Annotated in this window: 48 protein-coding genes (2 of these 48 only partly in view); 23 read left to right on the forward strand and 25 right to left on the reverse strand. The window is 69.4% G+C overall.

All coding sequences use genetic code 11. The annotated features are described in order from the left end of the window. The 8 genes from ABZW60_RS07860 to ABZW60_RS07895 form a co-directional block, all read left to right on the forward strand. Positions 1 to 1382, forward strand: the 3' portion of a protein-coding gene (locus tag ABZW60_RS07860) for a DEAD/DEAH box helicase (RefSeq protein ID WP_355474976.1). The gene continues 928 nt to the left of window position 1, outside the view; only the last 1382 of its 2310 coding nucleotides appear in the window; the start codon falls outside the window, past its left edge; its stop codon occupies positions 1380 to 1382. A 37-nt stretch (positions 1383 to 1419) separates the two neighbouring features. Further along, positions 1420 to 1830 (forward strand): hypothetical protein, encoded by a 411-nt coding sequence (locus ABZW60_RS07865; protein WP_355474977.1) that lies wholly within the window; start codon positions 1420 to 1422, stop codon positions 1828 to 1830. A 318-nt stretch (positions 1831 to 2148) separates the two neighbouring features. Next, positions 2149 to 2916: a hypothetical protein gene (locus ABZW60_RS07870; RefSeq protein ID WP_355474978.1), complete on the forward strand. Its 768-nt coding sequence runs from the start codon at positions 2149 to 2151 to the stop codon at positions 2914 to 2916. A gap of 536 nt (positions 2917 to 3452) precedes the next feature. Continuing rightward, positions 3453 to 4880 carry an extracellular solute-binding protein gene (locus ABZW60_RS07875; protein WP_355474979.1) on the forward strand — a complete coding sequence of 476 codons (1428 nt, stop codon included), beginning with the start codon at positions 3453 to 3455 and terminating at the stop codon, positions 4878 to 4880. Beyond that, positions 4880 to 5815: a sugar ABC transporter permease gene (locus tag ABZW60_RS07880; RefSeq protein ID WP_355474980.1), complete on the forward strand. Its 936-nt coding sequence runs from the start codon at positions 4880 to 4882 to the stop codon at positions 5813 to 5815. Before ABZW60_RS07875 ends, ABZW60_RS07880 begins: the two co-directional genes overlap by 1 nt. Further along, positions 5812 to 6633 (forward strand): carbohydrate ABC transporter permease, encoded by an 822-nt coding sequence (locus tag ABZW60_RS07885; RefSeq protein ID WP_355474981.1) that lies wholly within the window; start codon positions 5812 to 5814, stop codon positions 6631 to 6633. The genes ABZW60_RS07880 and ABZW60_RS07885 overlap by 4 nt, the downstream gene beginning before the upstream one ends. Beyond that, positions 6633 to 7724: an ABC transporter ATP-binding protein gene (locus ABZW60_RS07890; protein WP_355474982.1), complete on the forward strand. Its 1092-nt coding sequence runs from the start codon at positions 6633 to 6635 to the stop codon at positions 7722 to 7724. The genes ABZW60_RS07885 and ABZW60_RS07890 overlap by 1 nt, the downstream gene beginning before the upstream one ends. A 79-nt stretch (positions 7725 to 7803) precedes the next feature. Beyond that, on the forward strand, positions 7804 to 9051 hold the full coding sequence (locus ABZW60_RS07895) for a CehA/McbA family metallohydrolase (protein WP_355474983.1): 1248 nt from the start codon (positions 7804 to 7806) through the stop codon (positions 9049 to 9051). Positions 9052 to 10176: 1125 nt separating this feature from the next. Here the strand turns inward: ABZW60_RS07895 and ABZW60_RS07900 are convergent. The 9 genes from ABZW60_RS07900 to ssd form a co-directional block, all read right to left on the reverse strand. Beyond that, on the reverse strand, positions 10177 to 10593 hold the full coding sequence (locus tag ABZW60_RS07900; RefSeq protein ID WP_355474984.1) for an NYN domain-containing protein: 417 nt from the start codon (positions 10591 to 10593) through the stop codon (positions 10177 to 10179). A 40-nt stretch (positions 10594 to 10633) separates the two neighbouring features. After that, positions 10634 to 11254, reverse strand: a complete 621-nt coding sequence (locus ABZW60_RS07905; protein ID WP_355474985.1) for a response regulator transcription factor — start codon at positions 11252 to 11254, stop codon at positions 10634 to 10636. Positions 11255 to 11439: 185 nt separating this feature from the next. Further along, the gene (locus tag ABZW60_RS07910; protein ID WP_355474986.1) at positions 11440 to 11883 is read right to left on the reverse strand and encodes a flp pilus-assembly TadE/G-like family protein; all 444 of its coding nucleotides are present in this window, start codon (positions 11881 to 11883) and stop codon (positions 11440 to 11442) included. Further along, positions 11880 to 12296, reverse strand: a complete 417-nt coding sequence (locus ABZW60_RS07915) for a TadE family type IV pilus minor pilin (RefSeq protein ID WP_355474987.1) — start codon at positions 12294 to 12296, stop codon at positions 11880 to 11882. Before ABZW60_RS07915 ends, ABZW60_RS07910 begins: the two co-directional genes overlap by 4 nt. Positions 12297 to 12939: 643 nt before the next feature. Beyond that, positions 12940 to 13152 (reverse strand): DUF4244 domain-containing protein, encoded by a 213-nt coding sequence (locus ABZW60_RS07920; RefSeq protein WP_355475855.1) that lies wholly within the window; start codon positions 13150 to 13152, stop codon positions 12940 to 12942. Positions 13153 to 13860: 708 nt separating this feature from the next. Then, entirely contained in the window at positions 13861 to 14577 is a 717-nt protein-coding gene (locus tag ABZW60_RS07925; RefSeq protein WP_355474988.1) for a type II secretion system F family protein, read from the reverse strand. A 299-nt stretch (positions 14578 to 14876) separates the two neighbouring features. Further along, positions 14877 to 15602: a type II secretion system F family protein gene (locus ABZW60_RS07930; protein WP_355474989.1), complete on the reverse strand. Its 726-nt coding sequence runs from the start codon at positions 15600 to 15602 to the stop codon at positions 14877 to 14879. 260 nt (positions 15603 to 15862) lie between these two features. Further along, on the reverse strand, positions 15863 to 17260 hold the full coding sequence (locus ABZW60_RS07935) for a TadA family conjugal transfer-associated ATPase (RefSeq protein ID WP_355474990.1): 1398 nt from the start codon (positions 17258 to 17260) through the stop codon (positions 15863 to 15865). Between the two features lie 339 nt (positions 17261 to 17599). Further along, entirely contained in the window at positions 17600 to 18661 is a 1062-nt protein-coding gene (gene ssd / locus ABZW60_RS07940; RefSeq protein ID WP_355474991.1) for a septum site-determining protein Ssd, read from the reverse strand. A 203-nt stretch (positions 18662 to 18864) separates the two neighbouring features. Here ssd and ABZW60_RS07945 point away from each other — a divergent pair, with 203 nt between their 5' ends. Both ABZW60_RS07945 and ABZW60_RS07950 read left to right on the forward strand, forming a co-directional pair. Next, positions 18865 to 20604, forward strand: a complete 1740-nt coding sequence (locus ABZW60_RS07945; RefSeq protein ID WP_355474992.1) for a glycosyl hydrolase family 18 protein — start codon at positions 18865 to 18867, stop codon at positions 20602 to 20604. Positions 20605 to 20632: 28 nt separating this feature from the next. Continuing rightward, entirely contained in the window at positions 20633 to 22174 is a 1542-nt protein-coding gene (locus tag ABZW60_RS07950) for a cellulose binding domain-containing protein (protein WP_355474993.1), read from the forward strand. 32 nt (positions 22175 to 22206) lie between these two features. Here the strand turns inward: ABZW60_RS07950 and ABZW60_RS07955 are convergent, their stop codons facing one another. Next, complete coding sequence (locus ABZW60_RS07955; RefSeq protein WP_355474994.1) at positions 22207 to 22980, reverse strand: hypothetical protein; 774 nt, start codon at positions 22978 to 22980, stop codon at positions 22207 to 22209. A 79-nt stretch (positions 22981 to 23059) separates the two neighbouring features. Further along, positions 23060 to 23947 carry a LysR family transcriptional regulator gene (locus ABZW60_RS07960; RefSeq protein ID WP_355474995.1) on the reverse strand — a complete coding sequence of 296 codons (888 nt, stop codon included), beginning with the start codon at positions 23945 to 23947 and terminating at the stop codon, positions 23060 to 23062. A gap of 71 nt (positions 23948 to 24018) precedes the next feature. Between ABZW60_RS07960 and ABZW60_RS07965 the strand changes: the two genes are divergently transcribed. Continuing rightward, a complete protein-coding gene (locus ABZW60_RS07965; protein WP_355474996.1) occupies positions 24019 to 25230 on the forward strand; it encodes an MFS transporter in 1212 nt (403 codons plus the stop codon). Between the two features lie 4 nt (positions 25231 to 25234). Next, positions 25235 to 25684 carry a YbaK/EbsC family protein gene (locus ABZW60_RS07970; protein WP_355474997.1) on the forward strand — a complete coding sequence of 150 codons (450 nt, stop codon included), beginning with the start codon at positions 25235 to 25237 and terminating at the stop codon, positions 25682 to 25684. On the opposite strand, the gene ABZW60_RS07975 is transcribed toward ABZW60_RS07970, so the two are convergent. After that, the gene (locus tag ABZW60_RS07975; protein WP_355474998.1) at positions 25681 to 26580 is read right to left on the reverse strand and encodes a helix-turn-helix transcriptional regulator; all 900 of its coding nucleotides are present in this window, start codon (positions 26578 to 26580) and stop codon (positions 25681 to 25683) included. The two genes, ABZW60_RS07970 and ABZW60_RS07975, sit on opposite strands and share 4 nt — an antisense overlap. A 2-nt stretch (positions 26581 to 26582) precedes the next feature. Then, positions 26583 to 28259 carry a glycoside hydrolase family 18 protein gene (locus ABZW60_RS07980; protein WP_355474999.1) on the reverse strand — a complete coding sequence of 559 codons (1677 nt, stop codon included), beginning with the start codon at positions 28257 to 28259 and terminating at the stop codon, positions 26583 to 26585. A gap of 416 nt (positions 28260 to 28675) precedes the next feature. Here ABZW60_RS07980 and ABZW60_RS07985 point away from each other — a divergent pair, with 416 nt between their 5' ends. Further along, a complete protein-coding gene (locus ABZW60_RS07985; RefSeq protein ID WP_355475000.1) occupies positions 28676 to 29479 on the forward strand; it encodes an HAD-IB family hydrolase in 804 nt (267 codons plus the stop codon). A 275-nt stretch (positions 29480 to 29754) separates the two neighbouring features. Here ABZW60_RS07985 and ABZW60_RS07990 read toward each other — a convergent pair whose 3' ends face one another. Beyond that, on the reverse strand, positions 29755 to 30528 hold the full coding sequence (locus ABZW60_RS07990) for a cell filamentation protein Fic (protein ID WP_355475001.1): 774 nt from the start codon (positions 30526 to 30528) through the stop codon (positions 29755 to 29757). 24 nt (positions 30529 to 30552) lie between these two features. Here ABZW60_RS07990 and ABZW60_RS07995 point away from each other — a divergent pair, with 24 nt between their 5' ends. The 4 genes from ABZW60_RS07995 (at position 30553) to ABZW60_RS08010 (ending at position 36492) form a co-directional block, all read left to right on the forward strand. Next, positions 30553 to 32616, forward strand: coding sequence for a CDP-glycerol glycerophosphotransferase family protein (locus tag ABZW60_RS07995; protein ID WP_355475002.1), 2064 nt, complete (start codon positions 30553 to 30555; stop codon positions 32614 to 32616). Positions 32617 to 32745: 129 nt separating this feature from the next. Further along, entirely contained in the window at positions 32746 to 34416 is a 1671-nt protein-coding gene (gene argS, locus ABZW60_RS08000; protein ID WP_355475857.1) for an arginine--tRNA ligase, read from the forward strand. A gap of 16 nt (positions 34417 to 34432) precedes the next feature. Further along, positions 34433 to 35470: an alpha/beta hydrolase-fold protein gene (locus tag ABZW60_RS08005; RefSeq protein WP_355475003.1), complete on the forward strand. Its 1038-nt coding sequence runs from the start codon at positions 34433 to 34435 to the stop codon at positions 35468 to 35470. 41 nt (positions 35471 to 35511) lie between these two features. Next, positions 35512 to 36492, forward strand: coding sequence for a GNAT family N-acetyltransferase (locus tag ABZW60_RS08010; RefSeq protein WP_355475004.1), 981 nt, complete (start codon positions 35512 to 35514; stop codon positions 36490 to 36492). On the opposite strand, the gene ABZW60_RS08015 is transcribed toward ABZW60_RS08010, so the two are convergent. Further along, positions 36481 to 37959, reverse strand: coding sequence for an MFS transporter (locus ABZW60_RS08015; protein ID WP_355475005.1), 1479 nt, complete (start codon positions 37957 to 37959; stop codon positions 36481 to 36483). The genes ABZW60_RS08010 and ABZW60_RS08015 overlap by 12 nt on opposite strands. A 125-nt stretch (positions 37960 to 38084) precedes the next feature. Between ABZW60_RS08015 and ABZW60_RS08020 the strand changes: the two genes are divergently transcribed. Continuing rightward, on the forward strand, positions 38085 to 38684 hold the full coding sequence (locus ABZW60_RS08020) for a helix-turn-helix domain-containing protein (protein ID WP_355475006.1): 600 nt from the start codon (positions 38085 to 38087) through the stop codon (positions 38682 to 38684). On the opposite strand, the gene ABZW60_RS08025 is transcribed toward ABZW60_RS08020, so the two are convergent. Both ABZW60_RS08025 and ABZW60_RS08030 read right to left on the reverse strand, forming a co-directional pair. After that, entirely contained in the window at positions 38644 to 39162 is a 519-nt protein-coding gene (locus tag ABZW60_RS08025; protein WP_355475007.1) for a dTDP-4-dehydrorhamnose 3,5-epimerase family protein, read from the reverse strand. The two genes, ABZW60_RS08020 and ABZW60_RS08025, sit on opposite strands and share 41 nt — an antisense overlap. Continuing rightward, on the reverse strand, positions 39159 to 40364 hold the full coding sequence (locus ABZW60_RS08030; protein ID WP_355475008.1) for a DUF2786 domain-containing protein: 1206 nt from the start codon (positions 40362 to 40364) through the stop codon (positions 39159 to 39161). Before ABZW60_RS08030 ends, ABZW60_RS08025 begins: the two co-directional genes overlap by 4 nt. Before the next feature lie 304 nt (positions 40365 to 40668). Between ABZW60_RS08030 and ABZW60_RS08035 the strand changes: the two genes are divergently transcribed. Then, the gene (locus ABZW60_RS08035) at positions 40669 to 42063 is read left to right on the forward strand and encodes an FAD-binding oxidoreductase (RefSeq protein ID WP_355475009.1); all 1395 of its coding nucleotides are present in this window, start codon (positions 40669 to 40671) and stop codon (positions 42061 to 42063) included. A gap of 150 nt (positions 42064 to 42213) precedes the next feature. On the opposite strand, the gene ABZW60_RS08040 is transcribed toward ABZW60_RS08035, so the two are convergent. The 3 genes from ABZW60_RS08040 to ABZW60_RS08050 are packed head-to-tail and all read right to left on the reverse strand — an operon-like array spanning position 42214 to position 44418. Further along, on the reverse strand, positions 42214 to 42972 hold the full coding sequence (locus ABZW60_RS08040; RefSeq protein ID WP_355475010.1) for an SDR family NAD(P)-dependent oxidoreductase: 759 nt from the start codon (positions 42970 to 42972) through the stop codon (positions 42214 to 42216). Beyond that, complete coding sequence (locus ABZW60_RS08045) at positions 42965 to 44206, reverse strand: class I adenylate-forming enzyme family protein (protein WP_355475011.1); 1242 nt, start codon at positions 44204 to 44206, stop codon at positions 42965 to 42967. Before ABZW60_RS08045 ends, ABZW60_RS08040 begins: the two co-directional genes overlap by 8 nt. After that, a complete protein-coding gene (locus ABZW60_RS08050) occupies positions 44203 to 44418 on the reverse strand; it encodes an acyl carrier protein (protein ID WP_355475012.1) in 216 nt (71 codons plus the stop codon). The genes ABZW60_RS08045 and ABZW60_RS08050 overlap by 4 nt, the downstream gene beginning before the upstream one ends. 392 nt (positions 44419 to 44810) lie before the next feature. Between ABZW60_RS08050 and ABZW60_RS08055 the strand changes: the two genes are divergently transcribed. Then, the gene (locus tag ABZW60_RS08055; protein WP_355475013.1) at positions 44811 to 47306 is read left to right on the forward strand and encodes a hypothetical protein; all 2496 of its coding nucleotides are present in this window, start codon (positions 44811 to 44813) and stop codon (positions 47304 to 47306) included. 4 nt (positions 47307 to 47310) lie between these two features. Here the strand turns inward: ABZW60_RS08055 and ABZW60_RS08060 are convergent, their stop codons facing one another. Beyond that, positions 47311 to 48885, reverse strand: coding sequence for a family 10 glycosylhydrolase (locus ABZW60_RS08060; protein WP_355475014.1), 1575 nt, complete (start codon positions 48883 to 48885; stop codon positions 47311 to 47313). Positions 48886 to 48968: 83 nt separating this feature from the next. Between ABZW60_RS08060 and ABZW60_RS08065 the strand changes: the two genes are divergently transcribed. From ABZW60_RS08065 to ABZW60_RS08075, 3 genes are read left to right on the forward strand one after another with little or no spacing between them, the layout of a single operon-like run. Next, positions 48969 to 49478, forward strand: a complete 510-nt coding sequence (locus ABZW60_RS08065; protein ID WP_355475015.1) for a GNAT family N-acetyltransferase — start codon at positions 48969 to 48971, stop codon at positions 49476 to 49478. Next, the gene (gene pseI / locus ABZW60_RS08070; protein WP_355475016.1) at positions 49475 to 50524 is read left to right on the forward strand and encodes a pseudaminic acid synthase; all 1050 of its coding nucleotides are present in this window, start codon (positions 49475 to 49477) and stop codon (positions 50522 to 50524) included. Before ABZW60_RS08065 ends, pseI begins: the two co-directional genes overlap by 4 nt. Further along, positions 50524 to 52008: a class I SAM-dependent methyltransferase gene (locus ABZW60_RS08075; RefSeq protein WP_355475017.1), complete on the forward strand. Its 1485-nt coding sequence runs from the start codon at positions 50524 to 50526 to the stop codon at positions 52006 to 52008. The genes pseI and ABZW60_RS08075 overlap by 1 nt, the downstream gene beginning before the upstream one ends. A gap of 101 nt (positions 52009 to 52109) precedes the next feature. Here ABZW60_RS08075 and ABZW60_RS08080 read toward each other — a convergent pair whose 3' ends face one another. The 4 genes in view from ABZW60_RS08080 to ABZW60_RS08095 are tightly spaced (each overlapping or abutting the next) and all read right to left on the reverse strand, a layout consistent with a single transcriptional unit that may run on beyond the window. Further along, entirely contained in the window at positions 52110 to 54257 is a 2148-nt protein-coding gene (locus ABZW60_RS08080; protein ID WP_355475018.1) for a glycosyltransferase, read from the reverse strand. Then, entirely contained in the window at positions 54254 to 56086 is a 1833-nt protein-coding gene (locus ABZW60_RS08085; RefSeq protein WP_355475019.1) for a hypothetical protein, read from the reverse strand. The genes ABZW60_RS08080 and ABZW60_RS08085 overlap by 4 nt, the downstream gene beginning before the upstream one ends. Next, entirely contained in the window at positions 56079 to 56903 is an 825-nt protein-coding gene (locus ABZW60_RS08090; protein ID WP_355475020.1) for a hypothetical protein, read from the reverse strand. Before ABZW60_RS08090 ends, ABZW60_RS08085 begins: the two co-directional genes overlap by 8 nt. Then, positions 56903 to 57671 carry the end of a glycosyltransferase family 2 protein gene (locus tag ABZW60_RS08095; protein ID WP_355475021.1) on the reverse strand. 1493 nt of this gene lie beyond the right edge of the window, so the window shows 769 of its 2262 coding nt (coding positions 1494-2262); its start codon lies off the right edge, out of view — the gene reads right to left on this strand; the stop codon is at positions 56903 to 56905. The genes ABZW60_RS08090 and ABZW60_RS08095 overlap by 1 nt, the downstream gene beginning before the upstream one ends.

Consider the following 57671-nt stretch of genomic DNA (forward strand, 5'->3'; position numbering starts at 1 on the left):
GTGGTGCCGAGACCGTGGCGATGACAGCCCGGGACAACTTGGCCGAGGTCGACCCGGCGCTGACCGAACAGGTCTCGGCGTACCGGGCCGGTTATCTGCCGGAGGAGCGTCGGCGGCTCGAGGGCATGCTGCAGAGCGGCGAGCTCACCGGTGTCGCGGCGACGAACGCTCTCGAGCTGGGCATCGACATCGCCGGACTGGACGCCGTACTGCTCTCAGGGTGGCCTGGCACCCGCGCCTCACTGTGGCAGCAGGCCGGTCGCGCCGGGCGCGCCGGTGGGGACGCGGTGGCGGTCCTGATCGCGCGGGACGACCCGCTGGACACCTATCTCGTGCGTCATCCGGCCGCCATCTTCGGTCGTCCGGTCGAGGCGACCGTGTTCAACCCGGAGAACCCGTATGTGCTCGGGCCCCAGCTGTGCGCCGCTGCCCAGGAGCTACCGCTGACGCCCGACGACTTCGAGATCTTCGGCGGGACGACGGCGCAGGTGATCGCACAGCTCGTCCGGCAGGGCGCGCTGCGGGAGCGGCCGCACGGCTGGTTCTGGACGCGCCGGGAGCGGGCGGTCGACGCCATCGACATCCGGTCCGCCGGCGGGAAGACGGTGCAGATCGTGGAGGACCGGACCGGTCGTCTGCTCGGCACGGTCGATGGCGGCTCGGCCCATGCGTCGGTGCACGAGGGCGCGGTCTACGTGCACGCCGGAGAGTCGTACCTGGTGCGGTCGCTGGACCTCGAGGAGCACGCGGCCGTCGTCGAGCCCGCCTCGCCCGACTACACGACCTTCGCGCGGGACGTGACCGAGATCAGCATCCTCGCGACCGAGGAGACGTGCAACTGGGGTACGGCGGAGCTGTCGCGCGGCTGGGTCCAGGTGACGAGTCAGGTCATCTCGTACCAGCGCAAGCTGATCGCGACCGGCGACGTACTCGACGAGCAGCCGCTGGACCTGCCGGAGCGCACGCTGCGGACCAAGGCGGTCTGGTGGACGATGCCCGACGCCGCGGTCGAGGCGCTCGGGCTGGCCGACGTCCCGGGCGCGGCCCACGCCGCCGAGCACGCGTCGATCGGCCTGCTCCCACTGTTCGCCACCTGCGACCGCTGGGACATCGGCGGCGTCTCCACCGCCCGGCACGCCGACACCGGCCGCCTCACGGTCTTCGTGTACGACGGCCACCCGGGCGGAGCCGGATTCGCCGAACACGGGTACGCCGCGGCGCGTGAATGGTTGACGGCGACACGCCAGGCGATTGCACACTGTGAATGTACGGACGGCTGCCCTTCGTGCGTACAGTCGCCCAAGTGTGGGAACCAGAACAACCCACTCGACAAGAGCGGCGCGGTGGCGTTGCTCTCCGCATTATTGAGCAGTGAGGCCTGACGAGTCCGGCAGTCTCCGGACGGAGAGGCAGCGTGCCATGGTCGTCCTCGGAGTTGTTCTGATCGTTCTGGCCGTCCTGTTCGGCCTGGGGGTCTCGGTGTCGTCCACCGCCTCGACGACGATGGAGGTGTTCGGCGTCGACTTCGGTGTCTCGGTGCCGACGATCTTCTTCCTCGGCGCGGTGGCCGGTGCGGCACTGATCGCCGGCCTGTGGCTGACGAAGAAGGGACTCGGCCGCGGCTGGCGGCGGCGCAAGGAGATGCGTGAGCTGCGCGCCCAGGCGGCGAACACGTCGAGTGACACGGTCGGAGGAGAGATCACGGAAAGTGACGCCTCTGCCGATATCCCGCCACGCCTCGAGGGCGCACCGGAGGCCCCGGCCGACGAGCGCCTGGCGACCGAGCAGGAGCTCGCGCCGGACCCCAGGGACACCAAACAGCCCCACTGACGACTCTGTTGCCTACGGCATCTTCCAACGCAGTTCGCTACCGGAATCGCAGTGGATTGCCGTAAGATCTCGAACACCTCACAACGACGGAACAGCGGCCTCGCATCCCGATGTAGATGCCTTGCGCAACGACGTCCGCCTGGCAGTTAGTTGCCATTGGCATCAAGTTTCGCAAGATCGGCATAACCTCCTCGGTCGCACCTGTGCCTTACTTGTTGTGGCGTCAACGTCGCGCTGAGTCACTGCCGGCGTTCCGGCTCGCGCCACGGGGTCCCGACGACCTGACGCCAAGCGATGGCACGACCTCTGGAGGTTGTCTTGATCATCCGAAAGCTGTTCAGTCGCACCGGCGTGGTGGTGCTCGCGGTCAGCGTGGCGATCGCCACCGCCGTACCGGCCCAGGCCGCGAACCCGGCACCCCGTGGTTCGACGGCACCGGGCGTCACCGTGGGCGTGGCACAACAGATCGCCACCCGCTCCGACACCCGCTACTGCCTGACGTTCGTCGCGGCCGACAAGGTCCCGATGGCGGTCATGATGGCGTGTGCGCCGGGCAAGGAAGGCAAGACCCAGGAGTGGATCTACACCGAGTCCGGCCAGCTGCAGGTCGCGATGAGCAAGAGCGTCGGTGGCGCCCTTGCCGCGACCGGAGCCTGCCTGGACAGCGGTGCGGACCTGGCCAAGGTTCCGGCGTCCGCTCCACTGCTGGTCCTGCCCTGCCGTGACGGCGACGGCCAGAAGTGGAACTACGACGAGGACACCGGCACGTTCGTGAACGCCGCCAGTGGGCTCGCCCTGACATCGCTGCTTGGCAAGGGGAAGGCCAAGCAGGCGCAGCCGACCGGCACGATGAGCGCCGCGGGCACGCCGATCCAGGCCTGGAGCGGCCTTCCGATCCCGAGTCTGGACATCCTGGGCGCGGTGCTGGCACTCGTGAACGCGCTGCTGGCGTCGCTGGGCCTGGCCCTGCCGCTGCCGATCGCGGGCGCGGCCGCCAGCCTGCTGTCGCTGCTCAGGCCGCAGGTCCCGATCCCGGCCCAGATGACGGTATTGCCGAAACAGATGATGCAACTGGCCCAGAGCTGAGCCGAGGAGGACAGCAGCCGCTAGCCAACGAGAGGACGGCCGGCCCCGACATCGTCGGGGCCGGCCGTTTCTCTCTCCTTGTCTCTCGTGCCGTCGCTCTCGGTCGGCCGGGCGGTGCTCGGGGATGAGTTCCGGGATGCCCGCTGCTTGCGCGTCAGCGGGAGCCCGGTGTCGTCACCGCGCGGCCCTCGGTCACCACCAGCACCAGCAGTGGCAGAGCAGGTCGTCGACAAGGCAAGCGACTCCGTGGAGCAGTCTCACGTCTTTCACCTCCGATCCGCTGAACCGAACGGCAAGACAGTAACTCCACCGATCACCCTCTGTATCTACTCAACTACCTGTTGCCACAGAACCTTGAGCATCCTTTAACTCTTCCGCAACGCATCCCGTGGGATCCGAACTTGACAGTCCGTAGTTGGTTGCCTATAGCACCTGACAACGTTTACCCAGGGTTGGGAAAAAGTCTTCACATAGTCGCCGGAGAGTGCCAATGTTTGACCGGCACGCCCGCTGGACCACTTCTGCTAGGAGCCCTGATGCGATCTCTCTCGCGGTTGACCACCGCCGGCGTACTCGGCGCCGCGGCCCTCGCCCTGCTCACCGGATGCCTCGGCTCGTCCGATTCCGGCACCGGCGACCAGGACGCGAACCGGAACGCCGACGCCAAGAAGGTCGAGCTGACCTTCGGTTCGAACTCGGTCAAGGGCGGTAAGAGCAGCGCCGGCGCGACCTTCGTCGAGGACGTGCTGATCCCGAAGTTCGTCGCCGACCAGAAGGGCAAGGGCGTCGACGTCACGGTCAAGTTCCAGGGCGACGGCTCCGACGACGAGGTCTACAAGCAGAAGCTGTCCCTCGACCTGTCGAACAAGTCCGGACCTGACCTGTTCCAGATCGACGGCATCTGGGTCGGCGAGTTCGCCCAGGCCAACTACATCAAGCCGCTCACCGACACCGTCGGCGATGCCGCCAGGGTGGACGACTGGGACGGCTGGAAGCAGATCCCGGAGTCGGTCCAGGCGCTCGGCAGCTACAACGGCAAGCGGTACGGCGTGCCCGGCGGCACCGACGGCCGCGTGCTGTACTTCAACAAGAAGCTCTTCCAGCAGGCCGGACTCCCCGCCGACTGGCAGCCGAAGTCCTGGGACGACATCATCTCCGCAGGTCAGGCGCTGAAGAAGATCGCCGGCGTGACTCCGATCCAGATCAACGCCGGGACCGCGATGGGTGAGGCGACCACCATGCAGGGCGTGCTGCCGCTGCTGGTCGGCACCGGCGCCACCGTGAACTCCGACGGCAAGTGGCTGGGCGACACCCCGAAGCTGCGCCAGATGCTGGACTTCTACCGCAAGATCTACAGCACCGGGCTCGGCGACCCGGTGCTGCAGCGCGAGGCCAAGGGCCGGGACAAGTCCTTCGCCGAGTTCGCCGCGAACAAGATCGGCATCCTGCTGGAGGGCGACTACTTCTGGCGCAGCGTGGTGGAGCCCAAGGCGGGCGTCGCCAAGATGGCCGACCGCGACACGGCCGTCGGCTACGCCCTGATCCCGGCCGCTCTGCCGGGTGCAGGCGTGAGGGGACAGGACTTCGTCTCGATGTCGGGCGGCGGCGCGACGGTGATCAACCCGAACACCAAGTTCCCGCAGCAGGCCTGGGAGTTCCTGCAGTTCATGAACTCCGCGGACATGGTGAAGGCCTCGCTCGACGGCGCCGCCAAGATCACCCAGCGCAGCGACGTCAACAGCGAGGTGCTCGCCGGCGACCCGATGCTGAGCTTCGTCGCCGAGAAGGTCCTCCCGCTCACGCAGTACCGCCCCGGACTGGCGGAGTACCCGAAGATCTCGGCCGCGCTGCAACAGGCAACCGCGGACGTGGTCGGCGGCAAGAGCACCGACGCTGCCGCGAAGGCCTACCAGAAGGCGGTCGAGGCCGCGGCCGGCGGCAAGGACAAGGTCGCCGGCAACTGATGACCTCCGCTTCCGCACCCGCGCCGGCTCAGGCACCTGAGCCGGCGCGGCAGACCCGCCGACCGGCCCAGGACGTAGCCGGGCTCGGAGTCTCCCGGGCGCTCGGCTTCGTCGCGCCCGCGATGCTGCTGATCGGCGCGTTCCTGATCTTCCCCGCGCTTTGGACGATCTACATCGGCGTCACCAACTACCGGCTGACCGGCGTCGAGGCCGTGTCGCCGTCGGTCGTCGGGTTGTCGAACTACACCAAGGCGCTGAACGACGCCCTGTTCCACAACGCGTTGTGGCTGACGCTGCTGTTCGTGCTCGGCTCCGCGATCATCGGGCAGAACGTCCTCGGCTTCACGCTCGCGTGGGTGATGCGCCGCACGCGCCCCGCCGTACGGCGAACCGTCGAGGCGTTTGTCCTGCTCGCCTGGATCCTGCCCTCGACCGTGGTCGCGTACCTGTGGGTCGCGTTCTACGACCGCGACGGCGGCACCCTGAACAGCCTGCTCGGTACGCCGGGGACCGCGTGGCTGATCGACTACCCGATGGCGTGCCTGGTGGTCTTCAACACGTGGCGCGGCACGGCGTTCTCGATGATGCTCTACTCGTCGGCGCTGCAGGCCGTGCCGCCGTCGCAGCTCGAGTCGGCGCGGATGGTCGGCGCGTCGGGCTGGCAGACGCTGCGGGACGTGGTGTTCCCGCACATCCGCGGGCACGTGCTGACCAACACGCTGCTGATCTCGCTGTGGACGGCGAACGACTTCTCGCCGTTCCTGCTCACCAAGGGCGGGCCGAACCACGAGTCCGAGACGGTGCCGGTCTACATCTACAACGTGGCGTTGCAGGGCGGTGAGCTCGGGTACTCGTCGGCCATCTCGTTCCTGCTGCTGATCGCGAACCTGCTGGTCTCACTGGTCTACCTGCGGCTGTTGCGGAGGCGCTCGTGACGACGTCCTTTGTGCTGCGCCGGATCGGCTTCTACGTCCTGATCTGCGCGATCACGCTGTTCTTCGCCGTACCGATGCTGTGGATCGCGTCGGCGCCGTTCGACGCGTCGCCGGGTCTCGGCGTGCACTGGCCGGACTGGACGCTGGAGAACGTCCGGAAAACGCTGGACCACCCGTACGCGATGCACTCGATGGTCAACTCGCTGCTGATCTGCGTGACGACCGCGGTTGCCGTCACAGCTTTTGCCGCATTGGCCTCTTATGCACTGTCGCGGGTCCGCATCCCCGGACGCGACGCCCTGCTGTACGGGTTGCTGCTGCTGTCCTCGGTCGTCACCGGGACGGCGGCGATGGTGCCGATCTTCGTGATGATGTTCCAGCTCGGGCTGATCGACTCCCGGTTCGGCGTCGCGCTGGTGATGACCGGCGGGCTGTTGCCGGCGGCGATCTTCATCCTGAAGGACTTCGTCGACGCGGTGCCGAAGTCGTACGAGGAGTCGGCGCGGGTCTTCGGTGCGTCCACCGGCCAGATCCTGCGCGACGTCGTCCTGCCGGTCGCCCGCCCCGGGCTGGCGACCATCATGGTCTGGGCGTTCGTCAACTCCTGGGGCAACTTCCTGGTGCCCTTCCTGCTCATCCGGTCGATCGACAAGCAGCCCGGTGCGGTGCTGATGCAGACCCTCACCGACGAAGGCGGCAGCGTGAACCTGCAGGTGCTGCCGGTCTTCTCGCTGCTGTTCTCGATCCCGGTCGTCGTGCTGTACCTGCTGGTGAACTCGCGTTACGGGTTCCGTTTCCACGGAGGGATCAAGAGCTGATGGCGGGCATCGACATCGAAGGCCTCGCGACCGTCTACCCGAACGGCGTCCGCGCCGTCGACGGGCTGGACCTGCACGTGGCCGACGGCGAGTTCTTCGCCCTCCTCGGTCCGTCCGGTTGCGGCAAGACGACGCTGCTGCGGACGATCGCGGGCCTGGAGACCGCGACCGAGGGCACCGTCCGGATCGACGCCGCGGACGTGACCCGGATGGAGCCGGGCAAGCGCGGTGTGGCGATGGTCTTCCAGGATTACGCCTTGTTCCCGCACATGAGCGTGTCGGAGAACATCACGTATCCGTTGAAGGTACGCCGGGTCGCCGCGGCCACTCGTGCCTCGGTCGCTTCTCGCACCGCCGGCGAGCTCTCGTTGGACGGGCTGCTCGAACGCAGGCCGGGACAGCTGTCCGGCGGTCAGCAGCAGCGCGTCGCGCTCGCCCGCGCGATCGCGTCCGAGGGCAAGGTCCTGCTGCTCGACGAGCCGCTGTCGAACCTCGACGCGCGGCTCCGGCTCGAGGCCCGTACCTTCCTCAAGAAGCTCCAGCGCGACCTCGGCATCACCACGGTCTTCGTCACCCACGACCAGGCCGAAGCACTCGCGCTCGCCGACCGCATCGCCGTCATGGACTCGGGCAAGCTCCGGCAGCTCGGATCCCCTCGTGAGGTCTTCGCCCGCCCCGCCAACACTTTCGTGGCGAACTTCATCGGGTCGACGCCGATGAACCTGCTGCCGGGCAAGGTGCTCGGCGACGGCACCGTGTCGGTCGCCGACGGGTCGTTGCCCGCAGCCACCTCCTCGACCCCGGCGGACGCGGAGGTCACGGTCGGCATCCGGCCCGAGTACCTGACCCTCTCCACCGGCGACATCACCGGCCCCGCCCTGCGCGGCGAGGTCGTAGTCGCCGAGAACCTCGGCACCCAATCACTCGTCACCGTCGACTGCGCCGGCACCCTCATCGGCGCCACCGTCCCCGAAGAAGCCGAGCCAACCCCCGGCACCCCCGTCACCCTCACGGCCCCCGCGAGCCGCGTCCTCCTCTACACCCAAGACACCGGCGAACTCCTGTCGCCCGAACCAGCGTCCGTCCTGTGATGCCACCGCACAGTTCGTCCAAGAACGGGGCCTGTCTGATGCCGGCCCGCAGTTCGCTCGAGAGCGGGGAGATCGCCTGATGGCTGTCACGTCGTACCGTCGGCGCTGGACGCTGGACGACCGCGCCGAGTCGGTCTGGCATTCCCTGCCCGTCGACATCCCGGCCGACTGCCCCGGGTTGCTCGTCACGCTCACCATCCCACCGGTCGACGGCGCCGTCATCGACATCGGCTGCGAGGGCGCAGCAGGCTGGCGCGGATGGTCCGGCGGAGCCCGCACCACCTTCGCGATCACCCCTTCCGCCGCCACGCCCGGCTATGTACCCGGCGAACTCGAACCAGGCACCTGGTGGGTCGTCCTCGGCCTCCACCGAGTACCCGTCGAAGGCGTCGAACTCCTCGTCGAAGCAGTCACCGGCCCGGTCGACACCATTCCCGGCCTGAACGAGTACGCCGAAGCCTCCGCCGCGATCGCCGTACCTCCGCGCCCACCGCGCCGTACCCTCCCCGCATCATCCGGCCTGAAATGGATCGCCGGCGACTTCCACGCCCACTCCCTGCATTCCGACGGCTCCACGCCGATCGCCAACCTCGCCGCACTCGGCGTATCGGCCGGCCTCGACGTACTCGCCGTCACCGACCACAACACCGTTGCCCACCACCCCGAACTCCCGTCGCTCAGCAAGCGCTTCGGCATCGGCCTCATCCCCGGCCAGGAAGTCACCACCGACACCGGCCACGCGAACGCGTTCGGCGAGATCGGCCCGATCGACTTCCGCCAACCCGCCGCCACCTGGGTCACTGAGGTCGCCCGGCGCGGCGGTCTCCTCTCGATCAACCACCCCCTCGGCGGCGACTGCTCCTGGCGCCATCCCCTCCCCGAACACCCACCGCTAGCCGAGATCTGGCACTCGTCCTGGCTCGACCACACCTGGGGCGGCCCTGTCGCCTGGTGGCAGGCATGGGGCCTCGAAAACACCACCCCCATCGGCGGCAGCGACTGGCACAACCCCACGTCGCTCATGCCGCCCGGCTCCCCCACCACCTGGATCGCGGTAGACGCCTCCGCCGAGGGCCCCGACGAACTCCCCACAGCCACCCTGGAAGCCCTAGCCGCCGGCCGCACCGCCCTCTCCTGGTCCTACACCGCCCCCGTCCTCATCCGAGCCGACGACGAACTCATAGCCCTGGACGCCCCCAACACCCTCGTAATCACCCCCGACGGCACCCGCCACCCCATCACCACCCCCAAAACCCACCTCCCCGCCACCCCCGGCCCCCACCTCCTAATAACCCACACCGGCCAACTCCTCTCCACCTGCGCCTGACCTCCCCCCCACCGAGCGCGAACAGACCGCGCAACCGGCAGGCTCGCGCAGCCGCAGCGACCATCGGGACTCACGTGAGCACCAAGCCGCGTACGGGCTTATGCGCCGTAATCCTCGACCAGGCCGCAAGCCCTCGGACAATCACCGCCCGCACAGCCACCCGCGCCCAGTGCACCCACTCCTCCTGCGGCGCCGACGCACGCCCCGGGCATCACGCCCGGCCCACAGGCTCCGCCGTCGTACCAGCCGCACGGACTGCGACCCTCAGGCCTGTCGTACAGACTGCATGTCGCGCCACGCGCACGGCCCCCGCTCTAAGGCCCGGCCTACGGACTGCATGTCGCGCCGCGCGTACGCACCCCTGCTCTCAGTCTCGGTATACGGCTGCATGTCATCCCCGGTGAACGCCCCGCGACATCACGCCCGGCCCACAGGTTCCCGCGTCGTACAGCCGAACGGGCTGCGACCCTCAGGCCTGACGTATGGGCTGCTTGTCGCACGGCCTGCTGCTCCTGGGCCCGGGAGTACGTACGTCTTGTCCTGCCGCGCACGCTCTTTCGGCATCACGCCCGGTCTACAGGTCCCGGCGTCGTACCAGCCGAACGGGCTGCGACCTTCAGGCCGCGTACGGGCTACTTATCGCACCAGGCCTACGCATCCCTGCTCTCAGGCCCGGCGTCCGGGCTGCTCGTCGCACGGGCTGTTGCTCCAGGGCCCGGGCGTACGCATGGCTTGTCCTGCCCGCCGTACGGGCGCGTACCCATGTACCCAGCCCACGAGTTTCGTTCGCGGCGTCGAGCCCGGCCTGCAGGCGTACGGACTTGCTGCGCTCGGGCCCGGCGTACGGGCTGCTGCGCTCAGGCTCGCCGTACGGATGCTTGTCGCGCCAGGCATGCGGACTCCTGCGGTTGTACCCGGTGCGTACGGGCCACCCGTCGTGCCCGGCCAACAGCCCGCCGGTGGCGTAGCCGGCGTACGGGTCCATGGCCTCGTACCTGGCGCACGGGCTGCTGCTGTCGTGCTCGGCATGCGGGTTCCTGTGACGTACCAGGCGTACGGCTGCTGCTCGGGTCAGACGTGTCAGCTGCTCGTGTCAGCCCCGGCGCATGGCTTCTGGTAGCCCGGCTAATCGGGTAGGGCGTCCAGCTGGTCGAGGAGCCAGCTCGGGCCGGTGGTCGTCGCGCCGGTGGCTTCTACCCGTTGCCGGAGTTCGCGATCGGCCGTGACTACCGTGACCGCGGGATGACGCGACTGACCTGCAACCTCCGCGGTCACGCTCACGATGGTGTCGTCACCCGACCCCGACGCAAGCACCACCCGAACGCGACCGGTATCCGGCGCCCCCTCCCCAGACACCGCCCGGCAAGCGGCCCCTTCCAACACCACGACCACGTCGATGTCCGACAACCGCTCCTGCAAGGCAGCAAGCCGCGTCAGCAGCCGTCGAGCCGCGCCGACCCGATCCCGCCACCATCCGTTCGGCCGCGACCCAACCACGTTCGCAGCATCGACCACGACAACTCGGTTCCGACCGTCATCCACCACGTCAGTCTGCCCTCCCCCGCAGAGCACCTGCGACCAATCAGTCGAGAAGCCAACCGTTCCGTTCCGCGATTTCGACGGCATCCGACCGAGTGTGGGCGCCGGTCTTGCCGATAGCAGACCACAGTCGAGTACGGGCGACACGCTCGGACACGTCGAGCTTCTGAGCCATCAGCGCGACTGATCCACCATCCCGCGCCGCGCGGAGAGTGTCTGTCTCGTCAGCGTTGAGCGGGGTCTCGGAGTACCGCAGGCTGTCGGCCGCAAGGTTCGCGTCGACCACACGCAGACCCAGGTGCACCCGCCGTACCGCATCCGCCAACTGCGGCGTCGGGCTGTCCTTCAATGCGATCCCTTTCGCGCCGGCGTCGAGCCCGCGGCGCATGTGCACCGGTCGCCCGTACGTCGTCAGCATGACCACCCGGCACTCTGGCATCGACGTACGCAACTTGGTGGTGACAGTAATGCTGTCGTTCCCCGGCCCGGCCGCATCGAGCAGCGCGACGTTCGCCCGATGCCGTTTGGCGGCACCTACGACGTCGTCAGTTCGGTTGAGCTCGGCAACGATCTCCAGATCGCGCTCACGCTCCAGACCGCTGCGAAGCAAACCTCGGCTGAGGATCTGGTCGTCAACCAGCAGCAGCCGAATCGGGTCGGGCAAACGAGCCTCCGAGGTAGCGTCCGGGCGTCGGGGAAGTACGTCCGGGAACATGAGCAGTACTCGGTTCCCGATCATGGAGCGCTGGTCCGTACGTCGTCCACATCAACGCGGCATCTCTACCAGATTGCGACCAGATCGCGATCACAGGAGAACCGGTCGTGCGACGAGTGGTTGACGAGACGACGTCACACCGGGCCGGCTCGCGCCACCGCGCTCAAGGTTGGACGTGTCAAACGGAGGTCGAACTGCAGCGATACCTCAACGGTCACCGCATCTCCGGAGACCACGCACGCGGTTAGCTGCACCTTGTTCAACGCGGCTGTTCGCGCTGCTGTCGCACAAGGTGTACTCGGTGGTGTGGCGCTCGGCGCCATCATCGGCCGCTCGACCGCATCGGCTCGATGCGCGGGCTGCTCCTCGCGGGGATCGAGGTGACCAGGGGCGTCGATGGACTCGGACGTACTCAGGGACTGGGCGGCGCTGAGGGCGGTGAGGTCGGCGGCGGCGGACAGCTTGTGCCGAGCGGTCGAGATCGCTGACCAGAGGATCGCTGCAGTGAGCGCCGTGAAGAGGAGTGCCGCAGCGAACAAGGTTTGGAGCGTGGCGCTGCCTCGCTCGGAGCGGTTCACGGCGCCTCCGGTTCCGCTTGCAGCGTGGCAGTTGCCGTGAGGCTCGGAGGAGACAGGACGCTGAGCAGCGGCGGGTCGTGGGCGGGAGCGGCAGTGACTGTCACTTTGATGTCGGACGCCTCACGGGTGATGACGATCGTGCCTGTGGGGACGGTACGGCGACCGATCGCCTTCGCGTTCTCGATCGACTCACCACGCGCGACCGCCCGGGCGACGTCGCGGGCAGCGTCTATGCACCGAATGTTCAGGACAACGAGTCCGATGGACCAGATCCCCAACAACAAAATGCACACCAGCACCGGCAGCGCCAAAGCCATCTCGGCCGTGACAGCCCCACGCTCCCCTCGGCGGCGTCCGTTGGCCTTACCCGTGGGATGAGGAAGAGCGGCGCGGTCAGCGTCGATGGCGATCAAGGTTGGCGACGTCAGGAAGGTCCCGGAGGACAGGTCCGAGCGGTGAGGCATGGGACTCCCAGGGCGGCGGCCGGTCGAGGAGGGGACATCGACCGGCCGCCTGATCGAGGGCCACGCTGCGTTGCCGCGGTCGCTTGGGCCGGGTTGGGTGCGGTGGCTGGTTGAGGTGGCCGCGAGCTGGACCATTGGTTGGTTCAGCGAATTGGCTGCACTGACTGGGTTGCTCTAGTTATGCGCGGCGGTAGAGGACAGTTGGCCGGGCCGGTTCGGTCGGGATGGTTCGGTCGGAGGTAACTCACCCGAGCGGTTCGGCTGGGAGGTTCACCTGTGGTGGGTCGGCGGGAGTCGACGGGAGGTTCACCCGCGGTGGCTCGACTGACGGGTTCGGCTGACGGGTTCCGCTGGGGTCGGCTGACCGGTTCGGCTGAGGGTCGGCTGCGGGCGCCCGCAGCGGGCTCGGCAGGGCCCGGAGCAGCTCGGCCAGGTGGGTCCGCGCGCTGTGGCTCGCCCCGGAGCGGCTCGGCTAAGGGGTTCGTCCTGACGGGCCCGCCCGGGGTTCGGGGGACGTTCGCCTGGATCCACCCAGTGCGGTTCGCCCGGGGGCGGGCGGCGTGGTTCGGGCGGAGCGGGCTGTGGGGTTGCGTCACATGTGTACGCCTTCTACGCCGGCGATCTTCAGGCCGAAGTTGATGATCGCCTTGAGGGCTCCCTGCATTGCAGGGGATCTGAGGAGGGCGACCATGACCCCGCCGAAGCCGCACACACCGACGATCAGGACGGCGTACTCGGCGGTGATTGCTCCGTGTTCGCCGCGGGGGCGAAGACGGTGGATGCCGTTGCCGTAGAGACGTCGGATGGTCTTGGCGCGACGACGGTGGGCGCGTCCGCGGCAGGATCGGTTGTCGGTGACAGCGCAATTGAGTTCGAGCTGGCTGTTCGGCGCGCAGGGCTCCGACCGGTTGGGCGCCGCGCAGAACTCGAACTGCTTGGGCGGCGTGCAGGACTTCGGCTGACCAACCGACGCACAGGATGCCGGCTGGTTGTTCGGCGTACAGGAAGTCGGCTCGTTGTTCGACGTACACGGAGCGGGCTGGTTGTTCGACGTGCGGGGCGCCGGCTGGATGTTCGGGGTCCGTGACTCGAGTTGAGTGTGAGGGGGGTGGGGCTTGGGGTGGTCGGTTGGCGCGCAGGGTTGGGCGGTGTCGTGGGAGGCGCGGTTGACTGGTCGGCGGTTGTGCGGGTGGAGCTCTAGGGCGCGACTCGGTGCGCGGTGTGGAAAGTGGTTGTGGGTGGGGTTGGGCGTGGGCTCGTTGTTCGGCGTGCGGAGCCCAGGTTCGGGGTCGGGTGTGCGGCGCATGAGGTGGCTGGGGGTGTGCGCGGTGGCTGGAGCGGGGGTCGCTGCCCGGGACAACCGCTGTGCTGGCGTCGGGTGGCTGCTGGTGGTTATTGGTGCTTTGGGCATTTGGGCCTCCTGCGGGCGGTGGAGCTGTGGGTGCTTGTTCGTAAAGGTGCCGTTGTTGGAACGCCTTTTTTCAAAGGAGTTTTTGGCTGTGGATATGGGAGGTCAGGGGTGGAGGAGGTAGGGGATGAGGGCGTCGGCGATCGTGGGGACGATTGAGAGGAGGACGAAGGCGGGGAGGAAGCAGAGGCCCAGGGGCAGGGTGGCTCGGGATTCGGCGGCTCGGGCTTGTTGGTCGGCGAGGTGGTGGTGGGAGCGGCGGGTTTCGTCGGCCAGGTGTTCGAGGGTTTTGGAGAGTGGGGCGCCGGAACGGAGTGAGCGGGAGATGGCTCGGGCCATGGGGATGCAGGGTGGTTCCGTGCGTAGGTGAGCCCAGGCGGTGGCTGGGTCGGTTCCTAGTGCCAAGTGGTGGGCGATCTTGGTGAAGACGTCGGCCAGAGGGCCGGGTAGGGCTTCGGCTACGAGGGTCAGGGCGTGTTGGGGCGGGCGGCCGGCTCGGAGGCAGGCGGTCAGGAGGTCGATCGCGAGGGGCAGGTCGTGGGCTATGCGGGCGTTGCGTTGTCTGGTGGTGGCTGGTTCTAGGCGGGCCAGGGCTCGGGGGATGGCGTAGTACGCGAGCGCGCTTGGGATGAGGCCCCAGGGGAGGCCGAGGACCGCCAGCGCGGCGAATGCTGCGCCGGCTGCGGCTAGGCGGTGGGATCGCGGAGGTTGGTGGCGCGATCTGGGGCGCGGTGGGGTTAGGCGGCGCAGGTTGGCGTGAGGTGGGATCAGGAGGTAGGTGCTTATGGCAACTGCTGTTGCTGCGGTCAGTGTGTGGGGCATGCGGAGTCTCGAGAAGGTGGAGTAGATCTGGCGGGCTGGGATCGCCGTCAGTAGGTCGGGCAGAGCGAGCCGATGCGGGGGTACCGGAGGCCAGGTGGCGCGACGAGCCGCTCTGGTCACGCGCCCACGCCGTACACGTCCGCGGTCTCGACGGGTGAGTGCCGGTCAGGCCGACTCAATAGTCGGCGAGGCGGGGCCGGGCAGGTTGGTGCGGTGAGCGCGGCGAGCGCGGCGAGCGCGGCGAGCGCGGCGAGCGCGGCGAGCGCGGTGAGCGCGGCGAGTGCGGTGAGTGGGATGCCTCAGGTGTCCGAAGTGGCGATGCGGCCCGTCCAGTGGAGGCCGGTGGCGGTTAGGGCGAGGCCTGCTAGTAGGCAGAACCAGCCGGGTGGGGTGGTGGTTAGGAAGGTGAGGGGGTCGGCTCCTAGGAGGTAGCCGATGGTTATGCCGAACGCTGGGAGGGTGGCGAGGATTCGGGCGGTGGAGCGGGCGCCGGCGAGGCTGGATTGGGTTTGGCGGTGGATGGATTCGTCGGCTCGGAGGGAGTCGGCCAGGCGTTCGGTGAGGGTGGCGAAGGCGGCGCCGGATTGTTCTGTGACGCGCCAGGCTGCGGATAGGGCGCGGAGACTGGAGGCGCCGGGGGTGGTCGCGGCTCGGGTCAGGGCGGCGGGAACGTCTGCGCCGAGTTTGGCTGCGGCGTGGGCGACTTCGAAGTCTGGGCTGATGGAGGCGGCGCCTTCCAGGGCGGCTATGGGTGGGCGGCCGGCTGTTAGGTCGGCGGCGAGTACGTCTAGGGCTTCGATGATGGTGGTGCGACGGGTTGCGATGAGTTCTTGCTGACGGTGGTTGGCGCGTTGGTTGGCGATGAGGGCCAGGATCGCGGCGATCGCGAGGGTTGAGACCAGGGCTTGGGGGCCGAGGATGGCGGTGACCAGGATGGTTGGTGGGGCTAGGAGCCAGGCTCGGGACAGGCGGGACCGGAGGTGGCGGCTCGGTGGTCTGAGGCGGGCAGGTTGGGGATCGGCCAACTGGACGCTAGCCGCTTGAGGGCCAGTCGGTTGGAGGTTTGTCAGCTGAGCGCCAGCTGGCCGGAAGCCAACTGGTTGGAGGCCGGCCGGTTGGAGGCTGTCCCAGTGATGGTGCGCATGTTGGGGATTCGGCGGAGTTGGAGTCGTTGGTCGGCGGGGGTTTGGGGTGGCGCGGGTTAGGCGGTGGAGGCCTGGTGGGCGGGGTGGGAGGGCGAGAGCGCAGGTAACTAGGGCTAGGACGGCGGCGAGGAGTGCGGGTGTCATGCGGCACCGGCGGTCGTTGGAGCGGACCCGGCGGGCAGTCGAGGTGATCCGGCAGTGGGTATTGGAGCCGAGCCGACGGTGGGTGTTGGAGCCGACCCTGCGGCGGGCGGTCGAGTTGATCCAGGGGTCGGTGTTGGAGCTGGCCCGACGGCTGGGAGGCGAGGGGAGTCGGTGCTTGGTGGTGGGGGCGGGTGGGCGCTGCGTGGTGGTGGGGATGTGGGTGGGTGGGGCGGGATTCGGTTGGGTGGGGTGGTGAAGAGGTGGGATGGGGGGTGGAGGGTGAGGGTGTTGTCGGGGTGGAAAGTTACGGCGGGGTGGGTGGTTAAGGGGGCGTTGGGGTGTTTGGTGAGGGTGTGGATTTCGGCTATTCGGCGGTGGCCTGTGGGGGAACGGGTGAGGTGGATTACGGCGTGTAGGGCGGAGGCTGCTTGGCTGTGGACTGCTGATTGAGAGAGGCCTGCCAGGGCGCCTAGGGCTTCTAGGCGGGCTGGGACGTCGGCGGCGGAGTTGGCGTGGATGGTGCCGCAGCCGCCTTCGTGGCCGGTGTTCAGGGCCGTCAGGAGGTCTACTACTTCGGGGCCTCGGACCTCGCCTACGACCAGGCGGTCCGGGCGCATGCGGAGGGCCTGGCGGACTAGGTCGCGGAGGGAGATCTCGCCGGTGCCTTCGATGTTGGGTGGGCGGGCTTCTAGACGTACGACGTGGGGGTGGTCGGGGCGGAGTTCGTTGGCGTCCTCGACCAGGACTAGGCGTTCGGCGGGATTCGCCAATGAGAGCAGGGAATTGAGCAGTGTTGTCTTGCCGGTGCCTGTGCCGCCGCTGATGAGGAAGGCCAGGCGTGAGTCGAGGAGATCGTGGAGGATCGCGGCGCCTGCTTGTGGGAGGGCGCCGGCTGCTACCAGGTCGTCGAGGGTGAAGACCTTGCGTGATGGGACGCGGAGGGACAGGCAGGTTCCGGGGGCGGCGATCGGGGCGAGGACGGCGTGGAAGCGGGTGCCGTCGGCCAGGCGGACGTCGACGTACGGCGTGGAGTCGTCGAGGCGGCGGCCGGCCGCGGCGGCGAGGCGGGTGGCGAGGCGGCGGATGGCGGGTTCGTCGCCGGTGCGGATCGCGACGAACTCGAGTCCGCGGCCGCGGTCGATGTAGACCTCGTCGGGGCCGTTGACGAGGATGTCGGTCACGCCGGGCTCTGCGAGGAGGCTGTCGAGTGGGCCGGCGCCGAGCGCCTCCCGGCGAAGGGCTGTGACGACTGCGAGGACCATGGAGTCGCCGCAGACGGTGCCGTCGGCACGTAGGGCTGCTGCGACATGCACGGGTGTCGGCTCGGTGCCGGTCAGGGCAAGGGTGGTGCGGACTCGGTCGAGGAGGTCTGCGGGGACGGCTGTCGTGGTCATGTGGGCACCTGCCAGGTCTGGGCGGGCGGGTCGGATGGGATGAGAGTCCTGCGTGGTGTCGACTCGGCGACGGTAAGGGCGAGGGGTGGTGAGGTCGGGCGGGTTGGATGGGTCGCAAGGTCCTGCAGGGCGGCGGTGAGGTCGTGGTCGCGGAGGCGGGGCCGCGGCTGTCGCGGCCAGGCCGGGAGCTAGCTGGTCAGGGCGGGTGGGACAACGCGGGGTCTGGCGAGCGGCGGTAGGCGAGGGTGGGAACGGGCGGGTCGGTTAGGGCACGAGGCCCAAGAGGGCGGCGGTGCGTCGTGGTCGAGGTGGGTTGGGCCCGGTGCTGTGGCTGGCTGGTCAGGGTGGGGTGAAGAGGTCCAGGAGGGTTTCGGCGGCTCGGGTTAGGGGGCTTCGGGTGGGGAGGGGGAGGTGGCCGTTGTCCATGGCGGTGGGGAGGTTGCGGTCCAGGCCCAGATTTGTTGCTAGGGGCAATTGGAGGTGGGTTGCTACGTCGGCGGCGGAAGGGCCGGGGCGGGAGTCTCGGGCTACTACGCGGAGGTCGCCTGCTACTGCTCTGAGGGGGCCTGCGAGGCGTTTGGCGGCGGCGACTGAGCGGATGTCGCAGGGGACGACCAGCAGGGTGGCGGTGGAGCGGATGAAGCCTTCCTCTACGGCGGGGTCCGCTCGGCGGGGTAGGTCCAGGACGACGAGGTCGGTGCTGCGTTGGGCGGCGCCGATGACCGAGCTCATCGTGTCCGGTGGCAGGACGGTGACGTCGGAGCGGTCCCAGGACAGGACCGAGAGGCCGTCGATCGAAGGGAGTGCGGAGTGGAGCGCGGCCGCGCTGATCCGGCCTGCCGCGTTCAGGAGCTTGGGCCAGCGGTCGCCCGGGTCTCGCTCGATGCCGAGGGCGAGCTCGATGCCACCGCCGAGCGGATCGCCGTCGATGAGCATCGTGCGGAGACCGCGGCGGTTGCCGAGGACGGCCACCGCGGCGGCGAGGGTGGTCGAACCCGCTCCCCCGCAACCGCCGACGAACGCGAGCGTGACGGCGGCACGGGTGCTGCCGTCCAGGGCGTCGGACAGCTTGCCGGCGAGCAGCGGCTCGTCGTCGGGTAACCGGCAGACGGCATCGGCGCCGACGTCGAACGCGCAGCGGTAGAGGTCGTCGCCGTCCGCTGCCGAGCCGACCACGACGACCCCGGGACGGTGCGCGGGCTGGACGCGAGCCAGCGGCTCGGCGAGGTCGCGGCCGACGACGACCAGCGAGCAGGCGTGCCAGCTGCGCCGCAGGCCCAGCAGGTGCGGCTCGACCAGGGGCGTGACGGAGGCGGCCGCGGCCAGCCGGAGCAGGTCGTCGAGCAAGGCCTCGTTGGTAGTTGCCATCAGCACCGACGGGGTTGGTGAGTTCGTGTCCATACCAAGAACATGCCGTTGTCCGGCGGCTTCCGGGAACGTCACCGGATCCCTGTGGACAAAGGGTTGTCGGGTTTCCGTCAGCAGCGGGAACCCGCCACGACGAGCCCGCGACCAACCCGCCGGGAACGGTTACGGTTCCTTTCGAAGCGTCTTTAACTAAATTTCACCGGACCGCTTCCGTCCCATCGCTCCGGAGGAACCTGATGAGTCGATTGCGCATGCTCGCCGCCACGGCCACCGTCGCGGCCACCGCCCTGATCACCGCCGCCGGCGTCTCTCTTGCGAGTCAGGACGCCACCACGGCCAACGCAGCCGTCGCGGCGCCACAGGCGACCAGCGGCGGCGTCAAGACGGCGTACTTCACCCAGTGGGGGATCTACGCCAACGCCTTCTATCCCAAGAACATGGTCACCACCGGGGTCGGCGAGAAGCTCGATTTCCTGAACTACGCGTTCGCCAACATCGACCCGGTCAATCACACCTGCTTCATGGCCAACAAGGCCGCGTCGCAGGACGAGAACAACCCGAACGCCGGTGACGGCGCGGGTGACGCGTTCGCCGACTACGGCAAGTCGTACGGCGCGGACATCAGCGTCGACGGCGTCGGCGACGTGTGGAACCAGCCGATCCAGGGCAACTTCAACCAGCTCAAGAAGCTCAAGGTGAAGTACCCGAACCTGAAGATCCTGATCTCGATCGGCGGCTGGACCTACTCGAAGTACTTTTCCGACGCGGCCTCCACCGACGCCAAGCGCAAAGCCTTCGTCAGCTCTTGCGTGAACATGTTCCTCAAGGGCGACCTGCCGGTGATCGACGGCTTCGGCGGTCCCGGGTCGGCCGCCGGCATCTTCGACGGTGTCGACATCGACTGGGAGTACCCGGGCTCGCCGAACGGTCACGTCGGCAACCACTACAGCGCGGCCGACAAGCAGAACTTCACGCTGCTGCTGGCCGAGTTCCGCGCTCAGCTCGACGCGTACGGCGGCCAGACCGGCAAGAGGTACTACCTGACCGCCGCGACGCCGGCGGGCCAGGACAAGATCGCCACGATCGAGACCAACAAGATCGGGCAGTACCTCGACTACAACAACGTGATGACGTACGACATGCACGGCGGCTGGGAGGCCACCGGGCCGACGAACGTCCAGGATCCGCTGTACACGGCGCCGAACGATCCGAGCAACCCGATCCCGCCGGGGCAGGGCAAGTACTCGATCGACTCCGCGGTGAAGGCGTGGACCACGGGCGACGCGGCGTACGGCATCCCGGGCGGGTTCCCGGCGAACAAGCTGAGCATCGGATATCCCTTCTACTACAGGGGATGGAAGGGAGTTCCGGCCACCGCGAACGGTAAGTACCAGACGGCGACCGGACCGGCCGATGGGCACGCTTTGAGCGGCAACGTGCCGGGGGTCTCGTTCTACAAGGAGCTCACCGGGTTCGTCGACAACCCGTCGGCGACGTTCTTCGACGACACCACGAAGTCGTCGTGGTTCTACAGCAACGGCACCTTCTGGTCCGGTGACAACGCCCAGTCGATCAAGGCCAAGGCCGACTACCAGCACTGCAACGGCCTGGCCGGCGCGATGATGTACTCCCTCGAGGCACTCGACCCGAACGTCACCCTCTTCAACAACGTGGTCGACGCGGTCAACGCCGAGACCGCCGGCTGCAGCGGCCCGCCCACAACACCGCCCACAACACCGCCGACGACGCCTCCCACGACGCCGCCGACCACCCCGCCGACAACGCCGCCCACGACACCTCCCACCACGCCCCCGACGACTCCCCCGGGCACAGCCACCCCGTGGGCACCCAACACGACGTACGCGACCGGTGCGCTCGTGACCTACGCCGGTGTCACCTACAAGTGCATCCAGGGCCACACGTCCCTGACCGGCTGGGAGCCGCCGAACGTCCCCGCACTCTGGGGACGGGTCTGATCACGTACCGCCCACTGATCGGAGCATCATGAATCGCATCTCTCTGGCGATCGCGGCCATCACCGCGGTAGTCGTCGCCCTGCTGACCGCACAGGCAGCCAACGCGGCAGGTGTCACTGCCAGCTTCACGAAAGTGTCCGACTGGGGCAGCGGCTTCGAGGGGAAGGTGACCGTCACCAACGGCACCACCAGCTCGCTCAGCACCTGGACCGTCGCGCTGGACTTCCCGTCCGGCTACACCGTCAGCTCCACCTGGGACGCGAACCACACCAGTAGCGGCCAGACGCACACGTTCACGCCGCCGAGCTGGGCCGGCCCGCTCGCGCCCGGCGCGACCGTCAGCTTCGGCTTCAACGGCAGCCCGGGCAACTTCCCCGGCCTCGCCGCCTGCCGACTGAACGGCGGCTCGTGCTCGGGTGGCGGTGGCGGCACCGTCCCGGCCGCGCCGACAGGTCTCTCCGGTACGTCGACAGCGTCGTCAGTGAGCCTCACGTGGTCCGCCGCGTCCGGCGCGACCAGCTACAACGTCTATCGCAACGGTACGAAGGTCGGCAGCCCGACGGGTACGTCGTACACGGACTCCGGGCTGACCGCGAACACGACGTACAGCTACCAGGTCAGCGCATCCAACGGCGCCGGCGAGGGCCCGAAGAGCGGCTCCGTCTCGGTCAAGACCGGGACCGGCGGCGGGAACACCGGCACCAAGCAGGCCGCACCGTACCTGTACATGGGCTGGGGTGACCCGCCGAACCCGGCGACGGTGATGAACGCGACCGGCATCAAGTGGTTCACGATGGCCTTCATCCTGTCGTCCGGCGGCTGCAACCCGGCCTGGGACGGCAGCCGCCCGCTGCAGGGCAGCGCCGACGCCAACGCGATCGCCCAGATCCGCGCCGCCGGCGGCGACATCGTGCCGTCGATCGGCGGCTGGAGCGGGAACAAGCTCGGCCCGAACTGCAGCACGCCCGAGGCGCTGGCCGGCGCGTACCAGCAGGTCATCAACGCCTACGGCCTGAAGGCGATCGACGTCGACATCGAGAACTCCGACGAGTTCGAGAGCGAGGTCGTCCAGGACCGGATCCTGAACGCCCTGAAGATCGTCAAGCAGAACAACCCCGGCATCACGACGATCCTGACCTTCGGCACCTCGACGACCGGCCCGAACTACTGGGGCAACCGCCTCATCGAGCGGTCCGCGGCGCTCGGCGCGAACATCGACATCTTCACGCTGATGCCGTTCGACTTCGGCAGCTCGAACATCTACAACGACACGGTCGGCGCGTCCCAGGGCCTGAACAACAAGCTGAAGTCCGTCTTCGGCTGGACCACCGCACAGGCCTACGCGCACCAGGGCATCTCCGGCATGAACGGTCTGTCCGACCAGCAGGAGATGACCACCACCGCGACCTGGCAGAACATCACCAACTGGGCGAAGAGCAACGGGCTCAGCCGGCTGGCGTTCTGGTCGGTCAACCGTGACCGCGGCTGCGCCGGCGGCGGCGTGGTGTCCAACTGCAGCGGTATCGCCCAGGGCGACTGGGACTTCACCCGCATCACCGCGGGCTTCTGAGAAGGAAGGCTGAGTGCGGCGAACCGCCGCACTCAGCCGGCCTTGATCGCCTCGATGATCAGGCCGTTGCGGGCGTTCTGCCCGAGGGGGACCGACGGGTGCAGGCCGTCGCGGAGCAGGCGGGCCAGCCGGTTCGGGCTGGAGGCCAGGTGCTCTGCCCAGCGCACGATCCGCAGGTTGTCGTAGCGCCGCTGCGCGTCCGCGAGCTGCAGGTTGATCCAGGCGCTGTTGCGCTGGTCCGCGACCTTCACGTCCGGGCCGTGCGCGGTGCGAGCCGCCTGCACGTTGACCCAGTAGACGATCCGCTCGTCGCCGACGATGCTCATCGTCCGGTCCACCTGGGCCTCGACCGCCGGCGGCGTGAAGATGTCGTTCGACCCGACCGACATCAGGATCCGGTGCGGCAGGCCGTACTCCTGCGCCCAGGTGTCCAGCGCGTCGACGGCCGGCGTCACCGGCCGGCCGGCCCAGTTGTGGACGGCGATGGTGATCCCGAGCTGGTTCAGCTGCCGGGCGAGCGCCGGTCCGTCCTGGACGCCGATGCTGTCGCCGAACATGAAGACGCCGTCGGTCTCGCGGGTCCGGCGGATCTGCCCCTCGTTCGAGATCGCGCGGGCCTGGCGCTCCCAGGCGCCCAGCACACCGGAGCCGTAGGCGCCGAGCGAGAGCAGTCCGGCGGTGTCGGCCGCCGGGGAGCCCGGGACGGCCTCGGCCGTGCCGGCAGCAACCGTCGACGCAGCCGCCGCGGTCCCGGCCGCGAACAGCAGCCGGCGACTCGGCCGGAACGAACCCAGACGCTTCCTCACGCACGTAAGGGTGCGGTGGAAAGCCCTCTCTCTGCAAGTCGACACCGAGAAAATGGAACGAACGCTACGGAAGTCACAGTCAGCTGGTCGTCGCCGGACGGGACCGTACGAACGTCCGGAATCGCTCCGCGGCGGGCGTCAACGGCGCGCTCAGCCGCCACGACATCCCGATCTCCCGCCGCGACCGTACGCCGGCCAGCGGCACGGACACCGCCCCGCTGTCGTTCCCCCGCACCGCGCCGGCGGGCAGGATCGCGACGCCGAGCCCCGCGCCGACCAGACTGTCGATCGTCGCGAGGTCGGTCGCTTCGAACGCCAGCTGCGGACTGAACCCGGCCTCGCGGCACAGCCGGTCGGTCACGCGCCGAAACCCGAAGCCCGGCTGCAGCCCGACGAACGCCTCGTCCCGCGCCGCCTCCAGCTCCACCCGATGCCGGGACGCCAGCGCGTGCCCGGGCGGCACGTGCAGACAGAGCCGCTGCCGCTCGAGCACGTACCAGCCGAACCGGTCGGGGTCCGGCCGCGGCGCGACGATCGCGATCTCCGCCTCGCCGGTCTCGAGATCCTGGACGATGTCGTGCGCCGGCTCCTGCCGCAGCTGGAACTCGACGTGCGGTGCCACCGCCCGGAACGCCTTCAACAGATCAGGCATGAGCGTCGTCGCGACCGAGTGCAGGAACGCCAGCCGCACGGTGCCGGACTCCGGATCCAGCAACGCGTCGATCTGCCGCTTCGCACTGTCGACAGCCAACGTCCCGGCGCGCGCCGCCTCGAGCACGAGACGGCCGTACGGATTGAGCCGTACGCCGCGCCGCTCCCGCTCGAACAGCGGTACGCCGAACGCGCGCTCGACCCGTTGCAGCGACCGGGACAGGTTCGGCTGGCTGGTGCCCAGCGTGGCGGCCGCCTCGGTCAGGTGCTCGGTCTCCGCGAGGACCGCGAACCAGCGCAGATCTTCGACATGCATACTGAAATCGTATCGATTCCTGCTGAGGTCGACATTTTACGTATCACAGATGTCGTGCGACCGTCGAAGACATGCACCAGTCCGTCGCCCACCAGACCGGGTACCTGCCCGGCGACCTTGAGTACCGCAAGCTCTCGACCGCACTGTTCGCGGCCGGTCTGGCGACGTTCGCACTGCTCTACAGCACGCAGCCGCTGCTGCCGGAGCTCGTCGACGCCTTTCAGGTCTCCCCCAGCCAGAGCGCCTTCAGCGTGTCGTTCGCGACGTTCGGCCTCGGTCTGGCGTTGCTGATCGCTGGTCCGGCGTCCGAGGTCCTCGGCCGGACCAATCTGATGCGCTGGTCGGTCGCGGCGACGTCGTTCTTCGCGCTGCTCAGTGCGTTCGCCCCGACGTGGCACCTGTTGCTCGCACTGCGGGGCCTGCAGGGGATCGCCATGGCAGGCCTTCCGGCGGTCGCGATGGCCTATCTACGGGAAGAGGTGCACCAGGACAGCCACGCGCGTGCCAGCGGCCTCTACATCGCCGGTACGGCGGTCGGCGGGATGGCGGGACGTCTCATCGCAGGCGGCTTGTCGGACCTTGGCGGATGGCGCTTCGCGACCGGCGGGATCGCCGTGGTCGGTGTCCTGTGCGCGACTGTCGTCTGGCTGCTGCTGCCGGCCTCGCGGAACTTCCACCCGGCGGCCGCGCGACCCAATGACCTCTTCCGGGTACTGCGGGACCCGGCGCTGCTGGCGCTGTACGGGATCGCGGCGACGGCGGTCGGCGCGTTCGTCGCCGTCTACAACGGAGCGGTCTTCAGGCTGTCCGGCTCGCCGTACGAGCTGAGCGCGGGCGCGGCCGGCTTGGTGTTCTGTGTCTATCTGCTCGGTTCTGCCGGGTCAGCGACGGCAGGGACGCTGGCGGACCGCTACGGCAGGCGCAAAGTGGTGCCGGTCGGGTGTCTGATCACCCTGGCCGGCGTGGCGATCACCCTGGCCGCACCGCTACCGCTCATCATTCTGGGGCTGGCCGTGATGACCGCAGGGTTCTTCGCGGTGCACGGCGTGGCCAGCGGCTGGGTCCCCGCAAGGGCCCACGCGAGCGGCGTCGGGACGGGACAGGCGTCGAGCATGTACCTCTTCGCCTTCTACCTCGGCTCCTCGGTCTTCGGCGGTCTGGCCGGTACGGCGTGGAGCCACGCCGAGTGGACCGGAGTCGCCGGGGAGGCCGGGGCCTTGTTCCTCGTCACGTTGATCCTCGCCGTCCTGCTCCGGAACGTTCCCAGCCGGGTGCAAAACTGATCCGGTGACCAAAGCGACGGATGCTGCCGACCAGTTGGGACTCACCTATGAGGTGACCAGGCATGGCCGGGTGAACTCGTTGGAGGAGGCCGCGGCCGCCCGAGGGATCGAGCCGGCCCGGCTGATCAAGACGATCGTCGTGCGGCTGGCCGACGACGACTACCGCTTCGTCCTGGTGCCGGGTGACCGCGAGATCGCCTGGCCGAAGCTGCGCACGCTGCTCGGCGTGAACCGGATCTCGATGCCGGACAAGGACACCGCGTTCGACGTCACCGGCTACGTCCGCGGGACGATCACGCCGCTCGGGAGCACGCACGCCTGGCCGGTGATCGCGGACGAGCGGATCACCGGCACGATCTCCATCGGCGGCGGTGACCACGGCGTCGGGATCACTGTCGACGCCGGGGCACTCACCAAGGCTCTCAACGCCACCGTGGCTGACGTCACCGACTAGACCAGCAGTCCTTGCTGACCTGCTCGTAGTCCTGCCTGGAAGCGGGTGGTGGCGTCCAGAGCCTTCAGGATGCGCTGCATCCGGCGTTCGACTGTTCGTTGGGCGACTCCCAGGCGGCGGGCGATGGCTTGGTCTGTGAGGCCGGCAGCGGCCAGCGAGAGCAACTGCTGGTCCGCCAAGCTCAAAGGACCCTCAGAGACCGCGGGAGCCAGAGGGCTGGCCTGTTGCCATAAGAGGTCGAAGAGACGGACCAGTGCGTCCAGGAGGCTCCCCGGCCCCAGCTCCACGACGACGTCCGGCGCGGTTGGTAGTAGGGCTGTACGGCGATCGACGACGACCAGCTTGAGCGGCACGTCGCGCAGCATCCGGCAGCAGCCGGACGAGCGAGCAGCAGCCAGATCGCCTGGCTGGGACAGCGAGTCCATGTCATAGATCGCGCGGTAGGTGATCCCACGAGGGTCCGCGACGTACGGCACGCGATCCAGGACAAGCACCTCCGCCTGCGCGCACTGCTGCGCCTGGTAGAAGCGCTGGGCGATCGCCTCGGCGCCGCGGATGACCGTGAATGCGTCCGGCTGCCGGAACTCGGCTGTCAGCACCGCAGCGCCCAGCCGGGCCTCGACGATCGCCGCCTGCTTCCGGAGCGCGAGCAGCTCGACCGCGGCCTCCGGTACGGCGGGCACGTACCTGGCCGGACGGCCTGGCGTACGGGACGCCAGGCCGAGGGACAGCAGTGACCTCAGGTGCCGGCCGACGCGGTTGGCCGGCCAGTCGACGGACGAGGCCAGATCGGTCGCTGTGGACTCCGGGCGGGCCAGAAGCACCCGGTAGAGCTGCTCGTCCTCCGAGCAGACACCGAGCGCCTCCAGCAACGGAGCCGGTCGATAGTTGTGCATGATCAGGACAGCGAGTGCACGTGGCCGCCGACCTGGGTCGCGAACTGGTTGCCGTTCGACGCATCCCAGTTGGTCGACCAGGTCATCGCACCGCGCAGCGACGGCCAGGGAGTGCTCGGCTTGTAGTTGCCGCACCCGGTGCCCTTGGTCAGGCAGTCCAGTGCGTTGTTGACGACCGACGGCGCGACGTACCCGCTCCCGGCCGCCCTGGACGACGCCGGTAGGCCGAGACCGACCTGGTCGGGACGCAGACCGCCCTGCAGCATGATGCAGGCCTGCGCGGTGATGAAGTCGACCGAGCCCTGCGAGTACACCTGGCCGTCGCAGCCGTTCATCGAGCCGGAGTTGTAGTACTGCACGTTGACGATGGTCAGGATGTCCTTGATCGCCAGCGCGAGCTTGAAGTACTCGAACGACGTGCTCTGCATGTCGATCGTCTGGGGTGCCATGGTGATCACCAGCCCGCTGCCGAACTGGCTCTGCAGGCTGTGCAGCGCCTGACCCATGTATTGCGCGTTGACCCCGTTCTCGAGGTCGATGTCGATCCCGTCGAACCCGTAGGTGCGCAGCACCGACAGCGCGCTCGACGCGAAGTTGGCCGCGGCCGTCGGGTCCGCCACCGAGATGGTGCCGTTCTGGCCGCCGACGGACAGGATGACCTTCTTCCCGGCCGCCTGCTTCGCGGCGATGTCCGCCTTGAACTGCGCGACCGTGTACCCACCGAGGCCGGCGCTGTCCAGGGTGAACGTGATGCCGCCCGGCTTCGACGGATCGGCGTCCGCGAAGGCGACCGCGATCAGGTCGTACGCCGCCGGCACGTCAGAGATCTTCTGCACCGTCGCGCCGTTGTTGAAGTTCTGCCAGTAGCCGGTGAGCACGTGGGCGGGCAGACTCCCGGCCGGCGGGTTGGTGCCACCGTCGGACGTGGTGCCCGACACGGCGGCGCTGTACGCCGAGCAGTTGCCACTCGGGTCACACGCCCGCACCTTGAACGAGTACGTCGTGGAAGCGCTCAAGCCGGTAGCTGTCCAAGAGGTCACGTTGCCGACGCTCTGCGCAGCTCCGGTACCGCGGACGACGTCGTAGTGGTCGATCCCGTTCGCGTCGGACGCGGCGGACCAGGTGAGCTTCAGCGAGCTCGAGGTCGGAGACCCGACGGCCAGACCACCCGGGGTTGACGGCGCCGTGGTGTCGGGCGCACCGCCCGGGCCGTCCAGTACGACGTCATCGACCTGGTACGCCGGAAGCGCGTACCAGCTGTGGACGTAGATCGTGACGGAGCTGGAGGCGCCGGTGGTGAACGGCACCGTCAGCTGGCTCCAGCCGGAACTGGTCGTCCACGTCGAAGGACCACCGTCCACTCCGAGGTAGACGTTCGAGCCCTTGACCCACGCCGAGAGCGTGTACGCCGTATTGGGCTGGACCGCTACAGACTGGGAGCAGCGGGCGATGTCGCTCCCGCTCGGCGTCGCCGACAGCGCGTACGAGCCGGAGTGCGGGGCGGTCGCCGTGACGCCGCCGGCCGGGCACGACCAGCCGGAGAGCGTGCCGGACTCGAACCCGGCGTTCGTGACGAGGTTGGTGGCCGCGGAGGCGGGACCGGGGACCAGGAAGGCCATGACAACGACGAGCAGGCTGATGACGACCGCTGCCTGGGGGCGGTGTGCAGGCGGTTTCATGCCTTACAACCTGTGACCAGGCAATTACATTGTCAAGACCCTGCATAAAGTGAGAACGCTCCCACGCACAGAAAACTGAGAATCTTTACCAGTACTTGGCGAAAGGGAGAAAGGCGACGGCCCCCGGCGGGGGGGTGACCGGGGGCCGTCTTCGGCCACGGGCTCGGGGGGAGGAGCCGGGGGCCGTTCAGGAGGCGACAGTCTGCCACTGTCAGGGGGTATGTACCCCCCAAGACCGGGCCTCACACATCTCAGTTCGATTTCAACCGATTATGTTTCACCCAGGCGCTGGTCACGCCCGATCGGGCGCTTCCAGCCAGTGTCACTGTCACACTGCCCACCAGTCTAACGGGATACCGGCCCACACAAAAGCCCGGGTCCCCCGGCGTTTCTCCCGGATGCCTATCCTCGACTCCATGGCGCATCCCGGGACGGCTCGATCGGCGGCATTCTTCGATCTGGACAAGACCATTCTGGCCCGCTCGAGCACGCTGGCCTTCTCGCGGCCGTTCTACGCCGGCGGCCTGATCAACCGCCGGACCGTGCTGCGCAGCGCCTATGCCCAGTTCGTCTACCTGCTCGGCGGCGCGGACCACGACCAGATGGAGCGGATGCGGGAGTACATCTCCGCGATGTGCACCGGCTGGGACGTCTCGACGGTCAAGGCGATCGTCGCCGACACCCTGGACCACATCGTCCGGCCGATGATCCACACCGAGGCGGTGGAGCTGATCGACCAGCACCACGCGGCCGGCCGGGACGTGGTGATCGTGTCGTCGTCGGGCGCCGAGGTGGTGGAGCCGATCGGCGCGATGCTCGGCGCCGACCGGGTGATCGCCACTCGGATGGTCGTTGCTGACGGCAAGTACACCGGCGAGATCGCCGAGTATGCGTACGGTCCGCACAAGGCGACCGCGATCCAGGCCCTGGCTGCGACGGAGGGCTACGACCTGGCCGCCTCCTACGGTTACTCGGATTCGATCACCGACGAGCCCTTGCTGGCCGCCGTCGGGCACCCGTTCGCGGTCAACCCGGACAAGGCGCTGCGCCGGGTCGCGGCTGAGCGCGGCTGGCCGATCCTGGAGTTCGCGGAGCCGGCCGAGCGCATCGGTTTCCAGGACGTGCGGCGTCCCGCGCTTGCCGCCGGCATGGTCGCCGCGGTCGCGGCGGGCGCCCTGCTGCTGGCCTCCCGCCGCCGGTCCCGGCGCACCGAAAGCTGAAGCGGGCTTCATACTTCTCAACTCCATGAAGCACGCCGCATCCCCTTCCCAGAAAGGGGTTTCAGGAGTACAAAGGAATCAACAAAGGACCTTCGGGTCCGGTAGAGATTGCACGGTAACCCAGGCACCCACGCGGCGACCAGCCCATCCCAAACGGGCAGCGCGACCCAGGCCCAGTCCTGTGGCGGCAAACCGGTGCACGCATGGTAACCAGGGCGACGTGCCAGCGACGGCGTTCTCTCAGGAGAGCGCCGTTCGCACGTTCCGGGCGGCGGTCAGGAGGCGAGCGGCGAGAGCTCGGCACCTTTTGTCACGACCTCGCAGGACCGCAGCAACCAATCACGGACCCCCGTCAGTCCTCGCGCTGTGTAGTCGGTGAGGCCGGACGCATAGCTCGCCCGCAACACATAGTGACCACCCTCGGGGACCGTGACCGCGACCGGGTCGATGCCACGGGCAACCAACAGGCAGCGCTCGGCGGCCCGGGCGACCAGCCCGTTCGCGGCCGGGAACGGGCGCAGCACGGCGAGCTCGGCGTGCACGATCGCCGCCACCACCAGTCCGGGCGCCTTCGTCGGGCGGGTGAGGTTCTGCGCGAGAGCGCTCAACCGCTCCCACATCTCGTCGGCGCCGGGCGCCGGCGGCAGTCCGGGGATGTCGTCGGGCACGGGTTCCGCACTGGTCCGGAGATGGCCCAGCTGGTCCTCGGGGAGCAGATCGGCCGCGGCCAACTGGTGCAGTCTGGTCCAGACCTGCACCGGGGCCTTGTCCAGCTGCGGGGCGAGTGTCATCAGTTCGCCGGTCAGCCGGACCGCACCGGAGGCCAGTCCGTCGGCCGTGCCCCGGCGTACGTCGTCCGGGGTCGCCGTGCTGCCGGCGAGCGCGGCGGACGCGTGCGCACCACGCAGCAGCGCCTCGGCGGTCATGTCCGAACCGACCCGGCGCAGACCACGGTCCCGGAGCAGTACGTCGACCGCGTCCCGGGCCGCCCGGGCCGCCGACCCGACCCCCTCGAGACCGGCCAGTGGCTCGAACACATCAGTACTCATGCCCGCAGCCTAGGATGACTAGGCATGGCGCTCGGCACCGTCCCCAGGTTCAGCATCGTGGTCCCCTGCCATGCTTCGCGGGCGTGGCTGCGGCCGTGCCTGGACTCGGTGCTCGGCCAGTCGTTCACCGATTTCGAGGTGATCGGGGTCGACGACGCGGACCTCGACGGGTCCGGCCGGATCCTGGACGAGTACGCCGCCGCCGACCCGCGGGTCCGGGTGCTGCACCTGGAGGAGAACGTCGGCCTCGGGCCGGCGCGGAATGCCGGACTGAAGCAGTGCCGCGGTGAGTACGTGCTGTTCCTGGACGCCGACGACGAATACCTCCCGGGCTCCCTGCAGGCGATCGCGGCCAGGATCGAGAGCGCCGACCGGCCGGACATCGTGATGTTCGACTACGAGCGGATCTTCTGGGACGGCCGGGTGCTCGGCAGCCAGCGGCACGACGCCTTCGCGCGCGAGGGCGCCGGGGTGTTCACGGCGGCCGAGCGGCCGATCTTCCTGACCTTCCTCGAGGTCGTCTGGAACAAGGCGCACCGGCGGGAGTTCCTCACCCGGCACGGCTTCGCGTTCACGAGCGGCTTCTACGAGGACGCGCCCTGGACCTACTCGACGATGCTCACCGCCGAGCGGATCGCTACCTTGGACCGGGTCGTCGTGCACTACCGGCAGCACCGGACCGGCGGCAACATCCATGCCACCAGCGGCCGCCGCCAGTGGGACATCTTCGACCAGTACGACCGGGTGCACGCGTTCATCCAGTCCGACCCGGATCTGGCCGGCTGGCGCCGGTTCGCCTTCGACCGGTCGCTGGACCACATCCTGGCCGTGCTCGCGAAGCCCGAGCGGATCGACACCGAGGACCGGGCCGAGTTCTTCCACGCCGCGCACGCCTTTGCCAAGCGGTGGAAGCCCGAGGGCTACAGCTCCGACCGGACGGTCCGCGGGTTCAAGCGCTGGCTGCTGATCCACGACGACTACGCGACCTACTCGACCCTGAAGCTGAGCGCGCGGGTGCTGCAGGTCCCGAGCCCGCGCAAGCGCGTCGGCAAGCTGCTGCGGCGCGCCAAGCTGGATCCGAACCTGGTCGCGTACGCCGCGGGCCGGTTCACGCAGTACGCCGGCAACCCGCGCGCGATCTGCGAGCGGGCGGCCGAGCTCGCGCCACACCTGCGCGGTGTCTGGGTCGTCGACGACGAGCACGTCGGCGCGATCCCGGAGGGCGTCGAGTACGTGGTCGCGGACTCCCCGGCGTACGAGAAGCTGCTCGGCAGGGCGACGTACTTCGTCAGCGACACGAACTGGCCGAAGGACCTGGACAAGCGCCAGGGCCAGGTCCATCTGGAGACCCAGCACGGCACGCCGCTGACCACGGTGGAGTTGCCCGCCGAGGGCAAGGACGAGCTGATGCGCGCGGTCGACCGCTGGGACTTCAACCTGTCCTCGAACCGGTACTCCTCGGAGATCTGGGAGCGCATCTACCCGGCCTACTTCGAGGAGCTCGAGTACGGCTACCCGCGCAACGACCGGCTGCTGACCGCGACGCTCGACGAGGTCCGGGCGATCCGGGCGGGACTGGGTTACGACGACTCGCACTTGGTGATCCTGTACGCGCCGGCGTCGGAGGACCGGCTGGATCCGGACCGGCTGGCGACCGCGGCCGGCGAGCACGCCCGCGTGATCGGCCCCGGGCAGCAGCCACGGCTCGAGGACCTGATGCTGGCGGCCGACGTCCTGGTCTCGGACCACTCGTCGATCACCTTCGACTACGCCAACCTCGACCGGCCGATCCTGCTGCTCGCCGGCGGCCGAGCCGACACGTACTTCGACCTCACCGAGTTTCCGCCGGGCGTGGTCGCGCGCTCCGCCGAGGAACTGTTCGCCGCGCTGCGGAACGGCACGTTCGACGCACCGGAGGCGGCGAAGCACCGGCACCTGTTCCGGGAGAAGTTCTGCGAGTTCGACGACGGCCACGCGGCCGAACGCGTCGTCCGGCGAGTGTTCCTCGGCCAGCTCGACGTACCCGCGGTGGTGCCGTTGGCCGACCGGTCCCCGGCTCCGTCGGCGTACTTCGTGCATAATGGCTGACATGTCGATCAGCCTGAAGCCGGTTCACGTCTCGCGCGTGCGCTTCAGCCTGCGACGACGACGCACTGTCTGAACACCTCAGCCTGTTCCAGTCGCGTCTCCCTGAAGGACCACGTCATGTCCGCAGTTCTGCCTGTCCTGTCCACCAGACTGTCCGCCGCCGCCGCGGCCGTCTTCGGTACGTCGTACGACCCGGAGCTGCGGTCGGCGACCAAGCCCGAGTTCGGGCACTACCAGAGCAATCTGGCGTTGCGGATCGGCAATGCCGAAGGGCTGCCGCCGCGGGACGTTGCCGCACGCCTCGTCGAGGCCGTGCAGCTCGACGACCTGTGCGAGAAGCCCGAGATCGCCGGTCCGGGTTTCATCAACCTGACGCTGCTGCCGCGGACGATCGCCAAGGCGGTCAACGAGCCGAAGACCTTCGACAGCTTGGGTCAGCGGGTCGTCGTCGACTACTCGCAGCCGAACGTGGCGAAGCAGATGCACGTCGGCCATCTGCGGTCGACGGTGATCGGCGACGCGCTGTGCAAGGTGCTCGAGTTCGCCGGGTACGAAGTGGTCCGGCAGAACCACGTCGGCGACTGGGGCACGCAGTACGGGATGATGATCGAGCAGTTGCTCGAGGAGGGCAGCACCGCGCAATCCCTTGATCTGCAGGGATTGCAGCAGCTGTACGAGCGGAGCCGGAAGCACTTCGACGCGGACGGCGCGTTCGCCGACACGTCGCGGCTGCGGGTCGTCGCCCTGCAGTCGGGTGATCCGGAGACGCGGACGATGTGGCGGCACATGGTCGACGTGTCGCTCGACGACTTCGACAAGGTCTACGCGCTGCTCGGAAGCAACTTGACCAGAGCCGATGTCGTCGGCGAGAGCGCGTACAACGACGACCTCCCGCACGTCGTCAGCGAGCTGGAGCACCTGGGTCTGCTGACCGAGTCCGACGGCGCGATGTGCGCCTTCCTCCCTGGGTTCCACGGCCGCGACGGCGATCCGCTCCCGGTGATCGTCCGGAAGTCCGACGGCGGGTTCGGCTACAGCGCGACGGACCTCGCCGCCGTACGGCACCGGATCGGCACGCTGCACGCCGACCGGATCGTCTACGTGGTCGACCACCGGCAGGCGCTGCACTTCGACATGATCTTCACGCTCGCGCGGACCGCCGGCTGGCTGCCTGAGGCCGTCCCGGCCGAGCACGTCTCGTTCGGCACCGTGCTCGGGCCGAACGGAAAGCCCTTCAAAACAAGAGAAGGCGGCACGATCAAGCTCGTCGACCTGCTCGACAGCGCGGTCGCCCGGGCCGACGCGCTGCTGGCCGGACGGGAGGGCGTCGACCGGGCCGCGACCGCAAGGGCTGTCGGGATCGGCGCGGTCAAGTACGCCGACCTGTCGAGCGACCGGGGCAACGACTACGTGTTCGACCTGGACCGCATGGTCGCGATGACCGGCAACACCGGGCCGTACCTCCAGTACGCGCACGCCCGGCTCACCAGACTGCTCTCCAAAGCGGGCCCGGCGGGTGAGGTCACCGAGCTGAAGGAACCGGCCGAGCAGCGTCTCGCCCTCCTCCTCACCGGCTTCGGCGCCGCCGTCGAGCAGGTCGCCGAGACGCTCCAGCCGCACAGGCTCTGCACCTATCTGTACGAGGTCGCGTCCGCGCTCTCGGTGTTCTACGAGCAATGTCCCGTCCTGAGCAGTGAAGGCGAGACCAGAGCAAGCCGGATCGCCCTCTGCACCGCGACCCGGAAGGTGTTGCAGGATGGACTCGGCCTGCTGGGGATCGAGGCCCCCGACGCGATGTGAAGCACTGGGAGGACGAATGCTGCCGTGGTCGGCCGAGTTCAAGGGACGTCTGGACCAGACGACGTACACGAGTGAGCTGCTCCGCGGGAACCCGCTGGGCGACCCGCACGAGCGCCCGGTGCTGGTCTATCTTCCGCCCGGATACGACGATCCGGACAACGCCGGCGAGCGGTACCCGGCGATCTACGTGACGATGGGCTACACCGGCCATGTCGGCATGTGGTTCAACCGGGTCCCGTTCCGCCAGCCGTACCCGGAGCTGCTGGACGCGATGTTCCAGGACGCAGCAGTGCCGCGCGCCGTCGTCGTGTTCGTCGACTCGTGGACCAGGTACGGCGGAAGCCAGTGCCTCGACTCCCCCGGCACCGGGCAGTACCAGTCGTATCTGTGCGACGAGATCGTGCCGTGGGTCGACGCGACGTACCGCACGATCCCCGACCGCGACCACCGCGCCGTCACCGGCAAGTCGAGCGGCGGCTACACCGCGATGGTGACGCCGTTGCTGCGCCCGGACGTGTTCGGGGCGCTCGCGACGCACGCCGGCGACGCGCTCTTCGACGTCTGCTACCGGCCCGAGTTCCCGGAACGGGCACGGACGCTGCGGGACAAGTACGACGGCAGTTACGAGAAGTACTTCGAGGTGCTCGCGACCAAGACCGGCCGGACCACCAACGAGGACCTGCACCTGCTGGAGATGTACGGCTACGCGTCCGCGTACTCCGCCGAGCCCGACGGCACGGTGCTCATGCCGTTCGACGACCTCGGGGCGATCGTGCCGGAGATCTGGGCGCGCTGGCTGTCCCGCGACCCGGTCGAGATGGTGAAGGAGCCGCAGTACGCCGAGGCGCTGCGCTCGTTGCGCGCGGTCTGGATCGACGCCGGCCGGCAGGACGAGTACTACCTGGACCTGGGCGCCACCGCGTTCCACCGAGCGGCGAAGGAAGCGGGCCTCGCCGACGAGCGGATCCACTTCGAATTGTTCGAGGGCACGCACGGCGGCATCGAGTACCGCTACCCGATGGCGGTGCGCTGGCTGGCCGAGCAGCTCGGCTAATTGACGTGCCGTCGCCGGGTGGACGCCGTACCGTCGGAGCCATGAACTGGCCGGAGGGGATCACGGCGCGCCCGATCGACAAGGGTGACGTCGAGGCGTGGGCGGTGTTGATGGCCGCCAAGGAGAAGGCCGACCAGGACGGCGAGAACTTCGCCGCGGAGGACCTGGCCGAGGCCGTGAACCGCCCGAACGTCGACCTGGGCCGGGACAGCATCAGTCTGTGGGCCGACGGCCGGATGGTCGGCTACGGCCAGTTGCACGTGCCGCACACCGTGCTGGATGTCGACCGGGTGCGGACCGAGGGCACGATCGACCCCGAGTGGCGGCGGCGCGGCCTGGGGACGACGCTGATGCGCTGGTTGATCCAGCGCGCCGGCGAGGTCCACACCGCCACTCACCCGCAGGTGCCCGGCCTGGTCGGCACCGGCACGGCCAGCGACAACGTCAGTGCGACCACCCTGTTCGAGGGGCTGGGCTTCAAGCCCGAGCGGTTCTTCTTCGACATGCGCCGGCCGCTCGACCAGCCGGTGCCGGATTCGTCGGTGGCCGACGGGCTCCGGCTGACGGGGTACGACCCGTCGTACGAGGAGGCGCTGCGGCTGGCGCACTTCGAGGCCTTCTCGGACCACTGGGGCTGGACGCCGCCGGATCCGGAGACGTGGCGGTCACGCTCGATCGGTTCGCGGGCGTTCCGCGCCGGTCAGTCGTACCTCGTGCTGGACGGTGAGACCGTCGCGGCGTACGTGAACTGCTACGAGTGGGAGGCCGACACCGAGGCGACCGGGGTCCGCGAGCTGTACATCGGGCAGGTCGGCACGCGGCGCGCGTACCGTGGCCGCGGGCTGGCGCGGGCGACCATCGCGAAGGTGCTGACCGAGGGCGCACAGGCCGGCTACCAGCGGGCTGGTCTCGGCGTCGACGCCGAGAACCCGACCGGTGCGCTCGGCCTGTACGAGAACCTCGGTTTCACCACTCACAAGAAGTTCACCGACTACGCGCTGCCCATCCCGTCAGACGTGTGAGTCCACGACGACCGGGGCCTCGACCGGCTCCGGCGCGCTGCGGAACCACGTCCACGGCCGGACCGTGAACACGATCATCGCCAGGCTCACCGCGGCGTAGACGAGCGCTCCGACGAACGCGGCGTGCACGCCGTCGACCAGGACCTCCCGCGGCGCGGTCGCCGTCGAGTTGCGGCTCGCCGTACCGAAGATCGTCACCAGGATGCCCAGGCCGAGCGCGCCGCCGACCTGCTGGACCACGTTCAGCATGCCGGACGCGGCGCCCGAGTCCTCCGGTGCGACGCCCGAGATGGCCCGGCCGACGAGCGGGATGAAGATCATCCCGGCGCCCGCGCCGAACAGCAGCATCGGGCCGACCACATCGTGCAGGTAGGTGCTGTGCGCGTCCAGCCGGGTCAGCCAGATCGTGCCGAGCGTGACCAGGGTCGCCCCGGCGACCAGCAGCTTCCCGCCGTCGATCCGGGCGACCAGCTTCGGCACGACGCGGGACGCCGCGAACAGCAGACCGGTGAGCGGCAGGAACGCCAGACCGGCGGTGAGCGGGCTCAGCGCGAGCACGCCCTGCAGGTACTGCGTCAGGAAGAAGAACATCCCGAACATCGTCCCGACCACGAGCAGCATGGTCAGGTACGACGCCGAGCGCTGCGCGGACTTGAACAGCCGCAGCGGGACGATCGGGTGGCTGACCCGACGCTCGATCAGCACGAACGAGACCAGCAGTACGACGCCGGCGGCGAACGCGACCAGGACCTCTGCCGACGACCAGCCGACGTCGGCGACCCGGATGAACCCGAACACCAGCGAGGTGATGCCGAGCGTCGAGGTGAGGGCACCGGCCACGTCGAACCGGCCGGTCTCCGGTGCGGTCTCGGTCAGCACGCGGCGCGCCGCGAAGACCAGGGCGATACCGATCGGGACGTTGATGAACAGGCCCCAGCGCCAGGAGACCCAGTCGGTCAGCATGCCGCCGAGCACCAGCCCGACGCTGCCGCCGCCGGACGAGACCAGGCTGTAGTAGCCGAGCGCCTTCATCCGCTCGGGGCCTTCGCGGTACGTGAGCATGAGCAGCGTCAGCGCGGCGGGGGCCGCGATGGCGCCGCCGATGCCCTGCAGGACGCGGGCGGCGAGCAGCAGTTCGGCGTTCGGGGCGAGACCGCCGAGCAGCGAGGCGAGGGTGAAGACACTGATACCGGTGATGAACACGCGGCGGCGGCCGAGCAGGTCGCCGGCGCGGGCGCCGAGCAGTAGCAGGCCGCCGAACGCGAGCGCGTAGGCGTTCTGCACCCACGACAGGCTGGACGGGCTGAAGTGCAGGGCCTGCTGGATGTGCGGCATCGCGATGTTCACCACGGTGCCGTCGAGGATGACCATCAACTGGGTGACCAGGATGACCGCGAGAACTACCCCCGGCCGCCGCGCGGGCGTGCCGGAACCGGCACGGGCCGGGCCTGAGGTTGTTGCCGACATATTGCTCCTTACCCCGGAGGGGCTACAGTTGTGGAAGGAAAAGCGGAGCGCTCCTCCGGATACAATACGGAGGCACCCTCCGCTTTGCAAGCGATATTCTGGCCGGACCCGTGAGGAGGTCGAACTTGGCGCCGCAACCCCTGCCGTGCGCACGGCCCACCCGTGCGGACGCCGCCCGGAACTACGACCGCCTGGTGACGGCCGCCCGGGAGTCGTTCGCGGAGCACGGCACCGACACCTCGCTCGAGGAGATCGCCCGCCGCGCCGGCGTCGGCATCGGCACGCTCTACCGCCGGTTCCCGAGCCGGACCGCGCTGCTCGAGGCGGTCTACGTCGACGAGATCCAGTCCGTCTGCGACCGTGCGTACGACTTCGACCGGGAGCTCGAGCCGTTCGACGCGCTGGCCGCCTGGCTGCGCAGCTTCGTCGGGTACGGGCTGTCCAAGAAGAGCCTGGCCACCGAGCTCATCGATGCCCTGGGCAAGGAATCGCCGTTCTTCCAGGCCTGCAAGGTGAATGTGCAGGAGGCCGGGCAGCTCCTGCTGGACAAGGCGAAGGCGACCGGAGACGTCCGGGAGGAGCTGCAGCTGGCGGACGTCATGCGGCTCGTGGGCGGCATCGCCCACAACACCGACACGCAGCCGGAGCAGGCCCAGCGCCTGCTCGACATCGTGCTCTGCGGGCTCAGGCCCGCTGCTCCCGCAGCTCAGCCAGCGAAGGGTTAGCGGCATCCCGCTCGGTGTACTTGAGCTCGCCGACGGGCCACTCGATCGCCAGCTCCGGGTCGAACAGGTCCACGGCCACCCGCTCCGGCGACCAGTGCTCGTTCACCAGGAAGTTGTACGTCGTGTGCGGCGCGACCGTGCAGAACGAGTTCCCGACGCCGCGGGGCACGAAGAGCGCGTCCGACGGGCCCAGCTCGAAGGTCTCGACGTGTCCGAAGGTGCCGGTGTCGCGGAGGTCGACGATCGCGGCGAACACCCGGCCGGACGACGGCGACAGGTACTTGTCCCAGGGCTCCGCGTGGATGCCGCGGACGATCCCGGCGTCCTCGAAGTACGCGACGTTGTGCTGGACAACGTCCATCCCGAGCTCGGCCAGCTTCGCGCGGTGGAAGTTCTCCTTGAACCACCCGTCGTCGTGCGGCTGCACCTGCAACCCGACCCGCAACACCCCCGGGATCGACGTCTCCTCGATCCTCATCGGCGCACCTGCCGGCGGGCCTCGAGCTGCGCCTGGTCGGCGGCGGCCAGACCGGCGTGCCACCCGGCGCCGTTGGTGATGCGGGTCCGCCGGGTCGTCGTCCTGGGGAACAGCTGCGTGAACAACGCGTCCACCTGCTCCTCCCGCTTGGCCAGCACCGGCAGCAGCCGGCCCGCGTCCGCCTCGGGCACGGCGGCCTGGGTCACGGCCGAGGCCCGCTCCAGCCGCTCCGCGATCCGCTGCGCGTAGGCCATCAGGAACGACTGCCGGAACGACCTGGTCCGCGACTCACCGCGGTGGCCGATGTGCTTGCCGGCGGCAATCATCGCCCGGTTGGCCTGGACGAGCAGCGAGGTGCTGAGGATCTCGGTGAGCTGCAGGTCCAGCTCGGCTCCGACGATCGTGACGACGGCCAGGTCCTCGATCACGACGATCCGGCACCGGTTCGCGGTGGCGACCGCACCGACCAGCTGCGCCTTGGCCGAGACGTACGGGGTGTCGATCCACAGCCGGCGGGCCGACGAATCGTCCGGGATCTCCTCCTCAGCCGCGACCAGCACGCTGTCCAGCGAGAACTTCGCCATCAGCTCCTGCGCCTTCCCGGACAGCGCCTCCGCCTCGTCCGGGAACTCGGTCGCCTCCGCCTTCGCGAGCAGCGCCCGGATCCGCGCCAGCATCTTTCCGTTCACGGGTACGGCGGGGCGCGCCGGGCGGGCCGGCGTACCGGGCAGCGGCAGCAGGCGGGCCATGACCGGCAGGGTCTGCAGGAAACCCGCGAGGGCGAGCGCGTGGTGCAGGCTCAGGTAACGGCCGACCCGTGCGGTCGCTGCCCACGTGGTCAGGCGCAGCTCGGCGAACGGCTGCGGCACACCGAGATCGGCCAGCTGGTCGAGCCAGCGCGGGTCGATGGCGGCAGGAGCATACTGCTGGTGCTCGGCCGAGATCGCGGCCAGCAACAGCGGCTCGACGGCCGCCTCCAGCTGGCGCCGGCCGTGCTGCACCACATCCGCCGGCGCCCAGCCGCGCTCCCAGGCGCCGCGGACCAGAGCATTCAGGAATCCTTGCAGGCAACGATCCACCGCCGCCTGGTCGCGCTCGTCGTACGCCCCCAGCCGGGCCAGCTGTGCGTCCGCACGGTCGTCGCCGACCGCAACGGCGGCCGCCGCGATCGGCAACAGCCGGAGGATTTCCTGATCAGTCACGCGGACGAGTCTGACAGTCACACCCGGCCGACCCAAACGGCGTCCGCCGCACCTGTGGACAACCCTGCGACACGAAGGCCTGCCCGAACGGCCTACGGTCGATGCGTCTCGTCACCGCCGACGGCGCGATCGAGGTGATCACCGAGCATGTGCTGGAGAAGAACTCTCCGCTGTCGGCGGCGACCACACGGCGAAATACGACCCGGACAACGTGTTCCACCGGAATCAGAACCTCAGACCGTTGCTTTGAGCCCGCGTCGGGACGATCCTGCCTAGAGGGGAAATCTCAGGGGGAGGCTTCGTCATGACTCAACTTGCCGACAGTGGGATCGGCGATCTGCGACAGGACTTCGAAGGATCGGTGCTCGGCCCGGACGACGGCGGGTACGACGACGCGCGCCGGCTGTGGAACGCGGACCAGGACCTGCACCCGGCGGTGATCGCCCGGTGCCGGAGCGCGGCGGACGTCAGCCGGGCCGTGCTGTTCGCGCGCGACCACGGACTGGAGATCGCGGTCCGCGGCGGCGGGCACAGCATCAGCGGAATGAGTTCGGTCGACAACGGACTGATGATCGACCTCAGTGAGCTGAACGAGGTCACGGTCGATCCGGAGACCCGCCGGGCCCGGGCCGCCGGCGGCGCGTTGCTCGGTCAGCTCGACGCGGCGGCGCAGGCGTACGGCCTGGCCACGCCGGCCGGCATGGTGAGCCACACCGGCGTCGCCGGACTGACGCTCGGCGGCGGGATGGGGTGGCTGAGCCGCAAGTTCGGTCTCAGCATCGACAACCTGCTGTCGGTCGAGGTCGTCACCGCGGACGGCCGCATCCTGCGTGCCTCCGACGACGAGAACCCCGACCTGTTCTGGGCGATCCGCGGCGGTGGCGGGAACTTCGGCGTCGTCACCGAGTTCGAGTTCCAGCTGCACGAGGTCGCGCCGATGATCCAGTTCGGCCTGATGTTCTGGGATCTCGGCCAGGGCGCCGACGTCCTGCGGATGGCGCGCGAGGTGATCGCGAAGCTACCGTCCGAGGTGAACATCGTGGTCGGCGCGATCAGCGCTCCGCCGGCCCCGTTCGTGCCGGCCGAGTACCACTTCCGGCCCGGGTACGCCTTGATCGTGCCGGGCTTCGGGGCGGCCGAGGAGCACGCCGCCGTACTGGACGAGATCCGCTCGGCGCTGCCGCCGCTGTTCGAGTTCGCCAGCCCGATGCCGTACGTGGCGCTGCAGCAGATGCTCGACGATGCGAACGGGTGGGGATTCCACGCGTACGACAAGGGCTTCTACCTCGACGACTTCACCGACGAGGCGATCGCGGTGATCACCGAGCACGTGCCGCGCAAACAGTCGCCGGGCTCGGTGGCGCTGTTCTACCGCCTCGACAACGCGTACTCGAAGGTCCCCGACGACGCCACCGCCTTCAGCGGCAGCCGGGCGCCGGGGTACGCCGGTTTCATCATCGCGGTCTGCGAGACCCCTGAACTGCTGGAACACGACCGCGAGTGGGCCCGCTCGTTCTGGGCGGCGACGATCCCGGTCGGCCGCGGAATCGGAAGCTACGTGAACGCGATCAGCGACACCGGAGTGGACGACCGTGTCCGGGCCTCCTACGGCGCGAAGTACGACCGACTGGCCACGATCAAGGCGAAATACGACCCCCACAACACCTTCCACCGCAACGCAAACATCAAGCCGGCCTAGCCCGGACACGCAAGCCTGAACGGGCAACTACCGCTCGCTGATCGAATGCCTTCAGGAGGCCCTTCGGAAGCCCTCAGCAAGGTGGCGGATCAACACTGAGCCGACCACGCACCCAACCCAAATTCTCTTTCTGTCCTTATCTCTTCTTTCCTAGATCGAGGCGGCGCCGTCGATGGTCAGGACCTGGCCGTTGATGTTCGTGTTGTCGAGCAGGAGCATGCGGACGACGGGGAGGACGTCGGCCGGCTCGGTGAGGTGGCCGGTGGGGGTGCGGCGGATGATCTGGTCGAGTTGGGTCTGGCCCAGGACGGCGGACATCTCCGAGGCGAAGAAGCCCGGGGCGATCGCGTTGGCGAGGATGCGGCCGCCGAGTTCGCGCGCCAGTGAGCGGGTGGCCGCGTCCATCCCGCCCTTGGTGGCCGAGTACGCCACCAGGCCGGGGTAGCCGCGTTGTGCGCAGATCGAGGTGATGTTGACGATCCGGCCCTTCAGGCCCTTCGCGAGCATCCGGCGCAGGACGAAGCGGGTCAGGATCAGCGGGGAGGTCAGGTTCGTCTGGATGATGTCGGCCAGCCGCTCCGCGGACGTGTGGACGTGCAGCGAGTCCTGCCCGATCGCCGCATTGTTGACCAAGGCATCGATCGGCCCCAGGGTGTTCTCGACCTCCCGTACGAACGCCTGCCCGGCGGCGCTGTCGTTGACGTCGACGGAGCCGTGGTGCAGGTGGCCCGGGTACTTCTCGCCGAGCGCGATCAGCTCCGGCGTGACGGTGCGGGCGAACGCGCCGACCTTGAGACCGGCCGCGAGCAGGTCGGCGACGATCGCCAGGCCGAGACCGCGGGAACCGCCCGACACCAGCACGACCGACGCCGGCGGGACGACACCGGGGGCTTCAGGGGCTTCAGACATCGCTCTTCAGGGTTTCCTTCTGCGGGATCTCGTCGAGGAACCTGATCCGCCGCGGTACGCCGTAGTCCGGCAACCGGGTCGAACACCACTGCACCAGGTCGGCGTCGGTGATCGGGCCGAGGGACCGGTTCGGCACCACCTCGGCCGCGACCATCCGGCCGACCAGCGGGGCCTTGCGCGCGAACACCCGCGCCCACGACACGCCCGGATGGCCCATCAGCACGTTGCGGACCACACCGGCCGACACCTTGGACCCGCCGACGTTGATCTCGTCGGTGTCCAGGCGGCCGGTGATCAGCACCCGGTCCCCGTCGAACTCGACCCGGTCGCCGGTGCGGACCGCGCCGACCAGCCCGGCGCCGTGGTGCGGTGAGCGGATGACGAGCTCGTCGCCGTCGACGCTCAGCACCGGGCGTTCCGGCTGCGGGTCGCGGTCCAGCCAGGACCTGGGGAAGCCGGCCTTGCCGTCGTGCACCACGATCGAGGCGCCGACCTCCGACGACGCGTAGATCCAGGAGATCCGCGTCGCCGGGAAGATCTCCCGGAGCTGGTCGAGGATCGCCTGGTCGACGGGCTCGCCGCCGAGCGTGATCTGCTCCAGCGGTACGCCGGCGAGCGCGTCGGCGTCACGGTAGATCGCCTGCCGCCAGAAGGTCGGCGTACCCGAGGCGGCCGTGACGCCGTGCTCGGTGGCGATCGCCGGCCAGTTCTCGAGCTCGTGCGGCTCGATCACGACCAGGCCCTGGTCGGCCTGGGTCAGCGAGAGCGTGACGACCTGCCACCAGGCGTAGGTCCCGGGTGAGTACGGCAGCAGCCACGTCCGGGGCGGCTGGTCGGCGGTGACCGTGGTCAGCGACTCGAGGGTGTGGCCGATGCGCTTCGGACGGCCGGTGGAGCCCGAGGTGAGCAGCCAGGCCCGCCCGGACTCCTCGACGCGCTTCAGCCGGGCGGGGGCGACTGCCCCATCGGGCAGGACGACCGCGAAGCCGGACTCGCCGAGCTCCTCGCGCATCCGCTCGTCGACGCGCGACTCGGTGGCGACCAACAGCTCGGTGCCGTGCACCGCGTGGTGGCGCAGGGCGGCCAGTGCGTCGGCGCCGTTGTCCACCAGGACGGCCGCGGGCGACGGCAGCTGCGGCAGTTTGTGCAGCGTCCGCCAGGTCAGGCGCTTGCCGGCGACGACGACGGTGTTGTCGTCACCGATCAGCGCGGTGGTGCGGCGCCGCGCGTTCACGCGGACTGGAGATGCTCGATGAAGTCCAGTACGTCGCCGACCGTCGCGATCCGGCGGAGCCCGGGGGCATCGAAGTTCAGCTCGTCGCCGAGCTCGTCCTCCACCCGGAGGGCCAGCTCGGAGAAGTCCAGCGACCGGAACCCGATCTCGCGCAGGTCCGCCGTGTCGTCGGCCGGTAATGCCCGGCCCTGGGCCGTCATCACCTCACCCATCAACTCCCTGACCCGACTCCGATCCACCGAACTCATAGTCCCGAAGCCTAACGCCGGACGTCCCGCACTCACCAACCGTCCGGGCGCCGGACCCGTCACGCTCGGCCGGGCCCCGCGCCGGCGCTCCTCCGGGGCTTGATGAGTGCCGGCGGTCCAGCAATCGCTTGAACCGGCTCCTGATCTCCAGTGCGACCAACGTGATCACCGGGGCCGCGGCGGCGAACGCCGCCAGCAGAACCTCCTCGACCGGCAGTCCGGCGATGTGCTGACCGACCATCGGACCCTCCCGAACGCTACGAGGCTGGGAGATTACCGAGTGTAAACGGGAAGCCGCCGCCGGTAAACGGCTCACCGGCCACGAGCGCGACATGGCGGACTCATACACTTTGCCGATGATCAGAGCGGGCCGGCGGCGTGCGACCGGGCGGGGCATACGGACCGCGGCGTGGGTGAGTCTGCCCGTGCTCCCACTGGCATGGTTCGTGGCGCTGCAGGAGCACCCGCCGTGGATGCCGGCCGCCTACCTCGCCTACCTGCTGGTCGTGATCGTCGTCCCGGGCACGATGTTCTGGCGGCGGCTGACCGGCGGCGTCGGCTGGCGGTCGGCGGACGTGATCCTGGGGACGGCGTTCGGGCTGGCGGTCGAGGCGCTGCTCTATCCGCTCGGAATGCTGTTCGCGATGCCGTTCGCGGCGCTGCTGATGCCGGCGCTGGCGCTCGGGATGTGGCGCGGCCTTCCACGCCGTACGTCGCCCGAGCGACCGACGCCCTGGTGGTCGACGGCCGGGATGATGGTCGCGGTCGGCGTCGCGGCCGCCTGGTTCGTGCGGGTCGGCTCGCAACTCGTCCCGCTCAACGGACCGCAGGCCCTGCGACCGGACTCGGACGCGCCGCACAGTCTCGCGCTGGCCGGTGAGGTCACGCATCACTTCCCGCCACGCGTTCCGTACGCCGACGGCGGGTGGCTGACGAGCCACTGGGCGGCGTACGACCACATCGCGTCCGCGCACTGGATCACCAGCGTGCCGCTCGACGTGCTGACGCACCGGATGGCGCCGTTCGCCTGGATCGTGCTGACGGTGCTGGGTGCGGCCGCGGTCGGGATGCTGCTGACCGGGCGCGCGGTCGCCGCTCCGATCGCGGCCGGGCTCGTCGTGGCCGGCGGCGACCTGGTGGCGTGGCCGTGGGCGGTGTCGGACCGGGTGTTCGCGGACGGGCCGTTCTCGCTGGGCGAGCTGACCAATCCGCCGCAGGCGTTCTCGACGGTCCTGTTGCTGCCGTTGATCGCGGTGACGACGTTGCTGCTCCGGCGCCGCCCGGGGACGACGCGCGGTCAGTTGTTCCGGCTGTTCGTCGCGGCGGGCGTGCTGGTCGCCGCCCTGGCGTTGACCAAGGCGACGACCCTGCCGGTGCACGCGGCGGGGCTCGCGGTCGCCTGGATCTACCTGACGGTGCGGGCCGGGCGGCTGAACCTGCGCGCGCTGGTGCTCGGCGTGGGCGTCGCGGCGGCGTACACGGTGACGTTCTTCTTCGTACTGCGGGGCGCCGCGTCGAGCGTGCGGTTCGATCCGGGCGGGACGTTCGAGAGTCTCGCCGCGCGGATGGGCGGTGGATCCGCGGTCCCGGTCATCGCGGTGGTCGTCGTGGTCGGCTGGGTCATGCCGCTGGCCGGCGCGTTGCTGATCAGGCGGCGGGTGACCCGGGATCCGATGCCGGTCTTCCTGGTCGCCGGGTTCGCCGCGGCGGTGCTGGGCGCGTCGTTGCTGGCGGATCGTGGGGACAGCCAACTGTTCTTCGTGCGGACCGGTTTCGTGTTCGGCGTCCTGCTGGCGACCTGGGGACTGGGGTCGCTGGAGCGCCGGCAGTTCTGGGTCGCCGGGGTCGCGCTGCTGATCGGGGTCGCGGCGATCTACTGGGGCCGCGAGCGGTCGCCGCGGTCGTGCACGACGAGCGACTGCTTCGGGCAGAGCCTCGCGGTCGCGTTGGTGATCGCGGTGCTCGGGATCGGCGTGTTCGGGCTGATCCTGCGCGGCTCCCGGCGGACCTGGGCAGTGATCGCGGTCGCGGTCCTCGTCGGTACGACGGTGTCGCCGACGGTCGCGTCCGTGCGGCGGTTCGCCGACGCGCCACTGACGTCGTACGACTCGATCGCACCGGGCGGGATCGAGGCGGCGCAGTTCATCCGGCGGAACTCGGGCTCGGACGACCGGATCGCGACGAACGTGCACTGCCACCAGGCGCGGGCGTCGCACTGCCGGCGGGGTTCGTACTGGATCGCCGGGTACGCCGAGCGCCGCGTGCTCGTCGAGGGCTGGGCGTACCAGGCTCGGGTCGACGATTCCTACCCTGCGGGCGTGCAGGGACCGTACTGGGACCAGGAACAACTGCGGCTCAACGACGAGGTGTTCAGCAATCCGAGCCGCCAGGTGATCGAGACGCTGCGCACGACGTACGGCGTCCACTGGCTGCTGCTCGACGAGCGGGTCAGCACGGCGCCGAAGAACCTGGACAAGCTGACCGAGCTCCGGTTCCAGCTGGGCACGGTGCGGGTCTACCAGATCTTCCCGCCGCCGACCGAGAACCCGTTCCCCACCAGAACGCCGTCGCCGACGGGATCCCCGAGCACTACACCGGGATCCCCCACCAGCGCCCCGACGAGCTCCCCCGGATTCCCGACGGGCTCGCAGTCCCCCGGGCTCCCCACCGGCCCGCAGTCCAGCGGGTTCCCCACGGGCTCGCAGTCCACCGGGGTCCCGAGCGGGCCCGTGTCGCCCGGTCAGACCCAGCCGACGCAGCCCTTCCCGACCGGACCGCTACCGACGTCCGTCACCCCCACCGCGGTCCCGGCGCAGCTCACCACCACGCCGGGACCCACTACCAGTCCGTAGCGACTCAGCGGATGGTGACCGCCGGGATCGCGATGCTCTGGTTCGCGAGCCGGTCCAGGGCGGTGACGGAGTAGATGTACGCCGTACCCGCGGTCGCCGTCGTGTCCGTGTAGGACTGAGCGGCGCCGGTGGAGCGGACCGTGGCGATCAGGTTGCGGGCGTCGTTGTCGGGGCAGTGATCGCCGCCGCGGAGCTCCCGGCGGTAGATCGCGTACGAGGTGGTGTCCTTCGACGTCCTGGACCAGGTCAGTTGCACGCCGTCGCTCGTGCGCGCCGCGTGGACCGCGTGCGCCGGGAGCGGCGCCCGGGAGTCGAGGGCCGGCATCGCCGGGATCAGCGCCGGCCGCGAGTACCAGGTGGTGTTGAGCAGCGTGGTCGCGCCCAGCCGGTCGGCGCGGACATCCTTGGCGGAGAAGAAGATGTTGCCCTTCACCTCGGGGATCGTGCTGTCGAACGCCAGGTGGTCACTCAGCTCCTTGGGGTCCGACCAGTCCGGCGACTGCGTCGACGTACCGACCTTGTACGTCGCTTCGCCGATGTAGAGGTGGACGTGCGTCCCGCGGACCTGCTCGGCCCACCACGGCACGATCTTGTTGTAGTCCGCGGGCGCGAACCCGCCGGCCCAGTACACCTGCGGGACGATGTAGTCGATCCACTCCTCGCGGACCCACTTGCGGGTGTCCGCGGCGAGGTCGTCGTACGTCTGGACGCCGGCCGTGGTGTCGGTGCCCTCCGGGTCGGTCGCCTTGTTCCGCCAGACGGCGAACGGCGAGATGCCGAACTTGATCCACGGCTTGGCCGCGTGCATCCGCTGACCCAACTCCTGGATCAGCAGGTCGATGTTGTGCCGCCGCCAGTCCTTCAGATCGGTGTAGCCGTCGGGGTACTGCGCGAACGTCGCCGCGTCGTCGAAGACCTGCCCGGCGACGGGGTACGGGTAGAAGTAGTCGTCGAAGTGCACGCCGTCGATGTCGTAGTTCGAGACCGCGTCCATGATCGCGTCCTCGACCAGCTTCCGGGCCGCGGGGATGCCGGGGTTGTAGTAGAGCTTCCCGCCGTACGAGACGACCCAGTCCGGGTGCTGCCGCGCCGGGTGGGTCGGGAGCAGGCCGTTGATGTTGGTGTCCATCGACAGCCGGTACGGGTTGAACCACGCGTGCAGCTCGAGGTTCCGCTTGTGGGCCTCGGCGACCGCGAAGGCCAGCGGGTCGTAGCCGGGGTCGCCGCCCTGCACACCGGTCAGGTACTTCGACCAGGGCTCCACCTTGGACGGCCAGAACGCGTCCGCGGTCGGGCGGACCTGCAGGATGACCGCGTTGTGGTTCTGCCGGACCGCGTCGTCGAGCCAGCCGATCAGCTCGGCCTGCTGCTGTGCGGCGCTCAGCCCGGTCTTCGACGGCCAGTCGATGTTCACCACCGACGCGACCCAGCTCGCCCGGAACTGCCGCAGCGGGGTGGACGCGCTCGGCGCACACGTCTGCTGCCCGTCCGTCTCCACGGCGGACGCCGTACCCGTCAGACCGCTCAGCATCAGTCCCGCCGTCACGCCGAGAACGCCCATCACTCGCCAGACTCTCATGTCACTCTCCGACTACTCTTTCCGGTGAAGTGGAAAGATGTTTACACATCAGCGGCCTTCCGGGAAGACGCTAGGTTAGGACCATGCTGCGCGCCGCGACCGAGGACGATGCCGACACGATCCGGCGACTGCGCAACCAGCAGGCGAATCGTGACGTCAGCATCACCGCGCACGAGATCACCGCGGACGAGCACGCGGCCTGGTGGGCGAAGACGTCGGCCGATCCGTCCCGGCGGGTGCTGATCTACACCCGCGACGGCGCGACCGCCGGGGTCGTGAACTTCTTCGATCTCGACGCGACGTCCGGCGCCTGGGGGTTCTTCCTGGACGCCGACGGGCTGGCCGAGCGCGGCGAGACGCTGCCGGCCTGGATCGAGATCATGCGCGAGGCGACGGCGTACGCGTTCGACGAGCTCGGCCTCGAGATGCTCACCGGCGAGGTCCTCGAGCACAACGCGGTGGTCCGGCAGATGAACCGGCGGTTCCGGTTCGCCGAAGGTACGCCGGAGACGCGGTACGCCGACGGGCGCGAGATCACCGTGATACCGATCAGCCTGCGCAGACAGGACCGTAGGACTCAGGGGAGAGCATGAGCAGCATCGAGATCGGCGGCGTCGCGGTCGGACCCGATCACCAGCCGTTCGTCATCGCGGAGATGTCCGGGAACCACAACGGCGACCTCGAGCGGGCGCTGGACATCGTCCGCGCGGTGGCCGAGACCGGCGCGCAGGCGCTCAAGCTGCAGACGTACACCGCGGACACGATGACGCTCGACCTCGACCTGCCGGCGTTCCGGCTGCCGGCGGAGCACGAGCTGTGGAGCGAGGCGCGGCTGTACGACCTCTACGAGGAGGCACACACGCCGTGGGCCTGGCACGAGCCGATCCTCGAGCTGGCGAAGTCGCTCGGCCTGGTCGCGTTCTCGTCGGCGTTCGACAGCACCGCGATCGACTTCCTGGAGAAGCTCGACGTCCCGGCGTACAAGGTCGCCTCGAACGAGATCGGCGACCTGCCGCTGGTCCGCGGGATGGCCGAGACCGGCAAGCCGATCATCATCTCGACCGGCTCCGCGACGCTCACCGACATCGACGCCGCTGTCCGGGCCGCGCGCTCGACGGGCAACGAGCAGATCATCGTGCTGTCCTGTACGGCGAGTTACCCGGCGCCGCCGGAGCAGTCGAACCTGCGCGGCATCCCGGTCCTGCGCGACGCCCTCGGCGTACAGGTCGGGCTCTCGGACCACACGATGGGCATCGGCGCCGCGGTGGCCGCGGTCGCACTCGGCGCGACCGTGATCGAGAAGCACGTGACGCTGAAGCGCGTCGACGGCGGTGTGGACTCCGCGTTCTCGCTGGAGCCGTGGGAGCTCGAGCTGCTCGTCGAGAGCACCCGGGTCGCGCAGTTGTCGCTCGGCGAGCCGGTCATCGGCCCGAAGCAGGCCGAGCAGAACGTCCTGCGCTTCCGCCGCTCGCTGTTCGTCACCCAGGACGTCCGGGCGGGCGACCTGATCACGTTCGAGAACGTCCGCTCGATCCGCCCCGCCGGCGGGCTCGCCCCCGACCTCTTCACCCAGGTCGAAGGCCGCCCGTTCCGCACCGACGTCAAGGCCGGCACCCCACTCACCTGGGACCTGCTCTGATGTATCTGCTGTTTCCGGGGCGGCACCATGTGCTGACGCGGTTCCAGGGGGAGTTCCTGCGCCGGCACGCGGATCGGACCGTGGTGTGGGCGGTGACGTCGGCGAATCACCGGACGACCAAGCGGAACCCGGTGGCGTTCGATCGGCGGGAGGCGGCGATCGAGCGGTTCAGCGTGGCGGAGGGGATCCGGTCGCTGGTGGTCGGGGTGGTGGACACCCCGCCGACGGACGAGTTCGCCGAGGTGACGGTGAAGGCGATCGAGGCCGGTACCGATGATCTCGTCCGGTTGACACCGGAGAACACGGTGGTCGCGTGCTCGACGCCCGCGGTCAGCAAGCTGTACGAGCGACTCGGGTACGCCGTGACCGGCGTCGAGCCTGACGGCACCGCGCGGCCGTGGGACGTGCTGCTGATGATCGCCGCGGACAACGAGCAGTGGAAGCAGCTCGCGCACCCGGCGACCGTGGACGTCTTCGAGCGGTACGCCCTGGACTCCCAAGTCGCCCGGTGCATGAACGACCCGGTGGTCGGCGACGACGGCGGTCTGACCACGACCCGCGACTACAAGACGTACGCCGACGCGTTCGAGACCGCCGCCGAGCGGAAATGGCTGCAGATCAAGGATTTCGTGCGCCCCGGGCGGATCCTCGACATCGGCTGCGCGACCGGCGCGACGCTGCAGCTCGCCGATCGTGACCCGCGTTTCCACGAGTCGGACCTGATCGGCGTCGAGGTCGCGCGGCACCTGTTCGCCGAGTGCGAGCACAAGAAGGAGCAGGGCCTCTTCAGCAACCCGAACGTCTACTTCTACCAGCGCAACATGCTCGGCTCGGCCGTCTTCCCGCCGCGCTCGATCGACACCACGCTGACGCTCGCGCTCACCCACGAGATCTGGTCGTACGCCGACGGGTCGCGGCCCGACACGGTCCAGCGGTTCGCCGACGCGTTGTTCGCGCACACCGCCCCGAACGGTGTCTGGATCAACTCCGACGTCTGCGGCCCCGACGAGCCCGAGCGCCAGGTCGTCCTGCGGCTGGACGACAGCGACGGCGAGAACCCGGCCGGCGTCGCGGAGCTCGAGGCGCTCGACGACCCGGCGGCGTACGTCGGGAGGTCGTCGACGCGGGCGCGGTTCTTCCAGTTCGCCCACGACTTCCGGCGGAACGCGCGCGTCCCGTTCGCGTACGACGTGCGCGCCGACGGGCTGGTGCTGCGGCTGGCGGACGCGATGGACTTCCTCACCCGGAAGGACTACGTCGACAACTGGCTGAGCGAGACGCACGAGCAGTTCTGCGGCCTGAACTTCGCCGGCTGGTCCGCGGTCGCCGAACACGCCGGCTTCACGATCGACCCGGCCTCGAACGCCTGGCGCAACGACTGGCTCATCGACCACCGCATCGCCCCCGTCGCCACCATCACCACCCCCGACGGCGACCCCGTCGACTGGCCGGTCACCCACCAGCTGATGGTGGCCCGGCGGTAGCTTGCCCGTTGACCTGGAGGGTTGCCCCCTCGGATTTTCAGGGGCAAACCTCCAGGTGAGTGGATGCCCCCTGAGCTGGAGGGTTTGCGCGCGCAGCTTGACTAGGTGACCTCGAGGTGGAGGGTGCCGGCTAGGGGGCGGACGGTGAGGGTGTGTGGTGGGCGGTTGACGGTGAGGGGGAGGCGGCTGGAGAGGAACGGTTCGCACTGGACGGCGTGGGAGGTGTCGTCGGGGAGGGTGGCGAAGAGGATCCATTCGGCCGGCTCCAACGCGGCGATTTCCACGACCGCGGCCCAGCCGTCGTCGGACACGGTCCGCCGGCATGCGACGTCGACGGGGTCGTCGGAGTCCGGCAGATACCGCCGCCAGCTGAAGTCGACGTCACCCCAGTCCGGCCCGCGCACCACCAACATGTTGCCTGCGGCAACCGCAGCGGTGGCGGTCATCCGGATCGGCGACTCGTGCAGGTTCACGTACCCGCCGGTCGACCGGGTCAGCATCACCGCGCGACCGCGCTCGGCATGCGACACCAGCCGGTCGCCCGCCGTCCACAGCAGCACCTGCTCGCGTCCCTCGGGCCCGCGGACCCGGAACGCACGCGTCGTCCGCTGACTGAACGGGTCGTCCGGGTTGACCTCGGCGAGGATCGGCCCGATCGGCAACCGCGCGGTGAAGTCCCGCCCGCGCACCTCGAGCGGCAACTCCTCCTCGCCACCCGACAGCGGCCGGCTGACGAACAACGACGGCTCGTCGAACGCCGACCGCCCGTGCAGGATCAACGCGTCCGGCGTCTGCTCGACCGACGTCAACCGGCACGGGTCCGACAGCCGCCGGATCGCGAACGCCCCGTCCTTGCCCGGACCGGGCTGGATCCAGTTCGTCGCGTCGATCCACGCGCCCGGCGGCCATCCCGGACTCCCGGCCTTCTGCCCGCGCAGCAGGTCGCGCCGCCGGATCCCGCCGACCCGCAGCCGTACGTCGAAGTGCGACGGGCCCGCCGTACACCTGGCCAGCAGCTCGCGGCTGACGCGGACCTCGAACCCCACCAGGTTTTCCGCGCCGCGCAGGTCCGTCGCCGGGAAACGCCGGACCGGAAGCCGGTGGCTGCGGCCCGCGATCACCAGATCGATCCGGAGGCTCGACGGTTTCGACTGCAGGTGCCGGATCTCGGCGGTGCCGCGGACCGACAGGTCGCCGTCGATCCAGGTCACCTCGCGCACGCCGGTCGCCATCGTCAGGTCGGTCTTGGTGAGCTGCAGATGGTCCTGCGCCGTGTCCGGTTCGAGCGCGACCTTGTGCAGGAGCGCGAGATCCCCGGCGCGCAACGCGTCGAACTGCAGCTGCGCGACCCGGGGCGAGTTCGCCAGCACGTCCGGGTCGAGCCGGTCGAGAAGCTCGGTGGTGAGCTCGACCAGGTGCTGCTCCTCCTCCGGCGGGACCGTCCCGAAGGCCGAGAGGATCGAGTGCAGGTCGATCTGCCGGAAGTGCGCGTGCACCCGCCGCCGGATATCCGGCTGCGCGTCCTCGACCTCGTCCAGCACCAGGCCGGCCGACACCACCCGGTCGCGGATGTTCGCGAGCTGGAACTTCTGCTGCGTGATCGAGTCGCCGGACTCGCGCTCGCGCCAGAAGTACACCGGCGCCGCGAGGGTGTCGACGGTGACCGCGTCGAGGTGCGCCTTGAGGGTGACCGGATAGTCCTCGTACCGGATCGCCGGGAAGCGGTAGCCGTACTCGTCCCAGAACGAGCGCCGGTACACCTTGTTCCACACCATCCGGTCCAGCACCAGCTGCGGTGTCTCGGAGATGTGCGTGGCCAGCCGGTCGGCGGTGAACGCCTGTGCGTGCAGCCACGACGGCCGGACGCCGTAACTGTTGTTGAACCGACGTGCGTTGCCGCCGGCGAAGTCGGAGCCGGTCCGGTCGAGCGCCCGGATCAGCAACCCGAATCCGTGCCGGGTGACCAGGTCGTCACTGTCGACGAACGTGACGTACTCACCCGTCGCGTGCTCGACGCCCGTGTTGCGTGCCGGGCCCAGGCCGGCGTTCTGCTGCTCGACGATCCGGAACCGGGAGTCGTGGACGCAGAACTCCTTCGCGATCACGGCACTGTCGTCCGGCGACCCGTCGTCGACCAGGATCGCCTCGAAGTCGCCGAAGGTCTGCCGCGCGATCGAGTCCAGGCAGTCCCCGATGTAAGCCCCCACGTTGTAGAACGGCACTACCACGCTCAGGCGCGGCCGCTTCACCGCTTCCGGATCCGGCGGGCGAGCTTGCGGGCGACGACCTTCGGCTTGCGGACCTGGGCCGCGTGGAAGATCACCCGCGAGACGGCGTACGTGCGGGAGTCGCGGATCCGGTCGTGCGCGGTGGTCAGCCGCTGGAGCTGGCCGCGGAGTTCGCGGATGCGGTTCTCCCGGGTCTTCATCGCCTTGTTGCGGAAGCCGAGCGTGCGCTCGAGGCCGTAGACGTGGCCCTTCAGCTCGAACAGCTCGTGCTTGACCCCTTCGGCTTCCGCGAGCGCGGTGCGGACGTCGACCGTGGTGCTGCCGGTCTCCAGTACGGCGGTCAGCGCGGCGGCCAGTTCCTTGCCCCGGGCAACCTGCTCCCCGGTGGCCGGGACGGTGTCGGGCGAGGTCGCCTGGGTCTGCTCGGGCGGCTCGACCCCGGACATCCCGAGCCACGCCGAGACGAGGTCGTCACCCACCATCCACGGCGGCCACGGGTGCCGCCGGTGCTGCCCCACCAACCGCTCGTGGAACCGCATCCAGGCCGCGGCCAGCAGGTCTTCCTTGTCGACGGCTTCCTCGGCCACCCAGCCGGACACACCGTGCGCGAAGGATTCGCCGTCGAAGATGACGTCGTCCCAGCGGACGATCACGCGGGAGGAGGTCACCCACTCCCCCAACTCCGCAGCCACCTTCCGGAAGCCAGGTACGTCCTCAGCAGCAGCCAGCCGGAGCAACACACTCTCCACCGACACACCGGAGGGGATCGCGCCAGGAACAACCGAAGCATCAAACGCCAGCAGCTCCACCCCATCGACCTCAGTGGGGCCGGCACCGACGGCTCCGCCGGCCAAGCCGGCGCCGCCAGAGCTGTCCAACGGGCCGGCGTCGGAAGAGCCGTCGGACGGGTTGGCGCTGGTCGGCGCCGCAGCCCCATCCGCGTGGGAGCGCGCGGCGCCGGGCGCCATCCCCGACGGCGCGGTTGTGGCTTCTGCTAGAGCGATGTCCCAGCCCGTCAGGGTCTGGGTGGCGGTGAGGACTGTCTCGGCTGTTTGGGCGTAGAGGTCGTGTGGGGGCTGTGCTCCTACAACAGCCAGCCAGCCGGTGGGAACGCCCGGCAGCAGGCCCGCTCGGGATGCTGTGTCCAGGCCCTCGGCGGCAGGTGAGAGCAGGGGGACGTCGAGGGAGTCGAGCGCGGCGCCGGCGAGGCGGGTGGGGAGTTCGCCGGGGCGGGAGGCGGCGGCGACGTCGGCGCGGACGTAGGTGCGGGACGCGAAGTCCGCGTACACCTCGGCCTGCCACGGGAGCGCGGCGCGCAGTTGGTCGACGGAGACCGGGCGGGTCGGGTCGTCGTGGAGCGGGCGCCACTCGTCGTCGCCGTGGCGCTCGTGCGCGGGCCTGCTGTCCAGCAGGTTGACCAGCGAGAACTCGTTTTCCAGCCCGAGGACGACGACCGCGCCCGGGCCGGCCAGTGCGCGCAGCGCCGCCAGGCGTGCGGTCCACGACAGGTCGGCGCTGTCGTACCCCAGCACCCGGTCCAGCCCGTCGCTCGCGATGATCACGTCGTACGGCTCGACCTGCAGCCCGTCCAGCGCGCCCGCGATCACCTGCAGGCACGGACCGAAGTCCTCGCCCAGCCGCTGTGCGTCGGCGACCGAGCGGACCAGGATCGTCACGTCCGCGGAGTGCGCGAGCACCGCCTCGACCAGCTGCGGAGCATGCGGCCCGAGGATCAGCGTCCGCCGGTTGGCGGGGACGACGTCGGCGAGCAGCGCGGCAAGCGCCGGCCGCGGCGTCGTGTGATCGGTCCAGGGCTGCATCTCGCCCCGGACCACCTGAACCTCAGACACGCTCTCTCCAATCGAACAGCGACCGCAGTTCCGCGGGCGGCATCATCCAGGGCCTGCCGAGCTCCAGGTCGGCGGTCGCCCGGGCGGCGTCCAGGTCGACGGTCTTTCCGAGCATTTCCGGCCAGAGCCGCTCGATCCGGCCCTGACCGCCGAACAGCGGGTTCTCGCCGTCCATCTCCATCGGGTCGCCGTACACGGCCGGTTCGCACCCGGCCGCGACGCCGTAGAAGATCGCCGTCGACAGCCGGTTCGCGGCCACCCGCTTGTGCTTGCGCAGCTCGGCCAGCTGCTTGAACAGGAACCGCCGGTCGGTCCCCTCGTACGAGAAGCCGCGGCGCCCGAACGACACCACCCGGAAGCCCGCGTCCTCGTAGAACCCGCGCACCTCGGGCCGGTCGTACTCGGTGTAGTACAGGCTGAACGTCACCGGGCCGGGCTCGGTCTCGCGGATCTCGTCGATCAGCCGCTGGTGGTCGCCGTGGATCTTGCCGCCCTCCCATCCGTGGAAGAGGAACCACAGCGTTCCCTCGCGCTCGACCGGCTCCGCGGGCTCCGGCTCGAGCTCCGTCAGGTACAGGAACGGGGCGCCGATGCTGTGGTAGTTCCGCCGGCCGAGCGCGTGCCCGCGGCGTCTGGGCGCGTCGCTCCAGGTGAACCGCCAGGCGCCGTCGTAGAACTCGTGCACCGGGTTCCACCCGCAGCCGATGTTCCACCCGTGCTGCAGGTACCCCCGCAGCCGCGGCGGGTGGTCGAAATCGAACCCGGCGTACCGCGACAGGATGTGCGTCTGGCCGTAGTAGTGGTTGTGGTGATGCATCAGCGCACCTCGACATGCAGAGTGCCGGCGTGGGGTCGGACGGCGAGCGCGTGGCTCTCGTGAGTGATTGCCAACGGCAACCGGCTGCACAGGAACGGCTCACACTGGACGGCGTGCGCGGTCCCGTCCGCGGATGTTGCGAAGAGGATCCAGTCGGCGAGCGCCGCCAGCGGGTCGACGGAGACCTGCACCGCGGTCACCGGGATCAGCGCGGCGACGTCGACCGTGGCGGACCAGCCGTCCGCGGTCCGGGTCCGGCGGCAGGCGACGTCGAGGTGCTCGTCGGAGTCGGCCAGATACCGCCGCCAGCTGAACGTCACGTCGCTGTTCTCCGAGCCGCTCACCACCAGCGTGTCGCCGTCGATCACAGCGCGGCCGGCGGTCGTGCGGATCGGTGACTCGTGCAGGTTCACGTAGCCGCCGGTCGAGCGGGTGAGTGTGACCACCCGCTCGTCCACAACCCGCGACACCGCCGCGTCGCCCGCGGTCCACAACAGCACGCGCTGCTGGCCCTCGGGCCCGCGGACGCGGAACACCCGCGTCGTGCGTTGGCCGAAGGGGTCGTCGTGGTTCGCCGCGGCGAGGATGTCCCGCACCGGCACCCGCGCGGTGAAGTCACGCCCGTCGATCTCCAGCGGGATCTCTGCCTCGCCACCGACGACCGGCCGGCTCAGGTACAGCTCCGGGTCGTCGAACGACGCCGTGCCATGCAGCACCAGCTCGTCGCCGGTCTGCTCGACCGAGGTCAGCCGGCACGGATCCGTCAGC

Source organism: Kribbella sp. NPDC003557, assembly GCF_040610805.1.
In the GTDB taxonomy this organism is placed as follows: Bacteria; Actinomycetota; Actinomycetes; order Propionibacteriales; family Kribbellaceae; genus Kribbella.

Bases quoted from the DNA above. Each gene is read 5' to 3' on its own strand.
- ABZW60_RS08010 (WP_355475004.1), top strand. From the start codon at position 35,512: ATGAACTGGCCGGAGGGGATCACGGCGCGCCCGATCGACAAGGGTGAC.
- ABZW60_RS07995 (WP_355475002.1), top strand. From the start codon at position 30,553: ATGGCGCTCGGCACCGTCCCCAGGTTCAGCATCGTGGTCCCCTGCCAT.
- ABZW60_RS07990 (WP_355475001.1), bottom strand. From the start codon at position 30,528: ATGAGTACTGATGTGTTCGAGCCACTGGCCGGTCTCGAGGGGGTCGGG.
- ABZW60_RS07880 (WP_355474980.1), top strand. From the start codon at position 4,880: ATGACCTCCGCTTCCGCACCCGCGCCGGCTCAGGCACCTGAGCCGGCG.
- ABZW60_RS08040 (WP_355475010.1), bottom strand. From the start codon at position 42,972: ATGTCTGAAGCCCCTGAAGCCCCCGGTGTCGTCCCGCCGGCGTCGGTC.
- ABZW60_RS07895 (WP_355474983.1), top strand. From the start codon at position 7,804: ATGGCTGTCACGTCGTACCGTCGGCGCTGGACGCTGGACGACCGCGCC.
- ABZW60_RS07945 (WP_355474992.1), top strand. From the start codon at position 18,865: ATGAGTCGATTGCGCATGCTCGCCGCCACGGCCACCGTCGCGGCCACC.
- ABZW60_RS08060 (WP_355475014.1), bottom strand. From the start codon at position 48,885: ATGAGAGTCTGGCGAGTGATGGGCGTTCTCGGCGTGACGGCGGGACTG.
- ABZW60_RS08075 (WP_355475017.1), top strand. From the start codon at position 50,524: ATGTATCTGCTGTTTCCGGGGCGGCACCATGTGCTGACGCGGTTCCAG.
- ABZW60_RS07985 (WP_355475000.1), top strand. From the start codon at position 28,676: ATGGCGCATCCCGGGACGGCTCGATCGGCGGCATTCTTCGATCTGGAC.
- ABZW60_RS07950 (WP_355474993.1), top strand. From the start codon at position 20,633: ATGAATCGCATCTCTCTGGCGATCGCGGCCATCACCGCGGTAGTCGTC.
- ABZW60_RS07975 (WP_355474998.1), bottom strand. From the start codon at position 26,580: ATGCACAACTATCGACCGGCTCCGTTGCTGGAGGCGCTCGGTGTCTGC.
- ABZW60_RS07965 (WP_355474996.1), top strand. From the start codon at position 24,019: ATGCACCAGTCCGTCGCCCACCAGACCGGGTACCTGCCCGGCGACCTT.
- ssd (WP_355474991.1), bottom strand. From the start codon at position 18,661: ATGGACACGAACTCACCAACCCCGTCGGTGCTGATGGCAACTACCAAC.
- ABZW60_RS07875 (WP_355474979.1), top strand. From the start codon at position 3,453: ATGCGATCTCTCTCGCGGTTGACCACCGCCGGCGTACTCGGCGCCGCG.
- ABZW60_RS07935 (WP_355474990.1), bottom strand. From the start codon at position 17,260: ATGACCACGACAGCCGTCCCCGCAGACCTCCTCGACCGAGTCCGCACC.
- ABZW60_RS08055 (WP_355475013.1), top strand. From the start codon at position 44,811: ATGATCAGAGCGGGCCGGCGGCGTGCGACCGGGCGGGGCATACGGACC.
- ABZW60_RS08065 (WP_355475015.1), top strand. From the start codon at position 48,969: ATGCTGCGCGCCGCGACCGAGGACGATGCCGACACGATCCGGCGACTG.
- ABZW60_RS08025 (WP_355475007.1), bottom strand. From the start codon at position 39,162: ATGAGGATCGAGGAGACGTCGATCCCGGGGGTGTTGCGGGTCGGGTTG.
- pseI (WP_355475016.1), top strand. From the start codon at position 49,475: ATGAGCAGCATCGAGATCGGCGGCGTCGCGGTCGGACCCGATCACCAG.
- ABZW60_RS08035 (WP_355475009.1), top strand. From the start codon at position 40,669: ATGACTCAACTTGCCGACAGTGGGATCGGCGATCTGCGACAGGACTTC.
- ABZW60_RS08005 (WP_355475003.1), top strand. From the start codon at position 34,433: ATGCTGCCGTGGTCGGCCGAGTTCAAGGGACGTCTGGACCAGACGACG.
- ABZW60_RS07980 (WP_355474999.1), bottom strand. From the start codon at position 28,259: ATGAAACCGCCTGCACACCGCCCCCAGGCAGCGGTCGTCATCAGCCTG.
- ABZW60_RS08090 (WP_355475020.1), bottom strand. From the start codon at position 56,903: ATGCATCACCACAACCACTACTACGGCCAGACGCACATCCTGTCGCGG.
- ABZW60_RS08050 (WP_355475012.1), bottom strand. From the start codon at position 44,418: ATGGGTGAGGTGATGACGGCCCAGGGCCGGGCATTACCGGCCGACGAC.
- ABZW60_RS08015 (WP_355475005.1), bottom strand. From the start codon at position 37,959: ATGTCGGCAACAACCTCAGGCCCGGCCCGTGCCGGTTCCGGCACGCCC.
- ABZW60_RS07865 (WP_355474977.1), top strand. From the start codon at position 1,420: ATGGTCGTCCTCGGAGTTGTTCTGATCGTTCTGGCCGTCCTGTTCGGC.
- ABZW60_RS07960 (WP_355474995.1), bottom strand. From the start codon at position 23,947: ATGCATGTCGAAGATCTGCGCTGGTTCGCGGTCCTCGCGGAGACCGAG.
- ABZW60_RS07890 (WP_355474982.1), top strand. From the start codon at position 6,633: ATGGCGGGCATCGACATCGAAGGCCTCGCGACCGTCTACCCGAACGGC.
- ABZW60_RS07925 (WP_355474988.1), bottom strand. From the start codon at position 14,577: ATGCCCCACACACTGACCGCAGCAACAGCAGTTGCCATAAGCACCTAC.